Annotated in this window: 50 protein-coding genes and 2 pseudogenes (1 of these 52 cut by a window edge); 26 read left to right on the top strand and 26 right to left on the bottom strand. The window is 68.5% G+C overall.

Annotated elements, in window-relative coordinates; translation table 11 throughout:
• The 8 genes from ACSVDD_RS27625 to ACSVDD_RS27590 form a co-directional block, all read right to left on the bottom strand.
• A protein-coding gene (locus ACSVDD_RS27625) for a mandelate racemase/muconate lactonizing enzyme family protein (RefSeq protein WP_448192643.1) crosses the window boundary here: on the bottom strand, positions 1-271 show its beginning. It extends 893 nt beyond the left edge of the window; only the first 271 of its 1164 coding nucleotides appear in the window; the start codon lies at positions 269-271; its stop codon lies off the left edge, out of view.
• Positions 272-315: 44 nt separating this feature from the next.
• The gene (locus ACSVDD_RS27620; protein ID WP_448192642.1) at positions 316-1014 is read right to left on the bottom strand and encodes an SDR family NAD(P)-dependent oxidoreductase; all 699 of its coding nucleotides are present in this window, start codon (positions 1012-1014) and stop codon (positions 316-318) included.
• Positions 1011-2225: a sialidase family protein gene (locus tag ACSVDD_RS27615; protein ID WP_448192641.1), complete on the bottom strand. Its 1215-nt coding sequence runs from the start codon at positions 2223-2225 to the stop codon at positions 1011-1013. The genes ACSVDD_RS27620 and ACSVDD_RS27615 overlap by 4 nt, the downstream gene beginning before the upstream one ends.
• Positions 2226-2293: 68 nt before the next feature.
• A complete protein-coding gene (locus tag ACSVDD_RS27610; protein WP_448192640.1) occupies positions 2294-3709 on the bottom strand; it encodes a sodium:solute symporter family protein in 1416 nt (471 codons plus the stop codon).
• Between the two features lie 65 nt (positions 3710-3774).
• Positions 3775-4659: a dihydrodipicolinate synthase family protein gene (locus ACSVDD_RS27605; RefSeq protein WP_448192639.1), complete on the bottom strand. Its 885-nt coding sequence runs from the start codon at positions 4657-4659 to the stop codon at positions 3775-3777.
• A 29-nt stretch (positions 4660-4688) separates the two neighbouring features.
• Positions 4689-5819, bottom strand: a complete 1131-nt coding sequence (locus tag ACSVDD_RS27600; protein ID WP_448192638.1) for an iron-containing alcohol dehydrogenase — start codon at positions 5817-5819, stop codon at positions 4689-4691.
• Between the two features lie 27 nt (positions 5820-5846).
• Positions 5847-6875: a 4-hydroxythreonine-4-phosphate dehydrogenase PdxA gene (gene pdxA, locus ACSVDD_RS27595; RefSeq protein WP_448192637.1), complete on the bottom strand. Its 1029-nt coding sequence runs from the start codon at positions 6873-6875 to the stop codon at positions 5847-5849.
• A complete protein-coding gene (locus ACSVDD_RS27590) occupies positions 6872-8053 on the bottom strand; it encodes a four-carbon acid sugar kinase family protein (protein WP_448192636.1) in 1182 nt (393 codons plus the stop codon). Before ACSVDD_RS27590 ends, pdxA begins: the two co-directional genes overlap by 4 nt.
• Positions 8054-8322: 269 nt before the next feature.
• Here ACSVDD_RS27590 and ACSVDD_RS27585 point away from each other — a divergent pair, with 269 nt between their 5' ends.
• A complete protein-coding gene (locus ACSVDD_RS27585; RefSeq protein WP_448192635.1) occupies positions 8323-9120 on the top strand; it encodes a FadR/GntR family transcriptional regulator in 798 nt (265 codons plus the stop codon).
• 135 nt (positions 9121-9255) lie between these two features.
• Here ACSVDD_RS27585 and ACSVDD_RS27580 read toward each other — a convergent pair whose 3' ends face one another.
• Positions 9256-10485 (bottom strand): MFS transporter, encoded by a 1230-nt coding sequence (locus ACSVDD_RS27580; protein WP_448192634.1) that lies wholly within the window; start codon positions 10483-10485, stop codon positions 9256-9258.
• Positions 10486-10605: 120 nt separating this feature from the next.
• Here ACSVDD_RS27580 and ACSVDD_RS27575 point away from each other — a divergent pair, with 120 nt between their 5' ends.
• Positions 10606-11511, top strand: coding sequence for a LysR substrate-binding domain-containing protein (locus tag ACSVDD_RS27575; RefSeq protein ID WP_448192633.1), 906 nt, complete (start codon positions 10606-10608; stop codon positions 11509-11511).
• A 230-nt stretch (positions 11512-11741) separates the two neighbouring features.
• Here the strand turns inward: ACSVDD_RS27575 and ACSVDD_RS27570 are convergent, their stop codons facing one another.
• The gene (locus tag ACSVDD_RS27570) at positions 11742-12392 is read right to left on the bottom strand and encodes a hemerythrin domain-containing protein (protein WP_448192632.1); all 651 of its coding nucleotides are present in this window, start codon (positions 12390-12392) and stop codon (positions 11742-11744) included.
• A gap of 471 nt (positions 12393-12863) precedes the next feature.
• Here ACSVDD_RS27570 and ACSVDD_RS27565 point away from each other — a divergent pair, with 471 nt between their 5' ends.
• The 4 genes from ACSVDD_RS27565 (at position 12864) to ACSVDD_RS27550 (ending at position 16409) form a co-directional block, all read left to right on the top strand.
• Positions 12864-13445 carry an NADPH-dependent FMN reductase gene (locus tag ACSVDD_RS27565; RefSeq protein ID WP_448192631.1) on the top strand — a complete coding sequence of 194 codons (582 nt, stop codon included), beginning with the start codon at positions 12864-12866 and terminating at the stop codon, positions 13443-13445.
• Positions 13446-13577: 132 nt separating this feature from the next.
• Complete coding sequence (locus ACSVDD_RS27560) at positions 13578-14666, top strand: mechanosensitive ion channel family protein (RefSeq protein ID WP_448192630.1); 1089 nt, start codon at positions 13578-13580, stop codon at positions 14664-14666.
• A 98-nt stretch (positions 14667-14764) separates the two neighbouring features.
• Positions 14765-15715: an aldo/keto reductase gene (locus ACSVDD_RS27555; RefSeq protein WP_448192629.1), complete on the top strand. Its 951-nt coding sequence runs from the start codon at positions 14765-14767 to the stop codon at positions 15713-15715.
• Between the two features lie 121 nt (positions 15716-15836).
• Positions 15837-16409 carry a sugar O-acetyltransferase gene (locus tag ACSVDD_RS27550; protein ID WP_448192628.1) on the top strand — a complete coding sequence of 191 codons (573 nt, stop codon included), beginning with the start codon at positions 15837-15839 and terminating at the stop codon, positions 16407-16409.
• An 82-nt stretch (positions 16410-16491) separates the two neighbouring features.
• On the opposite strand, the gene ACSVDD_RS27545 is transcribed toward ACSVDD_RS27550, so the two are convergent.
• Positions 16492-17370, bottom strand: coding sequence for a LysR family transcriptional regulator (locus tag ACSVDD_RS27545; protein WP_448192627.1), 879 nt, complete (start codon positions 17368-17370; stop codon positions 16492-16494).
• A 10-nt stretch (positions 17371-17380) separates the two neighbouring features.
• A complete protein-coding gene (locus ACSVDD_RS27540) occupies positions 17381-18271 on the bottom strand; it encodes a LysR family transcriptional regulator (RefSeq protein ID WP_448192626.1) in 891 nt (296 codons plus the stop codon).
• Positions 18272-18381: 110 nt separating this feature from the next.
• On the opposite strand from ACSVDD_RS27540, the gene ACSVDD_RS27535 reads away from it, so the two are divergent.
• The 7 genes from ACSVDD_RS27535 to ACSVDD_RS27505 are packed head-to-tail and all read left to right on the top strand — an operon-like array spanning position 18382 to position 26543.
• Entirely contained in the window at positions 18382-19866 is a 1485-nt protein-coding gene (locus ACSVDD_RS27535) for an N-acyl-D-amino-acid deacylase family protein (protein ID WP_448192625.1), read from the top strand.
• A complete protein-coding gene (locus ACSVDD_RS27530; RefSeq protein WP_448192624.1) occupies positions 19851-20828 on the top strand; it encodes an ABC transporter permease in 978 nt (325 codons plus the stop codon). The genes ACSVDD_RS27535 and ACSVDD_RS27530 overlap by 16 nt, the downstream gene beginning before the upstream one ends.
• Positions 20825-21694, top strand: a complete 870-nt coding sequence (locus tag ACSVDD_RS27525; protein ID WP_448192623.1) for an ABC transporter permease — start codon at positions 20825-20827, stop codon at positions 21692-21694. The genes ACSVDD_RS27530 and ACSVDD_RS27525 overlap by 4 nt, the downstream gene beginning before the upstream one ends.
• Positions 21691-22680 carry an ABC transporter ATP-binding protein gene (locus ACSVDD_RS27520; protein WP_448192622.1) on the top strand — a complete coding sequence of 330 codons (990 nt, stop codon included), beginning with the start codon at positions 21691-21693 and terminating at the stop codon, positions 22678-22680. Before ACSVDD_RS27525 ends, ACSVDD_RS27520 begins: the two co-directional genes overlap by 4 nt.
• Positions 22677-23699: an ABC transporter ATP-binding protein gene (locus tag ACSVDD_RS27515; RefSeq protein ID WP_448192621.1), complete on the top strand. Its 1023-nt coding sequence runs from the start codon at positions 22677-22679 to the stop codon at positions 23697-23699. Before ACSVDD_RS27520 ends, ACSVDD_RS27515 begins: the two co-directional genes overlap by 4 nt.
• A complete protein-coding gene (locus tag ACSVDD_RS27510; protein ID WP_448192620.1) occupies positions 23696-25261 on the top strand; it encodes an ABC transporter substrate-binding protein in 1566 nt (521 codons plus the stop codon). The genes ACSVDD_RS27515 and ACSVDD_RS27510 overlap by 4 nt, the downstream gene beginning before the upstream one ends.
• A 31-nt stretch (positions 25262-25292) precedes the next feature.
• Positions 25293-26543 carry a D-amino acid dehydrogenase gene (locus ACSVDD_RS27505; RefSeq protein WP_448192619.1) on the top strand — a complete coding sequence of 417 codons (1251 nt, stop codon included), beginning with the start codon at positions 25293-25295 and terminating at the stop codon, positions 26541-26543.
• A gap of 77 nt (positions 26544-26620) precedes the next feature.
• On the opposite strand, the pseudogene ACSVDD_RS27500 reads toward ACSVDD_RS27505, so the two are convergent.
• The 12 genes and pseudogenes from ACSVDD_RS27500 to ACSVDD_RS27445 all read right to left on the bottom strand — a co-directional run.
• Positions 26621-26863: pseudogene (locus ACSVDD_RS27500) on the bottom strand (transposase); the annotation flags it as partial.
• Positions 26864-27000: 137 nt separating this feature from the next.
• Positions 27001-28026 (bottom strand): ABC transporter substrate-binding protein, encoded by a 1026-nt coding sequence (locus tag ACSVDD_RS27495; protein WP_448192618.1) that lies wholly within the window; start codon positions 28024-28026, stop codon positions 27001-27003.
• A 34-nt stretch (positions 28027-28060) separates the two neighbouring features.
• Positions 28061-28918 (bottom strand): ABC transporter permease, encoded by an 858-nt coding sequence (locus ACSVDD_RS27490; RefSeq protein WP_448192617.1) that lies wholly within the window; start codon positions 28916-28918, stop codon positions 28061-28063.
• Positions 28899-29693: an ABC transporter ATP-binding protein gene (locus ACSVDD_RS27485; protein WP_448192616.1), complete on the bottom strand. Its 795-nt coding sequence runs from the start codon at positions 29691-29693 to the stop codon at positions 28899-28901. Before ACSVDD_RS27485 ends, ACSVDD_RS27490 begins: the two co-directional genes overlap by 20 nt.
• 252 nt (positions 29694-29945) lie before the next feature.
• Positions 29946-31232 (bottom strand): TRAP transporter large permease, encoded by a 1287-nt coding sequence (locus ACSVDD_RS27480; RefSeq protein WP_448192615.1) that lies wholly within the window; start codon positions 31230-31232, stop codon positions 29946-29948.
• Entirely contained in the window at positions 31229-31738 is a 510-nt protein-coding gene (locus ACSVDD_RS27475; RefSeq protein WP_448192614.1) for a TRAP transporter small permease, read from the bottom strand. Before ACSVDD_RS27475 ends, ACSVDD_RS27480 begins: the two co-directional genes overlap by 4 nt.
• Before the next feature lie 298 nt (positions 31739-32036).
• The gene (locus ACSVDD_RS27470; protein ID WP_448192613.1) at positions 32037-32828 is read right to left on the bottom strand and encodes a TOBE domain-containing protein; all 792 of its coding nucleotides are present in this window, start codon (positions 32826-32828) and stop codon (positions 32037-32039) included.
• Positions 32829-32920: 92 nt separating this feature from the next.
• Positions 32921-33385 (bottom strand): TonB family protein, encoded by a 465-nt coding sequence (locus ACSVDD_RS27465; protein WP_448192612.1) that lies wholly within the window; start codon positions 33383-33385, stop codon positions 32921-32923.
• Positions 33386-33777: 392 nt separating this feature from the next.
• Positions 33778-35823: a TonB-dependent receptor plug domain-containing protein gene (locus tag ACSVDD_RS27460; protein WP_448192611.1), complete on the bottom strand. Its 2046-nt coding sequence runs from the start codon at positions 35821-35823 to the stop codon at positions 33778-33780.
• A 32-nt stretch (positions 35824-35855) separates the two neighbouring features.
• Positions 35856-37271, bottom strand: coding sequence for a di-heme oxidoreductase family protein (locus ACSVDD_RS27455; RefSeq protein ID WP_448192610.1), 1416 nt, complete (start codon positions 37269-37271; stop codon positions 35856-35858).
• A 3-nt stretch (positions 37272-37274) separates the two neighbouring features.
• A complete protein-coding gene (locus ACSVDD_RS27450; protein ID WP_448192609.1) occupies positions 37275-38546 on the bottom strand; it encodes an ABC transporter substrate-binding protein in 1272 nt (423 codons plus the stop codon).
• 628 nt (positions 38547-39174) lie between these two features.
• Positions 39175-39525, bottom strand: coding sequence for a hypothetical protein (locus ACSVDD_RS27445; protein WP_448192608.1), 351 nt, complete (start codon positions 39523-39525; stop codon positions 39175-39177).
• A 280-nt stretch (positions 39526-39805) separates the two neighbouring features.
• Here ACSVDD_RS27445 and ACSVDD_RS27440 point away from each other — a divergent pair, with 280 nt between their 5' ends.
• The 6 genes from ACSVDD_RS27440 to ACSVDD_RS27415 all read left to right on the top strand — a co-directional run bounded on the left by ACSVDD_RS27440 (position 39806) and on the right by ACSVDD_RS27415 (position 48274).
• Positions 39806-39979, top strand: coding sequence for a hypothetical protein (locus tag ACSVDD_RS27440; RefSeq protein WP_448192607.1), 174 nt, complete (start codon positions 39806-39808; stop codon positions 39977-39979).
• 151 nt (positions 39980-40130) lie between these two features.
• The gene (locus ACSVDD_RS27435; RefSeq protein ID WP_448192606.1) at positions 40131-40979 is read left to right on the top strand and encodes an SDR family oxidoreductase; all 849 of its coding nucleotides are present in this window, start codon (positions 40131-40133) and stop codon (positions 40977-40979) included.
• Between the two features lie 3 nt (positions 40980-40982).
• Positions 40983-41804, top strand: a complete 822-nt coding sequence (locus tag ACSVDD_RS27430) for an MIP/aquaporin family protein (protein ID WP_448192605.1) — start codon at positions 40983-40985, stop codon at positions 41802-41804.
• On the top strand, positions 41794-43356 hold the full coding sequence (locus ACSVDD_RS27425; RefSeq protein WP_448192604.1) for a GMC oxidoreductase: 1563 nt from the start codon (positions 41794-41796) through the stop codon (positions 43354-43356). Before ACSVDD_RS27430 ends, ACSVDD_RS27425 begins: the two co-directional genes overlap by 11 nt.
• The gene (locus tag ACSVDD_RS27420; RefSeq protein WP_448192603.1) at positions 43353-45578 is read left to right on the top strand and encodes an FAD-dependent oxidoreductase; all 2226 of its coding nucleotides are present in this window, start codon (positions 43353-43355) and stop codon (positions 45576-45578) included. The genes ACSVDD_RS27425 and ACSVDD_RS27420 overlap by 4 nt, the downstream gene beginning before the upstream one ends.
• Positions 45575-48274 (top strand): MGH1-like glycoside hydrolase domain-containing protein, encoded by a 2700-nt coding sequence (locus tag ACSVDD_RS27415; RefSeq protein WP_448192602.1) that lies wholly within the window; start codon positions 45575-45577, stop codon positions 48272-48274. The genes ACSVDD_RS27420 and ACSVDD_RS27415 overlap by 4 nt, the downstream gene beginning before the upstream one ends.
• Positions 48275-48319: 45 nt before the next feature.
• Here the strand turns inward: ACSVDD_RS27415 and ACSVDD_RS27410 are convergent, their stop codons facing one another.
• On the bottom strand, positions 48320-49246 hold the full coding sequence (locus ACSVDD_RS27410; protein ID WP_448192601.1) for a LysR family transcriptional regulator: 927 nt from the start codon (positions 49244-49246) through the stop codon (positions 48320-48322).
• A 245-nt stretch (positions 49247-49491) separates the two neighbouring features.
• Here ACSVDD_RS27410 and ACSVDD_RS27405 point away from each other — a divergent pair, with 245 nt between their 5' ends.
• From ACSVDD_RS27405 to ACSVDD_RS27380, 6 genes and pseudogenes are all read left to right on the top strand, one after another.
• Positions 49492-49809 carry a BufA1 family periplasmic bufferin-type metallophore gene (locus ACSVDD_RS27405; protein WP_448192600.1) on the top strand — a complete coding sequence of 106 codons (318 nt, stop codon included), beginning with the start codon at positions 49492-49494 and terminating at the stop codon, positions 49807-49809.
• Positions 49810-49846: 37 nt separating this feature from the next.
• A complete protein-coding gene (gene bufB, locus ACSVDD_RS27400; RefSeq protein ID WP_448192599.1) occupies positions 49847-50722 on the top strand; it encodes an MNIO family bufferin maturase in 876 nt (291 codons plus the stop codon).
• Positions 50712-51458 carry an HvfC/BufC family peptide modification chaperone gene (locus tag ACSVDD_RS27395; protein ID WP_448192598.1) on the top strand — a complete coding sequence of 249 codons (747 nt, stop codon included), beginning with the start codon at positions 50712-50714 and terminating at the stop codon, positions 51456-51458. The genes bufB and ACSVDD_RS27395 overlap by 11 nt, the downstream gene beginning before the upstream one ends.
• Before the next feature lie 3 nt (positions 51459-51461).
• On the top strand, positions 51462-51956 hold the full coding sequence (locus tag ACSVDD_RS27390; protein ID WP_448192597.1) for a DoxX family protein: 495 nt from the start codon (positions 51462-51464) through the stop codon (positions 51954-51956).
• A 97-nt stretch (positions 51957-52053) separates the two neighbouring features.
• Positions 52054-52185: pseudogene (locus ACSVDD_RS27385) on the top strand (transposase); the annotation flags it as partial.
• Between the two features lie 203 nt (positions 52186-52388).
• Entirely contained in the window at positions 52389-52940 is a 552-nt protein-coding gene (locus ACSVDD_RS27380; protein WP_448192669.1) for a transposase, read from the top strand.
• A 145-nt stretch (positions 52941-53085) separates the two neighbouring features.
• Here ACSVDD_RS27380 and ACSVDD_RS27375 read toward each other — a convergent pair whose 3' ends face one another.
• Positions 53086-55632 carry a multicopper oxidase domain-containing protein gene (locus ACSVDD_RS27375; RefSeq protein ID WP_448192596.1) on the bottom strand — a complete coding sequence of 849 codons (2547 nt, stop codon included), beginning with the start codon at positions 55630-55632 and terminating at the stop codon, positions 53086-53088.
• Positions 55633-56159: 527 nt separating this feature from the next.
• Between ACSVDD_RS27375 and ACSVDD_RS27370 the strand changes: the two genes are divergently transcribed.
• The coding region (locus ACSVDD_RS27370) for an IS5 family transposase (RefSeq protein ID WP_448192595.1) at positions 56160-56524 on the top strand (365 nt) is incomplete at its 3' end.

The raw sequence follows: 56524 nt of genomic DNA, 5'->3' as shown, positions 1-56524 counted from the left end.
TCCGGTGCGGATCCAGGTTGCTGCCATCGTCGTCGAGGAGGCTGTCGGGGGCCGCATCGAGGATCCGGTCGCGGAAGCGCTCGCGGATGAGACCGCCCTGGCCGTAGCGGCCGTTCGAGTTGAAGCCGTAGCCAACCACGCGCCGCCCGTCGCGCACTACATCGGTGACCACCGCCACCAGACTCGCGGTCATCTTCGAGAAGTCGATGTAGGCGTTGCGGATCGGCGAGGCGATCGGCTTGGTGATCTCGCGGACGTCGATGATGCGCATGGATGCTCCCCCTTGGGGTGAAAACGGTGACGTCGAGGTGCGCGCTACAAGGACGCTCCCCCGCACACGAAAATTCTCTGCCCGGTGATGGCGGCCGCGGCGTCGGACAGGAGGAACGCCGTCAGCGCGGCGACCTCCTCCGGCTTGATGAAGCGTCCGATTGGAGGCAGCTTCGGTGGCAGGCCGGCTCGACTGGGATCTTTCAGCATCGGCGTGTCGGTCGCCCCCGGCGCCACCACGTTGACCGTCACACCGCGCGGTGCCAGCTCCAGTGCCCAGGAGCGCGCCAGACCGACCATGGCCGCCTTGCTCGCCGCGTACTGGCTGCGGCCGGCGGCGCCCTCGGCGGTCCGGCTGCCGATCAGGACGATGCGCCCGCCGCCGGACATCCGTGCAGTCACGTGCTCCACCAGTTGCGTCGCGGCCTCGACATGCAGACGCCACATCGTCCGGGCGTCGCCGGAGTCGAGTTCACCGAGCGGGCCTATCCGCATGATGCCGGCCGCGTGCACCAGCGCGTCCACCACCGGCAACCGGGCAAGAGCCTCGGCCACGGCGTCGGCGTCCAGCAGGTCCACCGGCGTGACGTGCAGGCGTGGGTGATCGAGCGCGGGAGCCGTCCGGCTCATCCCCTCTACTACCCAGCCCTCGCGCAGGAGCTGCTCGGCGATGGCGGCGCCGATGCCGGAACTCACCCCGGTGACCAGCGCCCGGCGGGGCTGCTCCCTGCTTGCCCCGTTCATGGACCGGCGCTCACCCAGTCCGGCGAGACGCGGGAGTACTTGATGGCTTGGCGGAAGTAGGTGAAGGCGACGTGCAGAGCGCCGTCCTCCGCCTGGGTGATCGACGGGTAGGAGAATTCCCGGTTGAGGCCCTCCTTGGAATTGTTGGTCATGCAATAGCCATCGCCGACCTCCAGGTTGCGGCGCACCGGCCAAGTGATCCCGCCGTCGCTCGACAAGGCAAGCGTCATCGGTGCCCGAGGCGCACCCCAGAATGCCTTGCGCACCTGCGGCGGTGCAGATGCTGGTGCGGCCGGGTCGCCGGTGGGTGCCGCATCGTCCTCGATGTCGTCGTACAGCGACTGCCGCCGCTCGGTGACGCCCTCGGCGCTGGACTCGTTGAAGACCATGGCGAGCCGGCCGTCGCGCAGCGCCGTCACTTGGATCGAGGAGTTGTTGTTGGGCAACTCGGTCGGCACCGGCGCGCTCCAGGTCCGTCCGTTGTCTTGGGAGTGGCTGCGGTAGACCCGGTCGGCCCAGCGGCTGCGATAGAAGGCGGCCAGCGTGCCGTTCGGCAGCGGCACGACACTCATGTGGACGCAACCGACGCTGTCGGGCACGGGGTGCTCCGTCCAGGTCCGGCCCTGGTCGGTGGAGATCTTGACCGCGCTGGTGTCGTTGTCGCCCACCCACTTCACACCCGGCGTCCCGTGGCAGAGGAACACCGGCAGCAGCCAGTCGCCGTTTGGCAGCACGACCACCGGCTGGCGGATGAAGATGCCGTCCTGCCCTGCCCCCTCGAACAAGGTGCGGATCGGCCCCCAACTCAGCCCGTTGTCGGGCGAGGTTCGGCAGCGCACGATGGCGGTGTCCTGGTTGCCGGAGATTTGCGCCGTGTAGAACAGCCACAGGGTTCCGTCCGGTGCCGGGAACAGGACGGGGTTCTGCTCCGAGCGCGTTGGGTCGTCGGACAGCCGGACGGGATCGGTCCAGCGGTTGGATCCGGCGGCCAGCCGCGAGAAGTAGATGGAGATGTCCGGAATGCCCTCCTGCGTGCCGCCAAACCAGACGCAGGCGAGATCCCCACCTGGCAGCGCGACGATGTTGGCGGCGTGGTTCTGGACGCAGGGCGACGGTAGGTAGGCGTCGAGGCGCTGCGGGTCCCCAGCCGCGGGCGCTACGCGCCCACGGTCGGTGGGAAGGGTGAAAGTCGAGGTCAAGGTCGTGGTCATGACGTGTCACATTGCGACGGTGATGGGGCGGCGGTGATTGGGCACGGTGAGATGGGATGGCCGGGCGGTCAGGACGCGCCCGCCTGCGGCGGTGCGCCCAGGACGGCGGGAGCGCTCTTCCAGCGGAACAGCCGCTCGATGGCCATCACCATCATCGGCGTGAGCAGCGCCACGTACATGTTGTCGATGCCGTAGGGGTTGCCGAGGACGTACCACACGGTGGTGCTGACGGTGGCGCCCAGCAGGCCCAGCGTCGCCCCGAGGTTGCTGGCGAAGAACGGCAGGAAGAAGCCGATCACGGCGACAACGGTGATCGAGAGGCGCAGCGCCCGGGTGAAGAAGGACAGCTTGAGTATTTCCGGCACGAAGAAGACGAAGATCAGCGGCAGGAAGCCGATGACGAGCGACAGGATGCGGGTGGTGCGGAACTCCTGCTCGGGGCTCGGCTTCTTCCACGGCACGTAGAAGTCGCGCACGACCAGTGAGGCGATGGCGAGCGCCACCGTGCTGACGCTGACGAAGACCGACGCGACCAGCGAGGTGGTGACGATGGCGGCCACCAGCGGGTGCATGGAGTCGAGGAAGATCGGCAGCGCGTAGAGGCTCTTCATCTCCGGGTAGAGATAGCGCGCGGTCACGCCGATGAACGCCAGCATGAAGCCCAGCGGCAGACAGAAGGCCGCGGCGTAGAAGGCCGAGCGCCGGGCATCCGACGCGCTGCGGTTGGACGAGATCGCCTGGATGATGAACTGCGTGGAGAAGATGGCGCCGACGGTGCCGATCACCCAGGCGAAGACGGTCGGCATGCCGATGGTGCCGTCCCAGGTGAAGTAGTGGGCGGGCAGCTTGGCCACCACGGGACCGACGCCACCGCTCAACGACAGCGCCACGCCGAGGATCAGGCCGATGCCCAGCACCTTCATGGCGCTGTGCAGGATGGTGACGTAGGCGACGCCCTTCAGCCCGCCGAACACGTAGTAGAACGTGCTGACCGCCGCGATGATCACCATGGCCCAGGTCAGGTTCAGGTTCATCACCGTGGACAGGGCGGCGGCGCCGCTGACGTAGTTGCCGACGTTCACCAGCAGCAGCGCGTACATCATGATGATCGACACCGTCCGCATGGTCGAGGTGCCGTAGGACTTCTGAATCACCGCGGAGATCGTGTATTCGCCGGAGCCGTAGATCCTCTTGGCGAAGAACAGGCCGAACAGCAGGAAGCCGATCGAGGCGCCCAGCACCGACCAGGACGCCGCCATGCCGGACTGGAACGCCTCCTGCGCGGTGCCGACCGTCGATTTGGCGCCGATGAATTCGGACATCAGCAGCACGCCGACGACCGCCGCCGGCATGGAGCGCGCCGCGTTCATGAATTCTCCGGTGGTCCGGCTGCGTAGGCGCACCGTCAGCCACGAGGTGAAGAGGATGTAAAGGGCGACGATCCCGAGGATGATCGCGCTTTCCGCACTGGTGAAGTGGTTCATGGACGGCTCCCTAAATGGCGGATGGCTCCGCCTTGGTATCGTTCGTTGTCATGCCGTGCCGGTGGTCACACGGCCTCGGCGTAGCGTGTCGCGATCTCCTTGATCTGTTGGTTCACCGCGTCGGCGATCAGCACCGGGGCGCGGCTCCAGCCGACTTCGGGCATGGCGTGGCACAGCGCGCGCTTGACCATCGCCGGCGGGAAGCCCAACGCGTAAAGCTCCTTACGTAGGGCGCTGAAGCGCGCCTGATGGGCTTCCGCGTCCGCATCGCCGTTCACGAAGGCGGTGTGGATGCCGTTGAGGGTGATCGGGCAGAGGTTGCCCAGGCCGGAGATGCAGCCGGTGGCACCGTTGCGCAGGCCGTGCAGCACCAGCGAGTCCGGGCCGACCAGCACGTCGAAGTCGTCACGCTCGCGGGCGACCGCGAGGAAGGCGTCCAGGCTCTCCTGCGAGCCGGCGCTGTCCTTGATGCCGATGATGTTGGGGTGGTCGGCCAGAATGCGGGCGGTCTGCGGCTCCAGCGTGTTCCCGGTGCGCGCCGGGATGTTGTAGAGGTAGAGGGGCACCGTGAGCGCGTCGGCGACGCGCCGGTAATGGTCGGCCAGCTCCGCCTGCGAGCAGGCGATGAAGGAGGGCGTGATGGCCGACACCGCCTTGACGCCCAGCCCCTGGACGGCCTTGCCCAGCGCGATGGTCTGGTGGGTGGAGATCTCGCCGATGTGGGCCAGCACCGGCACGCGGCCATCGGCGGCCTCCACGCTGGTTTCGGCGACCTGCAGCTTTTCCTCGAAGGACAGCGCGTAGAACTCACCGTTGGTGCCGGCGCAGAACACGCCGTTGCCGGCGGACGCCTGGCGTTTCACCTGCTTTCGCAGCGCTGCGACATCGATGCGTTCGTCGCCGTCGAAGGGCGTGACGATGGCGACGAAGGGACCCGTGATCTTGGTCATGGCCTGTGCCTTTGCACAAAGGTGAAACATCAGAGGGCGGCGCGGTACATGCCCAGAATGTCCTCGCGGCTTACGTCGCGCGGGTTGTTGTCGAGCAGCCGGCGGATCGCGTGGGCTTCCTCGGCCATGCGAGGCAGGTCGGCCTCCGGCACGCCGAAATCCGACAGCCGCATCGTGCAGCCAAGGCTCAGACACCAGCGGTAAGCGGCCTCGAACACCGCCGCCGGCTCGGTCGCGGCCGGCAGCCCCAGCGCGGCCAGGATGGCGGCGGTGCGCTCCGGCACGACGGGGGCGTTGAAGGCGAGCACATGCGGGAAGATCAACGCGTTGGCGGCGCCGTGCGCGACGTGGTGGCGGGTGCCCAGCGGGTAGGCCACCGCATGGCCCGCCGCCGTGTTGACCGGGCCAAGACAGATGCCGCCGTAGAGCGACGCCAGCGACAGGCCGGCGCGCGCCGCGCGGTCGCTGCCATCGGCGATGGCGCGGGGCAGCCATCGGCCGACCAGACGGATGCCCTCCAGCGCGTACAGGTCGATGGCCGGGTGGGCCTTGCGGTTGGTGTAGGCTTCCACGCAGTGGGCCAGCGCGTCCACGCCGGTGGCGGCGGTGACCGCCGGCGGCACGCTCAGCGTCAGGTCGGGATCGACGACGGCCAGATCGGCCAGCATGTGGACGCTCTGCACCGCCAGCTTGTTCTGCGTCGCCGGATCGGTGACCAGCGCGCGGGTGCCGGCCTCGCTGCCGGTGCCGGAGGTCGTCGGCACCTGGACCAGCGCGGCGCGCTTGCCGGCCACCTTCTCAGGACCGACGACGTCGTGGATGGCCTGGCCGCTGCCGGGCAGGACGGCCGCCAGCTTGGCAAGGTCCATGGCGCTGCCGCCGCCGAAGCCGACCACCACCTGGGCCTCGGCCCGCGCGGCGGCGGCCAGCAGCATCTCCAGGTTGGGCAGGTCCGGTTCCGGCTTGATGTCCGCGAACACGCTCACCGAGCCTTCCAGCGCCAGCCGGTCCACGCGCACCGCGTTGAAGGCGTCGGCGACCACCAGCGTGCGGGTGAAGCCGTTCTCACGCACCCAGCGGCCTACGTCCGCGGCGGTGCCGGATCCGAACGCGATGCGCGGCGGGCGGAGCAATTCGATGGGGCGGGTCAGGTCGTTCATGGTTGTATCCTGGGTCATGTCCAGTCCTCAGGCCGCGACACGGGCGGCGGCGAGCGTTTCGGCGTACTCGATTGCCTCGATCAGGCTCAGCTCGTTGGCGATGCCTTTGCCGGCGATGTCGAAGGCGGTGCCGTGGTCCACCGAGGTGCGGATGATCGGCAGGCCGAGGGTGATGTTGACGCCGCTCAGCGCGTCCCAGGTGCCGGTTTCCGGGTTGACGTTGAAACCCAGCAGCTTCACCGGGATATGGCCCTGGTCGTGGTACATGGCGACCACCGCGTCGAACTGGCCGGCGCGCAGCTTGACGAAGACGGTGTCGCCGGGAACCGGGCCGACCACGTCCAGGCCGTCGGCGACGCAGCGCGCGACCACCGGTTCGGTCACCTCGATGTCCTGGCGGCCGAACAGGCCGCCCTCGCCGGCGTGCGGGTTGAGTGCCGCGACCGCGATACGGCGGCGCGGCAGGCGCAGGCCGGTCAGCGTCTCGTGGGTCAGGTCGATGACATAGCGCAACCGCTCCGGCGTCAGCCGCTTCGGCACCTCCTCCAGCGCGATGTGGGTGGTGACGTGGCTGACCCGCATGTTGCCGTGCGCCAGCATCATCACCGAGCCGCGCGCCCCGGTCAGCTCGGCCAGCAGGTCGGTGTGGCCGGCAAAGTGATAGCCGGCTTTGTTCAGCGCTTCCTTGTTCAGCGGCGCGGTGACGATGCCCTGGATGCGCCCGGCCTGGGCCAGCCGCACCGCGCGCTCCACCGCCATATAGGCGAAGCGCCCGCCGTCCACAGACAGCACACCCGGCCGGATGGGCTCGCCCTCCGGCCCGGCCTGCAGGCAGGCCAGCGCCGGCCACACGCTGTCGGCGTCGCTCACCTCCGGGATGGCGAGGTTGCTGCCCAGCGCGGCGCGCGCCGCGTGGAGCGACGGGTTGCTGCCGATGATCAGCAGGCGCAGCCCGCCGGATGCGATCCGGTCCTTCAGACGCGCGCAGGCCTTCACGATGATCTCCGGCCCGACGCCGGCCGGATCACCCATGGTGATGGCCAGATGCGGTGTCATGCTTGCTCTCCCTGTTGGTAGGATTGGTCGAGGCCGAGCAGCCGACGCAGCAGCGTGCGCTCGCCGAACGCGCCCGATTTCGAGACGACGCGCACACCGTCGAAGCGACCGCCGCGCAGGACCGAACGGGGAACCCCCGGCAGGATGTGCCCGTCGAGATCGAGCCGCTCCGCCTCCAGCGCCATGCAGAGTCCGCGCAGCGTCTCACCGCCGGCAACCAGCAGCGTGCCGGGTGCGTCAAGCCGGCGGACGAGCGACCCGAACGCGCGCTCGATCCGGTTGGCGGCTTCGGCACAGGACAGCCCGTCCGGCAGCGCCAGCCCGGCCAGGACGACGCCCTGTTCGCCCAGGCGCTGGGACAGGGCCAGCGCGCTCGCGTCGCCGCCATCCGGCAGAGGCAGGGTGAGCCCACCGCAGGCGGCGATTTGCGCCACCGTCACTGGATGGTTGGTGCCAAACAGCCCCAGGACCGGGCGCGGCAGCGCCGCGTTGCCGCACGGATCGGACGGTTGGCCGGCGGTCTGCGCCAGTGCGCCCGCCAACCCGCCGCTGCCGCACCACAGGACGGGGCCATCGAGGCCGAGGCCCGCTGCGGCGATGGCGGCGAGGTCGGCGTCCGTCTCCGCGTCCCACAGGCTGATGCCGGCGGGCACCGGGTCGCCGGGGCGGCAGCAGCGGACCGCCAGCCCCTCGCGCATCAGATCGGTACGCAGGTCGTTCGCCGTCGGCCGCCAGCCGTCTGCCGTGCGAACGTGCTGCACGCCGCCGCGCGTGACGCGGCCTTGGTAGGGAAAGGCGGGCGCCACAATGCAATGGACAGGGGCCACCGCGCCGATCCAGGCGGCGATCTCCGCCCCGGCGTGGCCGCGCAACAGGCTGTCCAACTTGGCGTATAGGATGGTGCCAGGGCTCCGCGGCAATCCGGCGACCAGGGCCGCAACCGTCTCCCGCGCCTCCTCCCGCCCGGCCTCGCGCGTGCCGCTGTCGAGGGCGATGCTGGAGATCGCGGTCGAGCGCGGCACGCCGCGCCAATGAATGGGGATGGGGCCGGTGGCGGAGGTGAGCTGGGCGGCGGTGTCGAGCGCCCCGGTCAGGTCGTCGGCGATCAGGTGCACGCGCATCGCAGCCCGCGCAGCCGCGCCGAAATCCGGTCCCACATGCCGAGCCTTGCTGTCCATGAGGCGTGCCATCCCACTGCGCCCATCGGGCGACGACGACCGCCTGCGCGGTCGCCGGATCCGTGCCCGGGCACCTTTGCCGCCCGAACATGAGCCACTCCATCACAGCGCTGCGAAGATGTCAACATGTTGTAATGTTGCCTACCAACAATGCGCATTGCACAGCGGCAATGCGGCTTTACATGTTTACAACTTGTCCGGATAACGCTACAGATTGGCTCGACGCCGGACCACGTGGCGACGTGCGGGAAACAACGTGAGACGATGCTATGGCCGAACGCAGCGACCTCGCAGACAACGCCTCCGGCCTCTTGGAGGCGGATGGCCGGAACGCGAACGATGATGTCGGAGAGGGCAGCCGCCCGCGCGCGACACCGCTGGTGCAGCGGGTCTATCAAGGCCTTCTGGCACAGATCAGCGCGGGCACTTACCAGCCCGATCAGCGGCTGCCGGGAGAGCATGAACTGGCGGAGCAGTTCCTCGTCTCACGCCCCGTCGTGCGCGACGCCCTGAGCCGTCTGCGCGACGAGGGGCTGATCCATTCGCGACGGGGAGCCGGCAGCTTCGTCAAGATGCGGCCGGCGGAGACCCGCGCCCTGGTCGGCTTCGCCCCGGTGGAGACGATCGCCGACATCCAGCGCTGTTACGAGTTTCGCCTGAGCATCGAGCCCGATTATGCCTATTACGCGGCCCTGCGCTGGAACCAGCCGGCGCTCGACGCCATCGCCTCGGCGCTGGACCTGATGCAGGCGGCGACGCAGGCGCACCGTCACCGGGAGGATGCCGATTTCGCCTTCCACTGCGCCATCGCCGAGGCGGCGAACAACCACTATTACTTGTCGTCCTACAAGGCTCTGAAGGACCACATCGCCATCGGCATGAAGTTCCACGGCGCCTCCCTGATGGGACCGCGGGAAGGACTGACCGGCGTCCTCGACGAGCATCGGGGCATTTTCGAGGCGATCCGCAGCCGCGATGCCGACCGCGCCAGGACGGCAATGCGCCACCATCTGGAAGGCTCCCGCGACCGCGTGTTCGAAGGCAGGATGCTGGATCTGGCTTTATAACGACCTGTCGCTTTCTGGATACGGGTTTTATCCGCTTCACCTCCTCACCCATCCCCATCAGCTGGTCATAGAAATTTTCTCTTCCTGGATGCGATCGGTTTCCAGCGGATCCCTAAGAACCCATTCCAGCACGCCTCATCCGGCCGTGCGGTCGAGGCAAGATTTAGCCGTGGAAGCGAGAGCCGCGACCGCCACCGTAAGAGGGGCGAACGAGACCCAAAGCACCGTATCCCAGCCGTAGGTCGTCAGCAGACCGCCGGACGCGAAGGAGCCCAAAGCCATTGTCCCGAACACGAGGAAATCGTTGAGCGACTGTACGCCCGTCCGTTCCTCGGGACGGTGGCACTCAAGCACGAGGGCCGAAGCACCCAAGAAGCCGAAGTTCCAGCCGACGCCCAGCAGGATCAGGCTCAGCCAGAAATGCGGCACATCCACCCCCGCCAGCCCGACCGCGGCGGCGGCGGCGATTAACGCGAGACCAGCGGCCACCAGGCGGAGGGCGCCAAAGCGTGCGATCAGCCGCCCGGTGAAGAAGCTCGGCGCGTACATCGCGATCACGTGCCACTGCAGGCCGAGGTTGGACGCCTCCTGCGGCAGACCGCACAGCCGCATCGCCAACGGGGCAGCCGTCATGATGAAGTTCATGAGCAGGTACGACACGATCCCGCAGATCACGGCGGTGAGGAAGCGGGGCTGGCGCGCGATGGCGACGATCGGGCGGCCGCCGGCGATATCCGCCGCGGTCGGCATCGGAAGTCGGACGCCGAGCAGAACGAGAGCGGACACAGCGGCCACAGCCGCTTGTGCGAGGTAGGTGGCCGCGAACAGATAGGGGGGCCACAGGTCCATCGTGTGGGTAACGAGTTGCGGACCGATGACCCCGGCGAACACCCCGCCGGCCATCACGGCGGACATGGCGCGGGAACGTCGCTCCGCGGGCACGCAGTCGGCGGCAGCGAAGCGGAAGGAGAGGACCACGGCGGCATAGGCGCCTCCGACGATCATCCCCGCGCAGAACAGCCAGAATGAGCCCAGCACGACCGCCAAGGCGGACAACAGGCCAACGAGGACGCCGCATCCGGTTCCCGTCAGGAACGCGGCGCGGCGCCCGTGGCGGCGGGCGATGAGGCCGGCCGGCAAGGTGCTCAGCGCCATCCCCACCACGAAGATGGAGATCGGCAGCGTTGCCAGTGCCGGGCTGGGCGCGAGCGTGTTGCCCACGATGGCGCCCGTCGCGTACACGACCACGGCGTTCGCGCCGGCAAGCGCCTGCGCGATAGCCAGTCGCAGGACATTGCCCAACTCATGCCCATATGGGCTCGCGTGCGCGAGCCCGGTCTCGGCGCTGGCTTCGGCTTGAGACATGGGATTCCTCGGGCTGAGTGTTGATCGGCGACGCCGACAGGACGATTGATCCAGGAGTAATGGGCGCTCACTATGAGCGGAAGTGGTTTGTTTTCATGGATGAATGAGCAGGAGTCATGGATGCTTGATTGCCAGCTTCTTGCGATTCTACGGGAGGTGGACAGCCTTGGCAGCGTCACTGCCGCCGCCAACCGGCTTAACGTCAGCCAGTCGGCCTTGAGCCACACGATCCGCAAGTTTGAGGAGCGCACCGGCGTCGATATCTGGATGAAGAAGGGGCGCAGCCTTCGCTTCACCCAGGCGGGGGAACATCTTCTAGCACTGGCACAGCGCGTGCTCCCGCAGATCGAGCACGCTGAACGGGTTTTGGCCGATTTCGCCTCCGGCCAGCGCGGCGCGTTTCGGGTGGGGATGGAGTGCCATCCATGCCAGAAATGGCTGATGCGGATGACGGCCGCCTATCTCGCGCAGTGGCCGGATGTGGATTTCGACGTCCGCACGGCTTTCCGCTTCGACGGCGTCGCCGCGTTGCTGGACAACGAGATCGACCTCCTGATCACCCCTGACCCGGTTGATCTGCCAGAGGTTCTCTTCACGCAGGTCTTCGATTACGAACTCGTTCTGGTGGTGCAAGATGAGCATCCGCTGGCCGCGCGTGGCGTGGCACTCCCGCATGACCTCCTCTGCGAGGACCTGATCGCCTTACCGGTCAGCCTTGAGCGGCTCGACGTTTACACCCGCTTCCTCGTACCGGCGCATTGTCGGCCGCGCCGCCACCGGACGGCAGAGACAACCGACCTGATGCTGCAACTCGTCGCCGCCGGACGCGGGGTCACTGTCCTGCCGGATTGGCTCGTGCATGAGGAAGGTTCAGACCTGCCCATCCGCACCGTCCGTCTCGGACCTCACGGGATCAGAAAAAGCATCAATCTTGGCATCCGCCGTAGTGAAGAAGGGGTGGAATACATCGCTGGCTTCTTAGCCTTAGCGCGGAAACTGGAGGGTAGGAAAGAGAGCTCCGGCTAACAGCTGTGCCGAAGCATAGCTTAAGCTCTGCTTTCGGGCTTTGTCTGCCTATAGCGCAAAGCGGACCATCAGAGGCTTCGGAGCCGCTCCCATTTCGCAACACTGACCTCACGGGACAGATTGGCACCGCGCGCAGCGCTATGCTGCGTTCGTTTCTTTATTGCGCTTTCCTCGAAGTGTCGAAGATGGGCTTGGCCTTCGTGGCGCACCAGGAGTTTCGGCCGCTTGCGTCACCTGTGGTAAAACTCTTCCCACTCGAGCTCGGTCCACCACTCGGCCTCGAGTCCGTCGCAGGTCTCACCGTAGGCTTGGCACATGAAACAGCCGTCACCGCGCGTGAGCGCAACGTCCTCGACCGGCGGATAACGGACCAGCAGGGCCGCGCCGCCCTCACGCGCGACCGCCTCTGCCTCGCTCATCGGCCGATCCGGCAACTCGCGAATGCCGCACCGGCGAAGCCGCTCGGCACCCTCCGGGTACAGGACGGAGTTCTCCGCGTCGATATGACGCCAGAGCGCGTGCGAGTAGCGAGTTGCCAGAGCCCGAAGCCGAACACGATCGTCCTCGGACTGCGGCCTCTGTTCGAGAAACGGCTTCATCTCGCACAGCCACTCCTCCATCTGGGCGTGCTCGTGCGCGACGGCGCGCACTGGTCCGCGGTCGCCCGGTAGTTCCGCATCCGTCACGAGCGCATGGATGAACACTCGCTCCTCGCGATCGTGATGGAAATGGCCGGCGAACTCGGTGAAGAACGCGGCGAAGCGTCTGCCATCATCCGGATCCGCAGTCCCATCGACGAGTCCGCCGACGTACGTGCGAAGGGATCCGAGCACCTGATCGATCAGCACGTGTTCGTCTTGGAGTGTGTCAATCAGCTTCATCGTCGATTCATCCTGGCTCGGATTTCCCATATGGACGGCCCGATCCACCCTTGACGACGCCAGAGTAGCCGGATGCCAGCCCAACCGGAAGGCAGATTGGCGTGCCAATAGCGTCCGTCGTAGCGCGGCCAAGCCAAGCTGCAGGAGGGGGAGGAGTGAGCCTCTAAGGAGCAGCCTTACCCATGCGACGGGGCTCTTGCTCCTCCTGCACACCGGCTGCATCCATGTTCGGAGCATCCTGTGAAAAAGCGTCCAACTTTGCCCCGGCAGAATTGCGCGTTATCAGCGGCTTGAACGGGCTGATCGGCGTTGAACCCTGACGCCAATACACGCCCTGACCGGCTTGCCGGGTTCAGCGGACAGGGTCTGCGCGCATTTGCCGGAAGGCGTAGGGAAACAGAACCGCGTGCCGACGCCGCCTCCCACCGGTTGGCAGCCCAGAGAGCTTGTGCAAACAGCAGGACAGGCGCCATGACCACCGACCGGTCTTTTCGTCTCCTTGGACTTTCCGGCAGCATCCGCCGCAATTCCTACTGCACGGCCGTGCTCCTGACGCTCAAGGGAAGCCTGGCCGGCAAAGCGGAGCTGGACAATTTCCCGCTCAACGACATTCCGCCCTACGACCCGGACCTCGACAGCGAGAACACCCCGCCCTCAGCGGTGGCCATGCGCGGTGCGATCGAGGCGAGCGACGGGCTGCTCCTCATCTCGCCGGAGTACAACTACGGCATGTCGGGGGTGCTGAAGAACGCGCTCGACTGGGCCTCCCGCCCGGCCATGCGGTCGCCGGTTAAGGGCAAACCGGTCCTCATCATGACCGCGTCGCCGGCCTTCACTGGCGGCGTGCGCGCTCAGCACGAGATGCGGGAGACGCTGTCCGGCATGCTGGGGCGGGTCATCGCCCGCCCACAGGTGGTGATCGCCGCCGTCCACGAGAAAATCCGGGACGGCCACCTCGTAGACGAGGCGGCGCTCACCTTCGCGCTGGCGGCCGTGGACGACCTGCTCGCCGAGATCCGGCTGCTGCGTGGGGCGCGCGCCGCCGGGGAGTAGCCTCTCGGCAGCGCATAGCCTTCCGTCCACTCCTGGCCACCGCTCCGATGGTGTATGGCGTCGGAACAGGGCACCGGACAGGGCCGCAGATGTTTGCAGGCGCAAGTCCGCCAACATCCGCGCACGGAGATCATGACCGCCCCGGACGTACCGCTCTGGATCCTCCAGCTTGCGGCCCCCCTGCTTGCGCTGGCCCTGGTGCTGGGCGTGCACGGCGCGCTATATCGGCTGATGACGCGGGTGTTCCGGCCGGAGCACGGCGCGCCGGTGCTCGGCCGCGTCATCCGGGCCGGGCAGAAGCCGATCCGCTTCACGCTGGCGATGGCGACGCTCCTCGCCATTATCCCCGAGTACGAATTCGCCGAACGCATCGCAGAGGAGTTGAGCCGCGGTCTGGGCCTGGGGTTCATCGCCGGTATGGGGTGGACGGTGGCCGCCAAGCTGCAGGCGGTGTTCGATGCCTATCTCGAACGGTCCGGCCCAGACGAGTCGAGCATCGACCGGCGGCGGCGGCGCACCAAACTCACCGTGTTCCGCCGCCTGACAACAGTGGGTGTGCTGGCGCTCACCGCCGGCTTTCTGCTGATGACCATCCCGGTGGTGCGGACGGTGGGGCTCAGCCTCTTCGCCTCGGCCGGCGTGGCGGGAATCGTGCTCGGACTCGCGGCGCGCCCGACGATCGCCAACCTGATCGCCGGGCTGCAGATCGCGGTGGCCCAGCCGATCCGGATCGGCGACCAGGTGATCGTCGAGGGGGAGTTCGGCACCATCGAGGAGATCACCGCCACCTTCATCGTCGTCCGCATCTGGGACGAGCGGCGCATGGTGGTGCCCCTCAGCACCTTCCTGGAAAAGCCGTTCCAGAACTGGACACGCGAGTCCACGCGCATGCTCGGCACTGTGATGCTGTACGTCGACTACGGCGTACCGGTGGCCGAACTGCGCGCGGCCTTGCAGGACATCCTCAAGCGGACACCGCTGTGGGACGGCTGCGTCTCGAATCTTCAGGTCACCGACCTGCGGGAGCGGTGCGTCGAGCTGCGCGCCCTGGTCAGCGCCCAGGATGCCGGAGCCGCATTCGACCTGCGCTGCCTCATCCGGGAAGAGATGCTGCGCATCATCGCCGAGCGTTATCCCGATGCGCTTCCCCGCCTGCGCGTGGAACTCCCCCTGACCACCGCATCCGCGTCGACGGTCGCGCCGGGGCTGGTCCCGAATTGAGCTGCCCCCTCCGAGCCGGCCGCTCCGGCTGGACGGATGGCCGACGAACCACCACCCTGCTCCCTCGACACCCAATCCCGCAGAAAGGAGTCCGACCCATGGAACAGCGCCCGCTTGGCCGATCCGGCCTGACGGTGGCCCCCCTCTGCTTTGGAGGCAACGTGTTCGGCTGGACGGCCGACGAACCGACGTCCCACCGGCTGCTCGACGCCTTCGTGGACGCCGGGTTCAACTTCATCGACACGGCCGACGTCTATTCCGCCTGGGCGCCGGGCAACCACGGCGGCGAGTCCGAGACGATCATCGGCAACTGGCTGAAAAGCCGCGGCAACCGCGACCGGTTGGTCATCGCCACCAAGGTCGGTTCGGAAATGGGACCGGGCATGAAGGGCCTGTCGCCCGCGTACATCCGCACCGCCGCCGACGCGTCGCTGCGCCGCCTCCGGACCGACCGCATCGACCTGTACCAGTCGCATTGGGACGACCCCGACACCCCGTTCGAAGAGACGCTGGGCGCCTACCGGGACCTGATCGACCAGGGCAAAGTCAGGGCCGTCGGCGCCTCCAACCTTGGCGCGCCGCGGCTGCGCGAGGCGCTCGAGGTCAGCGCGCGCACCGGCCTGCCACGCTACGAGACGCTGCAGCCCGAATACAATCTCTACGGCCGCAGCGGCTACGAGGCGGAGCTGGAGGGGGTGTGCCGGGACAACGGCCTGGGCGTCATCACCTACTATTCCCTGGCCAGCGGCTTCTTGACGGGCAAGTACCGCTCCGCCGCCGACGCCGGGAAGAGTGCACGCGGTCAGGGCGTCGTCGTCAAGTACCTGAACGAGCGCGGCCGGCGGATCCTGGCGGCGCTCGACGCGGTGGCGGCGCAGCACCGGGCGACCCCGGCCCAGGTGGCGCTCGCCTGGCTGATCGCCCGGCTTGGCCTGACTGCGCCCATCGCCAGCGCGACCACGCCGGAACAGCTTCAGGACCTCATCGCCGCCGCGCATCTCCGGCTCGATTCAGCGTCCATCGACCACCTGAACGCGGCGAGCACCTGAAGGGGAGAAGGTCATCGGCTGATGGTCGAGCCGGAAGACAAGGCCAAGGCGCTGAAGCCGATTGACGCTGTGAGCTTTCGCACGCCCGCCGGTTAGAAGGTACCGAGCGAGGGGGGCTTCGATGCGGAGGCAGGACGGGCACACCGAGAAGGCCAAGATGCTGGCGGGCGAGCTTTACGACCCACTGGATCCTGAGCTTGTCGCGGCCCGAAAACGTGCACGAGATCTCTGCCAAGCGCTGAACGCCACGCGCGAGGCTGAGCAGAGAGAACGGCGGCGCATTCTACACGAACTGTTTGGTGCGGGCGGCGACACGGTGTGGATGCAGCCACCCTTCTTCTGCGACTACGGCTCAAACATCGAGCTTGGGGAGCGGGTGTTCTTCAACGTCAACTGCGTCGTGCTGGACGTGTGCCCGGTGCACATAGGGAGCTTCACGCTCTTCGGCCCGGCAGTGCAGATATACACGCCTTTGCATCCGCTCAACGCCGAGCTGCGTCGGCGCCAGGAGTTCGGGAAGCCGGTGGAGATCGGCTCCGACGTATGGGTCGGTGGAGGGGCGCTCATCATGCCGGGTGTGCGGATCGGATCGCGGGTGGTTATCGGTGCCGGCAGCGTCGTGACGCGAGATATTCCGCAGGGCATGTTCGCCGCCGGCAATCCCTGTCGCGTGATCCGCGAGATCAGGGAGTAAGTGGGTCACTGGACCAACATGCCCGCTCGGCCAGCGCCTTTTTCAGGCTGTCCAGCGGGCCGCTGTTGGCGACAAGCTGCCGTCAGCTGGTTATCAACTCCCGAAACATGGCGATGAAATCGCCCACCAGCCGTCGCGGCGGCCGGTTGCGCGCCCACGCGGCACGCACGTCGAAAGCCAGAGGCGGCGCGAAGGGCCAACAGGACACCGTCGCGGCGCCGGCGCGCGCGGTGAAGGAGTCGACAATGGCCGTCCCGGCTCCCGCCGCCGCCAGCGACAGCGCGACGTGATAGGTCTGCACATCCAGGTCGGGCAGCAGCTCGATGCCTTGCTCCAGGGCGGCGGTGCGAAGCAGCAGGCCCAGGGGGTCCTCCCGGCTCAGCGCGATCAGGGTCCGTCCGCCGAGATCACGGAGCGTCATCCGCCCCCCCGCCGGGGACGGCGTGCCGGCCGGCGTGGCGCACAGCAGCTCGCCACGCCCCAACCACTCCTGTTGCACGCCGGGATGGCTCGGCAGCTCGAAGCCGAACACGACGTCGATGTCGCGGGCGAGCAGCGCCATCACCATGTCGCGGGCGTGCAGCGTCTCCACGCCCAACGACACGCCCGGCGCGCGCGTCCGGAAGCAGGCCACGGCGCGCGGCAGCACGTCGAGCGCCAGCGCCGGGGTGCAGGCCACCCGCAGATGGCCGGACCGCCCGTCGCGCAGGCTGCGCGTCAGGGACCGCAACTCCTCCAGGGACTCGAAGACCTTCTCGACGTCGAGGAACAGGCGCTCGGCCTCGGGCGTCGGGTAGAGCCGGCCCTTCACCCGCCGGAACAACGACAGGCCGGACTCGGCCTCCGCCGCCCGGACCAGCTTGGTCACCGCCGGCTGCGACACGTTGAGGAGCTTGGCGGCGGCGCTGACGCTGCCCGTCCGCATGACGGCGTGGAACACTTCGATGTGGCGCAGGCGCACGGCGTCCCCCTTACACGTGCGCGGCGACCGCCGCCGCGAAGCGCTCGATGAACGCCTCGGCGACCGCCGATACCGGGCGGTATTCCGGCACCACGGCGACCACCGGATAGGTGACCGGCGGATCGAAGCGCCGCCACACCAGCCCGGCGCGCTCCGCCGCCGTGGCGGTGAACAGGTCGGTCACCGCCACGCCGGCCCCGGTCTCCACCAGCGCGCGGGCCAGCTCGAAGGTGTCCACGGTCATGCGTGTGGCGAGCGCCACGCCCGCCGTCTCGCAGGCGCGCGCCAGAACGAGGCCGAGCGGCCCTTCCCACCGCACGCCGATCAGCGGCCATTCCTCCAGATCCGCGAGATGCAGCCGCCCGTGCGCCGCCAACGGGCAGCCGGGCGGCATCAGCGCCACCAGTTCCGCCTCGCCCAGCACCCGGCTGAGGATGCCCGGCGTGGGAGGCGGCAGCGTCTGTGCGAAGCCGAAATCGGTGCGGAAGGACGACAGCGAGGGCAGCAGCCCGGCCATGGTCCACACCTCCACCTCCACCGTCAGATCCGGCAACTCGCGCGCGAAGGCGCCCAGCACGCGGGGCAGGATGTTCAGTCCCAGTGCCGGCGTGGCGGCGATGCGCAGGTGCCCCGCCATGCCGTTGCGCAGCTGGCCGGCGGTGTTGCGCACCGTAGCGACGCGGGCAAGCAGCGTCTCCACCTCGCCGTGGAGCGTGCGCGCCTCCTCGGTCGGGACGAGCCGGCCGCGCACGCGCTCGAACAGGCGCAGGCGCAGCTGGTCCTCGGTGTGGCGCAGCATCTTGCCCACCGCCGGCACGGAAACGCCCAGCAGCCGCGCCGCGTCCCTCAGCGTGCCGGTGCGCATCACCGCCTGGAAGATCTCGATCTGCCGCAGATGCATGGTTCAGCCGACACCCTGAGTTCCGATACCAAAAGTTATGGACGGCAGCGAAAGAGGAATTCGACATCATATAAGACCACAATCATCCTGGGTCCACCATGGAGAACGGGATGCACGACCTCCTCATCCGCAACGCGACGCTCATCGACGGCACCGGGGCGCCGGGCCGGGCTGGCGATCTCGCCGTCCGCGACGGCGCGATCGCCGCCATGGGCGCGCTGGACCCGCGGGACGCCGTGCGCGTCATCGACGCCGGGAGGTTGGCGCTTTCCCCCGGCTTCATCGACAGCCACGGGCACGACGACCGGGCGCTGCTGGCCGACGGCATGGAGGCGCGGCTGTCCCAGGGGGTGACCACGGTGGTGGTCGGCAACTGCGGCGTCAGCCTCGCCCCCATCATGGCGGAGGGCGCGGCGCCCGAGCCGCTCATCCTCGTCGCCCGCGACGGCGCCGACCTGTTCGCCAGCTTCGCCGCGTATTTCGCGGCGCTGGAGAGCCGCGGGCTGGCGCTCAACGCGCTGAGCCTCGTGGGGCACACGACCTTGCGCTGCGCCGTCATGGAGCGGCTGGACCGCCCGGCCACCGCGGCCGAGACGGCCCGCATGGCGGAATTGCTGGACCACGCGCTGGCCGATGGCGCGGTGGGCCTGTCCACCGGGCTCGCCTACGACGCCGCCCGCGCCGCCCCGGTCGAGGAGGTGACGGCGCTCGCCGCCGTGGTGCACCGGCACGGCGGCCATTACGCCACCCACCTGCGCGACGAGGGCGATCATGTGCTGCCGGCGGTGGCCGAGGCGCTCGCCATCGGGCAGGCGGCGGGGGTGCCGGTGCTGCTGTCGCACCATAAGGTGATGGGGGCGGCCAACCATGGCCGGACCGCCGAGACGCTGGCGATCATCGAGCAGGCCGCCAGACGCCAGCCGGTGGGGCTGGACGCCTATCCCTACGCCGCCTCCTCCACCACGCTGGACGCGCGGCGCGCGGAGCGCGGCGGTGCGGTGCAGATCACGTGGTCCGACCCTCACCCCGAGGCCGCCGGCCGCGACCTGGACGCCATCGCCGCGGACTGGGGCTGCGACCGCGCCACCGCGGTGGAGCGGCTGCTCCCGGCCGGCGCCGTCTATTTCGCCATGGACGAGGAGGACGTACGCCGGGTGCTGGCCTATCCCCGCACCATGATCGCGTCGGACGGCATCGCCGGGGACACCCGGCCGCACCCGCGCCTGTGGGGCACCTTCCCGCGCGTGCTGGGGCACTATGTGCGCGAGGTCGGGCTGATGGCGCTGGAGGAAGCGGTGTTCCGCATGACCGGGCTGCCGGCCCGTCACTGGGGGCTTGCCGGCCGCGGCCGGCTGGCCGTGGGGGAGCGGGCCGACCTCGTCCTCTTCGATCCGGCCAGCATCGCCGACCGCGCCACCTTCGACGACCCGGTGCAGCCGGCGGAGGGCATCGCCGCGGTCTGGGTCGAGGGGGAGTGCGTGTGGCGGGACGGGCGGCCGACCGGCGCGCGGCCCGGCCGGGTGATCCGCCTGCGCGACCTGAAGCCCGCCAACCTGCCACGGGAGGAGGACGCCGCGCGATGCTCGTGTTCCTGATCCGCCGCCTGTCGCAGTCGGTGCTGGTGCTGCTGGTCATGTCGGTGCTGGTGTTCGTCGGCGTCTACGCCGTCGGCAACCCGCTGGACATCCTGGTGAGCCCGGAGGCCGACGCCGCCGAAATGGCGCGCGTGGCATCTCAGCTCGGCCTCGACCGCCCGTTGTGGGAGCAGTATCTGGCCTTCGTCCGCGGCGCCATGGCGGGTGACCTCGGCCGCTCCTTCGTGTTCAACGAGCCGGCCGTCGGCCTGATCCTCAAGCGCATGCCGGCGACGCTGGAACTGGCGACGGCGGCCATGCTGTGCGCCGTCCTGGCGGGCATCCCGCTGGGCATGCTGGCCGGCATGAAGCCGGACAGCGTGGTGGGGCGGTCGATCATGGCGGGCTCCATCCTGGGCTTCTCGCTGCCGACCTTCTGGGTCGGGCTGATGCTGATCATGGTGTTCGCGGTGCGGCTCGGCTGGCTGCCGTCCGGCGGGCGCGGGGCGACGGTGGATCTGTTCGGCGTGCCGGTGTCGTTCCTGACGCTGGACGGCTTGGCCCATCTGGCGCTGCCGGCGCTCAACCTCGCGCTGTTCAAGGTGTCGCTGGTGATCCGCCTGACCCGCGCCGGCACGCGCGAGGTGATGCACCAGGATTTCGTGAAGTTCGCCCGCGCCAAGGGGCTGCGCATGCGCCGGGTGATCGGCGTGCATGTGCTGAAGAACATCCTGATCCCCATCGTCACCGTGGTCGGGCTGGAGCTGGGTGGGCTGATCGCCTTCGCCGTGGTGACCGAGACAATCTTCGCGTGGCCCGGCATGGGCAAGCTGATCATCGATTCCATCAACCTGCTCGACCGGCCGGTGATCGTCGCGTACCTGCTGGTGACCCTGTCGCTGTTCATCGTCATCAATCTGGCGGTGGACGTACTCTATTCCCTGCTCGACCCGCGCATCCGGCTGGGGGAGGCCAAGGCATGAGCCCGCTGCGCCAGTTCCTCCACGATTTCGCGGGAAGCCGGCTGGCGCTGATCGGCCTGCTGTTTCTGCTGGCGGTTCTGGCGGCGGCGCTGCTGGCGCCCTGGCTGGCGCCGCAGAACCCCTACGACCTCGGTGCGCTGGACATCGCCGACGGTCGCCTGCCGCCGGGCGAGGCGGCGTCGGCCGGCTTCACCTTCTGGCTGGGCTCCGACGACCAGGGGCGCGACATGCTGAGCGCCATCCTCTACGGCCTGCGCACCAGCCTGGGCGTCGGCGTGGCGAGCACGCTGTTCGCTTTGGCGTTGGGCACGCTGCTGGGTCTGCTGGCCGCCTATGCGGGCGGCTGGGTGGACGGGCTGGTGATGCGGGTGGTGGACATCCAGCTCTCCTTCCCCGCCATCCTCGTGGCGCTGATCCTGCTGGCGGTGCTGGGCAAGGGGGTGGACAAGATCGTCCTGGCGCTGGCCGCCGTGCAGTGGGCCTTCTACGCCCGCACCGTGCGCTCCGCCGCCATGGTCGAGCGGCGCAAGGAGTACATCGAGGCGGCGCGCTGCCTGTCGCTGGGCCACCGCACCATCATGCTGGGGCATCTGCTGCCCAACTGCGTGGCGCCGCTGATCGTGGTGGCGACGGTGCAGGTGGCGCACGCCATCGCGCTGGAAGCGACGCTGAGCTTCCTCGGCCTCGGCCTGCCGATCACCGAACCGTCGCTGGGGCTGCTGATCGCCAACGGCTTCCAGTACCTGCTGTCGGGCAAGAGCTGGATCAGCGTGTACCCCGGCGTGGCGCTGGTCGTCACCATCGTCGCCATCAACCTCGTCGCCGACCAGTTGCGCGACGTGCTGAACCCGAGGCTTCAGAAATGACCGCGCGTCCCCTGCTGAAGGTCGAGGACCTGCGCACGCACTTCACCACCAGGGCTGGCGTGGTCAGGGCGGTGGACGGCGTCGGCTTCACGCTGGAGGCCGGGCGGATCCTCGGGCTGGTCGGCGAGTCCGGCTCGGGCAAGTCGATCACCGGCTTCTCCATCCTGGGCCTCGTGGACCCGCCGGGGCGCATCGTCGGCGGCCGGGTGCTCTTCAAGGGCGAGGATCTCGTGGGCCTGCCGGAACGCGCGTTGCGCCGCCTGCGCGGCAACCACATCGCCATGGTCTTCCAGGACCCGATGATGACGCTGAACCCGGTGCTGCGCATCGACACCCAGATGATCGAGGCGGTGCAGGCGCACGATCCCGTGGACCGCGCCACCGCCCGCGCCCGGTCGCGCGACGCCCTGGGCGCGGTCGGCATCCCCGCGCCGGAGGAGCGGCTGCGCTGCTACCCCCACCAGATGTCCGGCGGCATGCGCCAGCGCGTGGCGATCGCCATAGCGCTCCTCAACCGCCCGGACCTGATCATCGCCGACGAGCCGACCACCGCGCTGGACGTCACCATCCAGGGCCAGATCCTGCACGAGATGCAGAAGCTCTGCCGCGAGGCCGGCACCGGGCTGGTGTGGATCACGCATGATCTGTCCGTGGTGGCAGGGCTGGCCGACGACGTGTGCGTCATGTACGCCGGCCGCATCGTCGAGGCCGGGCCGGTCGCCGCGGTGCTGGGCGCACCCGCCCACCCCTACACGCGGGGCCTGATGGGCTCCGTCCCCTCGGCGCACAGGCGAGGCGAGCGGCTGACGCCCATTCCGGGGATGACGCCGTCGCTGCTCGATCTGCCGCCGGGCTGCGCCTTCCGCACGCGCTGCATCAGCGCCGGCGAGCGCTGCGTCGAACCGCCGGAGCCGCGCGAGGTCACTCCCGGCCATTGGGCGCGCTGCCTGCCCGAAGCCATGGCCGTGGCCGGAGCCGCAACATGACCACGCCCATCCTGGAACTGCGCGGCGTCTCCAAGCGCTTCTCCCGCCACCTCGACTTTGCCGGGCGGATCGCCAAGGCGCTGGGTGCGAACCTGCGCGAGGAGGTCGTGCACGCCCTTGACCGCGTGGACCTGGAGGTGGCGGAGGGCGAGGTGGTCGGACTGGTCGGCGAGTCCGGCTGCGGCAAGTCCACGCTGGGCCGCGTGGCGGCCGGCATCCACGGCGCCACCGAGGGGCGGCGGCTGTGGCGCGGCGAGGACATCGACGCGCTGCCGCCGGCGTCCCGCGCGGCGCGCGACCTGAAGATCCAGATGGTCTTCCAGGACCCGATGGCCTCGCTCAACCCGCGCAAGCGCGTGCGCGACATCATCGGCGAGGCGCCGGTGAAGCACGGCATCGTCGCCCGCGCCGGGATGGACGAGTATGTGGCCGGGCTGATGCGACGCGTCGGGCTGGACCCCGCCTATCGGCGACGGTACCCGCACCAGTTCTCGGGTGGGCAGCGCCAGCGCATCGGCATCGCCCGCGCGCTTGCCGTCAAGCCCGACTTCCTGGTGTGCGACGAGGCGGTGGCGGCCTTGGACGTGTCGATCCAGGCGCAGGTGCTGAACCTGTTCGCCGATCTGCGGGACGAACTGAGCCTCACCTACCTGTTCATCAGCCACGATCTGGGGGTGGTGAAGCATCTGACCGACCGCGTGGTCATCATGTATCTGGGCCGCGTCGTCGAATCCGCCCCCACCGGGGAACTGTTCGGCCACCCGAACCACCCCTACACCCGGGCCTTGCTGGCCGAGGTGCCGAGCCTGGAGCCGCGGCGGCGCGCCTTCGTGCCCGTCGCGGGGGAGATCCCCTCGCCGCTGGACCCGCCGCCGGGCTGCCATTTCCACCCGCGCTGCCCGCAGGCCGGCGAGCGCTGCCGCCAATTCGTCCCGCCGCTGCGCGAGGTGGCGCCCGGCCACCTGTCCGCCTGCCACCTGAACCACGACACGCCCGCCCTTCGAGAGGAGACGCCATGACCCGCCGCCGCACCGGACTCTTCGCCCTTGCCGTCTCCGCCCTGCTGGGGTGCGCCACGCCGGCCGCGGCGGCCAGCCTCACGCTGGGCCTGAAGCAGGAGCCGAGCGCGCTCGACCCGCATTTCCATCACAATTTCCCCAACAACTCCTCGCTCAGCCACGTCTTCGAGCATCTGGTGGAGCAGGACGCACGGCTCGGGCTGCAGCCGGGTCTGGCGGTGTCGTGGACGGCGCTCGACGCCACCACCTGGGAGTTCAAGCTGCGACCGGACGCGAAGTGGCACGACGGCACGCCCTTCACCGCCGACGACGTCGTCTTCACCTTCGAGCGCGTGCCGAACGTCCCCAACAGCCCCGGCCCCTTCACCGTCTACACCAAGCGCGTCATCAAGGTGGAGGCGGTGGACCCGCTGACCGTCCGCATGGTGACGGACGGGCCGAACCCGCTGCTGCCCTACGATCTGGCGCTGGTCTTCGTGGTCTCGCGCCAGGCCGGGACCGGGGCGGCAACGGCCGACTACAATTCCGGCAAGGCCATGGTGGGCACCGGCCCCTATCGCTTCGTCGAGTACAAGCCCGGCGAACGGCTAGTGCTGGCGCGCAATCCCGGCTGGCACGGCGCCCCGCCGGCCTGGGACGGCGTGACCGAGCGCTACATCCCCAAGGACAGCGCGCGCGCCGCCGCCCTGCTGGCCGGCGACGTGGACGTGGTGGACAACGTGCCCACCGCCGACCTCGCCACGCTGCGGGCCGACAGGAAAGTGACACTGACCAGCGGCCCCGGTGCCCGTGTCATGCACATCCAGTTGGACAGCGCCCGCGACGCCAGCCCCTTCGTCACCGCCAAGGACGGCTCGGCCCTGGCGAAGAACCCGCTGAAGGACGCGCGGGTGCGCCGGGCGCTGTCGCTGGCGATCAACCGCGCCGCCATCGTGGACCGGCTGATGGAGGGCGAGGCCATCGCCGCCGGCCAGCTCTTCGCCCTGCCCGAGGATGGCAAGGGGGTGCCGGCGGCGAAGCAGGACCTCGACGCCGCAAAGGCGTTGCTGGCCGAGGCGGGATGGAAGGACGGCTTCAAGCTGACGCTGCACGCCACCAACGACCGCTACCCCAACGACGCCAAGGTGGCCCAGGCGGTGGGACAGATGCTGACCCGCATCGGGCTGACGGTGGAGGTGGAGGCACTGCCCGGCAACATCTACTTCTCCCGCGGCGCCAAGCAGGAATTCAGCATGATGATGGGGCAGTTCGGCACCTACGAGGCATCGCAGGGCTTGCGCGCCACGGCGCACAGCTACGACGGGGCGCGCGGGTACGGCACCGCCAACCGCACGCGCTACGTCAACGCGGAGCTGGACCGGCTGATCGACAGCGCGCTCGTCGCCTTCGACCCGGCGTCGCGCGCCAAGCTGATCCAAGAGGCTGAAGAGCTGCTGGCGCGCGATGCCGGGGTCATTCCGCTGTACTTCCCAAAATTCACCCTGGCGGCGCGCAAGGGCATCGCGGCGGAGGTCTACGCCGACGGACGCGTGCTGGCGACGGCGATGAAGCCGGTGCCTTGAGCGCAGGCCACTCTTCCGAACCGAGGACATCATGAAGATCGTGGTTCTGGGTGCCGGCGTCGTCGGGCTGTCGGCTGCGTATTTCCTGTGGCGCGACGGGCACGAGGTCACCGTGCTCGACCGCCATCCGCAAGTGTGCCAGGAGGCGAGCTTCGCCAACGGCGGGCAGCTCAGCTACAGCTACGTCGCCCCGCTGGCGAGCCCGAGCGTCATCAAGGACCTGCCGGAGCTGCTGCTGCACGCGGACTCGCCGCTGCGCTTCCGTCCCGACCTCGACCCGCACCAATGGCGCTGGTGCCTGCGTTTCCTGCGCGCCTGCACCGCCGAGCAGAGCCGGGAGACCACCGCCCGGCTGCTGACCCTGTCCTTCCTCAGCCGTCGCCTGATGCACGAGGTGATCGACGGGCACGGCCTCGACTTCGCCTTCGTGCGCAACGGCAAGCTGGTGGTCTACTCCACGCCGGACAGCTTCGCCGGAGCCAGGGTCCAGGTGGAATACCAGAGGCGGCTGGGCTGCGAGCAGACGGCGCTGGCCCCCGACGATTGCCTCGCCGTCGAGCCGGCGCTGGCAACCATCCGCCCGAGGCTGACCGGCGGTGTCCACACGCCGAGCGAGGACGCGGGCGACTGCCACCGCTTCTGCATCGCGCTGGCGCGGCGGATGGAGCGCGGCGAAGCGCCCGTGCGGTTCCGGCTGGGCGTCACCGCCACGCACTTCGTGCACGACGGCCGCCGTGTGGCCGGGGTGGAGACCGGCGAGGGCCTGATCGAGGCCGACGCCTTCGTCCTGGCGCTGGGGGTGGACAGCCGCGCGCTGGCGCTGACCGCCGGCATCGACCTGCCGCTCTACCCGCTCAAGGGCTACAGCCTGTCGGCGCCGCTGCGCGAAGGTGTCGGCGCGCCCAAGGTCAGCATCACCGACTATGCCCGCCGCATCGTCTACGCACCGCTCGGCGGCGTGCTGCGCGCCGCGGGCATCGCCGACATCGCCGGCTTCGACCGCGGCATCGACGAGCGCCGGCTGGGGCTGGTGACGCGCGCCGCCCGCGCCGCCTTTCCGGACGCCGCCGACTACGACCGTGCCGAGCCCTGGTGCGGGCTGCGCCCGGCCACCCCGTTGGGGACGCCGATCCTCGGGCCGACATCTCTCGACAACCTCGTGCTCGACGTCGGCCATGGCGCGCTGGGCTTCACGCTGGCCATGGGCTCCGGCCGCATCGTCGCCGACACGATGGCCGGGCGCCCCCCGGCCATCCCGCTCGACGGCTTCCGCCTGGACTGAACGGCAGACGGTGGCCAACCCGACGCATAATTTGCTGATGCTGCAGGAGATGACATTCTGCTTTTGGCCTAGAGCGCCTAACAGAACCGCTCAATCTGCTTGAAGGCGATCATTGCGCAGGCCACGGTCGAGAAGGCTTGGTGGATGTCGGCACGGCGTTCGTAGCGGACGGTGAGGCGGCGGAAGCGGCTGATCCAGGCCAGCGTGCGCTCGACCACCCAGCGGTGCCGGCCCAAGCGCTTGCTATCCTCGATGCCCCGCCGGGCGATGCGCGGGGTGACATTGCGCTCGCGGCATTCGCGCCGGCAGCGCCGGCCATCGCCATTGAGGCGGGACTGATGCTGCGCTCGCTCATGCGCCTGCTTGGCCTGGGGATGCCGGTCACTCGCAAGGTCGCCTGATCACCGCTGCTCCGCGGCGGATTCCGCCGTCACGCCAAGTTGCGCACCAAAGCCCCTCACGGAACTCTCTTGGCGGCCTCTTCGGCAAAGCGGTTGGTGTAGGTCCTGGAAAGGTCAATAGGCGCCTTGCCGATCTTCTCGTCGTAGACGGATAAGACCGCCAGCGGCGTCTTCAGGGTTTCAGGGTCGAACAGGCCAGTCTGCGAAAACATCGGCTTCGACGCAGTGACGATGTCAAGGTTGAGGGTGCGGTCGTCCACCTTGGAGGCGGTCGGCAGGGCGTCGACGATGCGCTCCGGGGGTTCCGCGGCAAGCCATCGCAGGGTACGCAGGAAGGCGTTCGCCAAGCGCTGCACGGTTTCCGGGTTCTTGTCCAGGAAAGCCCTGCTGACGTAGAGGCAGGCCGTCGGGTAGGCGCCGCCGAACGCGACCCTGGACCCATCCCCGTTGCGCGTGTCGAACAGCGGTTTGGCGGTGCCCTTGCGGTCGAGCACCGTGGCGATGGGGTCGAAGGTGATGAGGGCGTCCACGGACTTGCCCTCCAGCGCCACCATGCCCGGCGCGCCGGTGCCAACCGCAAGGATGCTGACGTCGCGCGGAGTCAGGCCGTGGCGGCGCAGGTAGTAGCGCAGCACCATGTCGCTGGACGAGCCAGGCGTCGTGATGCCGACTTTCAACCCCTTCAAGTCCTTGCCGTCCCTGACCTTGTCGGCGAGGTCTGCGCGCACGTCGAAGACGATGCCCGGCACGCCGGTCAGCAGGAACACGCCGACGATGTCCTTGCCCTGCGCCTGCATCTGGATCGTGTGGTCGTAGAAGCCGACCACCGCGTCCACCGAGCCGCCAATCAGCGCCTGCAGCGCTTTGCTGCCGCCGGCCTGGAAGTTCTCCACCGTGACGGTCAGCCCCTCCTGCTTGAAATGGCCCAGGCTCTGCGCCAGCGGCAGCGGCGCGTAGTTGAGGATGGACGAGCCGACGCCGACCGACACAGCGGCCTTTTCCGGCTCGGCAGCCAGCACCGGCAGCGCCACGGACAGCACGGCGATCGCAGCGGCCAAACGGCTGCCCAAGGTTCCGAGCATGGGCGTCTCCTTCAGAATGACGATGCGACCCGGATCAGGCGTCCTGTTCGCCGGTCGCCGCCGGGCGCCAGACCAGCAGGCGGGATTCCAGACTGTCGACCAGCCGGTCCAGGGTGACCACGAAGGTCGACAGCAGGACCAGCCCGGCGAACACGCCGGTGGCGTCCATCACGCCTTCGGCCTGGGCGATGATGTGTCCGAGCCCGGCGGACGAGCCGAGATATTCGGCCACCACCGCGCCCATCACCGCCATGCCCACCGAGACCCGCAGGCTGGAGACGATCCAACTCGCCGCCGAGGGCAAATAGACGTGGCGCAGTAGGGCGAGCCGGCGGGCCTTGAGCAGGCGGGCGTTGGCGAGCACCACGGGGTTCACCTCGCGCACGCCCTGCAGCGTGTTGAAGAAGGCGATGAACAGCACGATGGTTACGCCTAACGCCACCTTCGACGCCAGCCCCAGGCCGAACCACAGAACGAAGATCGGCCCCAGCAGAATGCGCGGGATCGCGTTGAAGACTTTCACGAAGGGCTGCAGAACGTCGGCGGCGAAATCGGACAGGCCGAGCCAGATGCCGAGCGCCGTGCCAGCGGCGATGCCGATGGCGAACGACAGCAGGGTTTCCAGCAGCGTGATGCCGATGTCGCTCCAGATCTCGCCGGTCGAGAACCACTCCACCAAGCGCTCGACGATCGCCGAAGGCAGCGGGAAAAAGAACGGGTCGATCCACGCCAGCCGGCCGGCCATCTCCCATGACACAAGAAAGACAGCAACGATGCCGACCTGCGTGGCGCGGACCTTTCCCTTCTTGCTCCACGATAGCCGCGGGGCGGCGTCGGCCGCGGACGCGTCGGGAGTGGTCAAGCCCATCGGGCTAGTGTCGGGCTGCTGCATAGCTCTTCTCCACCTCGGCGCCGAGCAGTCCCCAGACTTCGCGGTACAGGTGCAGGAATTCGTCGGTGGTTGCCAGCGCGCTCACGTTCCGCGGGCGCGGCAAGGGGATGGGGACCTCGCCAATGACCCGGCTTCCCGGGCCGGCCGACATCACCACGACGCGGTCGGCCAGCGTGATCGCCTCCTCCAGGTCGTGGGTGATGAAGATCAGCGAGCGCCGCTCCTCCTGCCAGAGATCCAGCAGGATCCGGTGCATGAGGCGGCGGGTGTGCACGTCGAGCGCCGAGAAGGGCTCGTCCATAAGCACGATCTTCGGCCCCATGATGAGGGTCTGGGCCATGGCGACGCGCTTGCGCTGTCCACCGGAGAGCTGGTGGGGATAGCGGGATTCGAAGCCTTCCAGACCGACCTTCCTGAGCCACGGCAGGGCACGCTCACGCGCCTCGGCAACCGGCATTCCCTGGAAGATCAGCCCCAGGCCGACGTTGTCCAGCGCCGTCTTCCAGGGCAGGAGAGCGTCCTGCTGAAGCATGTAGCCGGAGTCGTCGTTCAGTCCCGTCAGTGGCTTGCCGAAGATCGTCACCACGCCAGCGGCGGGGCGCAGCAGTCCGGTGATGATGTTGAGGAGCGTCGATTTTCCACAGCCGGTGGGACCGACGACGGCCAGAAACTCACCCGGCGCGACATTTAGATCAGCATCCGACACAGCCACGAAGCGGCCGAACCGGACCGATACACCACTCAAAGCAACCGATGGAACCGACGGATCGTCCATCTCCACTCTCCATGCCCGAACGATCTACTACTATAGCGATAAGAGCATATTGGTTTTCGTTCTGTCAATCGGATCGAACAATTAGACCAGCAAAGTCAAGTTTGCATTATATTTTAATTTTAAGCGCTTAAATTGAAGATCACTTAAACGGTCGACAGCCCGCACCGGCTCTACGGCCCCCCCCTGCCACGCCGCAGAAACGGCAAAGGCCCGGTGGTGCGGACACCACCGGGCCTCGCCCGCCAGGTGCGATCAGTTGAAGCCGAGATGGTGCGGCAGCCAGAGGGCCAGCCCCGGCCAGACCACCACCGCGGCCAGCGTCAGGAACAGCGTGAAGATTAGCCACATCACCCACGGCACCGTGCTTTCGATCGAGCAGCCGGCCAGACGGCAGGTCACCATCAGGTTGACCGCCATCGGCGGAGTGAACTGGCCGATGGCAATCTTCAGCGTCAACAGCACGCCGAACCACACCAGATCCCAGTGAAAGGTCTCCGCGATCGGAATCAGCAGCGGCAGCAGGATGATGAACGTCGACACTCCGTCCAGGAAGGTGCCGATGATGATCAGCATCACGATCAGCAGCGCCATCACCCCGTATTCGCCGATGCCCAGGTTCACGATCCCTTTAGCGATGGGATCGATGATGGACAGCGTGCTCATGGCCCAGCCGAAGACGCTGGCCAGCGCGATGACGGTGAGGATGATCGCGGAGATCTCCGCCGCCTCGACCATCATGTCGTAGAGGTCGCGCAGCTTGACCGTGCGGTAGACCAGCATGCCGAGGAACAGGCCGTAGACCACCGCCACCACCGCAGCCTCGGTCGGGGTGAAGGCGCCGAAGCGCAGCCCGCCGAGGATCAGCACCTTGGCGAACAGGCCGAGGAAGGCGTCCTTGAAGCTGCCCCAGAACGGCGGGCGCGCCTCCTTGACGTGGTCGCGCCCGAGGTCGTGGCGGATCGCCAGCCACAGCGTGGGCAGGATCAGCGCCAGCCCCGCCAGCGTGCCGGGAATGATGCCGGCGGCGAACATGGCGGTCACCGGCGCCTGCGGCACCAGCACGCTGTAGATGATGAGGGCGACGGACGGCGGAATAAGGATATCGGTCGCCGCCGCCGCGGCGATGACGCCGGCGATATAGGGGCGCGGGTAGCCGGCCCGGACCATGCTCGGCGCCATGACCCCGCACACCGCCGCGGCGATGGCCGGACCAGAGCCGGAGATGCCGCCCATCATCATGGCCACCACGACGGCGATGACCGCCAGCGAGCCGCGCCCGTGCCCGATGATGGCGGTGGCGAAGCGCACCAGCTTCTGGGCGACGCCCGAGCGGTCGAAGATGGTGCCCGCCAGCACGAACATGGGGATGGTCAGCAACGGGTACTTGGCGATGCCGGAATAGACGTTGGTCGGCACCGACAGGACGCCCAGGTGGGCCATGGCGATGGTCGCCGTGCCGGCAAGGCCGAGCGCCACGGCGATGGGCACGCCCAGCAGCAGCATCACCCCGAAGCCGCCGAACAGCAGGGTGGTGATCATGCCGCCTCCCCGCGCATCAAGCGCACCATGCGCCCCAGCGCGCGCAAGGCAACGACGACGGAGAGCAACGGCAGCCACACCGTGTAGATCCACTGCGGCACGCCGAGCGCCGGCGACGTCACCTCGAACCGGTAATCGTCCCAGGTCGCCTGCGCTCCGTACACCGTCAGGATTCCGAACATCACCAGCACGCAGAGCATGGCGAACACCTCCGCCCAGCGGCGCAGGTGCGGCGGCAGCTTGTCGGCGACGAAGGTGATGCGCATGTGCCGGTCCTTCACCACGGCCACCGAGGCGCCGAGAAGCGTGAGGACCACCATGAGGGCGATCGAGTACTCCTCGGTGAACGCCAGAGACATGTCGGTGAAGTAACGGGCCAGCACGTTGGCAAAAGTGATCACGGCGACCGCCGCCATAGCGATGGCCGCGAGCACTTCCTCGATTCCGATGGGGACGCGCGTCTTTGCGGTGGCGGTTGGGACCGTGGGATCTCGTTCTGCACTCATCGGCTTCGTCCTGATGGCGGGGAGGCAATGATTCCGCCCACCATACGCCGATACAAGAAATTTTGTTCAACTCCGCAATGGTGCCCGCCTCCGGAAGACGGGGGCTTGGTCCCTTCGGGAAATGGCGTTACTTCCTCACCGAACGAAGCGGCTTGTAGACGGCGTCAAGCTGCCGGGCACCGTCTCGCCCTTGTCGTCGGGGGAGAAGCGGAAGGCCGTGATCTCCTGCCCCTCGCGGCCGGGCCGCGGCCACTGATGGCTTGACGGGCGCACCAACTGGAATCGGCGCACCACCCTATCAGTTGATCGCCAGGATGATGTGCGCGGCGTCGATCAGCGCGCTGGCGGGCTGTCCAACGGCGAGGCCGAGTTCATCGGCGCTGCGCAGGGTGATGATGGAGGTCAGCGTCTTGCCCCCGCCGATGTCGAGCGTGATCTCGGCGTTGACGGCGCCGTCCTCGCGCCGGGCGACGGTGCCCTCCAACCGGTTGCGGGCCGAGGTGGGCAGCGCCTCCCCAGCGGCAGCCAGAATGACGTTGTTGGCCTTGATCAGCGCCATCGCCTCGCGGCCGGGGATCAGGCCCAGCGTGCGAACGCTGTCGCGGGTGATGACGCAGGTCAGCGTCGCCTGATCGGAGACCGCGAGCGTCACCTCGGCGTTCACAGACCCATCGGTGACGCCGGTGATGGTGCCGCGAAGCGTGTTGCGGGCACTGGTGCGCATGAAGAACCCCCACATCAGGTTGCCGGCGTTCAGCCCGGTGTCGGCCAAATCCGGCTCCAGCGCCTGGAAGGCGCGGGCCAGCTCGGCGTCGAGGCGGTGGAACGTCTCCACCAGGCGTACGCCGTCGGGCGTCAGCATGGCGCCGCCGCCGCGCTTGCCGCCGGTCTGCGCCTCGATCAGCGGGCGGCCGAACAGGTTGTTCATGGCGTCGATGGCGTCCCACGCTACCTTGTAGGTGATGCCCACCGTGCGCGCGGCGGCGGAGATGCTTCCCTCGCGCGCCACCGCCTCCAGCAACCGGATGCGCGCCCGCCCAATGGGCGACGCGTTGGGGCCGGCAAGAAAGACCTGGGCTTCGATGGACATCAGGAATCCCAAAGCAGCGTTATGTGGCTCAAGCCATAGCGTAATTGGCGCTGCTTTGCGATGAGTGGCTTGCGCGGGGACCGGCGGCCGCGTCAGCGGATGGCGAACACCACCGGCACCTCGATGATCGCCGCTTTGGGCGGCATTGGAAGCGGGGCGCTGTCGAGCACCGCGGTCCTTGCCGCCTGCGTCAGAAATCCCGCTCCACTCCCCGATACCACCGCCAGCGACGTCTCCGCCACGCTGCCATCGGCCGCGACGGCGAAGCGCACGACCACCGTGCCGCCGAGGCGCAGGCGTCGAGCTTCCGCCGGCACCGCCAGACGGGCCTGAAGCCGGCGGCGCACCAGTTCCAGATACGCCATCATGGGATCGCCGCCCACGGCAGCGTTGCGGCTGGCCGGTGCCACCGCCTCGCTGGCGGCCGGTCCGCCCTCCTCATGGAAAACAGGCGGATCGGCCGCCCCCCTAGGCGCCTGAAGGCGTTCGGTCTGTGGGGGCGTCTGGACCGGCATGGCGACGGGAATGGGGTGCGGCTTGGGCTTGCGGAGCGGCACAGGCGGTGCGGGAGCCTCCTGGTCGAGTGTTGGCGCCGGGTCCTTCGGGGCCTCCAAAGGAGGCTCGTCGTTGGGCTTGTCCGGCACAGGGTCCGCTGGCGCCGGAGATTCGGAAGGCGCTGGCTCGGTCGCGGGAGCGGGCGCCTCCGCTGAGGGATGAGGTGCGGTGTCCGGCTCGCTCGCCGCGCCGTCCAGAGTCACGATCTCGACGCTGACGACCGGCGGAAGCGGCACCGGTCGCGCTTGCTCCACAGCGAGAACAGCGAGCAGCGCCAGCGCCCCGCCATGCATCGAAAGGGAAAGGGCGAGGGCCGAAGGCCCTCGCCCCTCCCGCGCACACGGCCCCTCCCTCTCCCGACGCCACTCAGACCGGCCGGCGCGCATGCCGTCGCTCAGAACTGGTAGCGGGCGCCCACGAAGAAGCTCCGTCCCTCCTCGGGATAGCCGTCGATGAGCTGGTAGTTGCGGTCGGTGATGTTGCGCACCACAGCCTCCGCCGTGAAGCCCTTCACCACCTCGTAGCTGACCTTAAGGTTGGCGATGGCGTGTGCGCCGGTGCGATAGTACAAGGTCTGCGCCGTGTTGCTGGTCCACACGCTCGATACCGCCTCGACGGATGGCACGATGTGCAGACCTTCGACGGGCTGGTAATCGGCGAAGGCGAAGACTTTGTGGGTCGGCGTGCCGGTCGGCTTCAGCACCGTCGTGCCGGGGGCATCCAGCGTGCGCACCAGCAGCGTGTAGTGCGCGCCGAACTCCAGGCTCGGCGACCACGCGGTGCGGAACGACAGCTCGAACCCGCGGTCGAGGCCGGAGCCGACGTTGCGGCTCTGCGTCACCGCGGTGCCGCGGAACAGGGTGTTCACGGACTGGATCGTGTCCGTCAGGTCGCTGACGAACACGGCGCTGTCTACGCGCGTGTTGCCGAAGACCTGTTCGGACGCGCCGATCTCGTAGTTGGTCGCCCGTTCCGGCTTCAGCCCGGGGTTGGACACCGCACCCCCAAAGCGCGAGCTGAAGCGCTCGAACAGCGTCGGGAAGCGGGTGCGGCGCGACACGCTGGCGTGGGTCCGCCCGGTGTCGCTGTAGCGCCAGATCACCGCACCTTGGCCGTTCACCGCGTCCATGTCCTTGGTGGGGTAGTGCACGAAGGTGCCCGTGGCGGTGCCGTCCCAATCCTCAGCCTGGTGCAGGTTGCGCCAGTCGTAGCTGGCGCCCGCCACCACGTCCACGGCCGAGGTGGCATGGAAGGTGTTTTCGATGGCCAGCGAATAGGTGTCCTCGACGCTGCGCTGGACCGGCTCGCGGAAAAAGCGCGGCGAATAGAGGTACTGGTATTCCTTGTGCTCGTCCCGGCGGTAATGGAAGGTGCCCTTCAGCGTGTTGCGCGGGATCAGGTCGGTGCCCAACTCGACGCTGCCGCCATAGGCGCGGTCGTCGTACACGCTGGTGAAGGAGCGCGTGGTGGCCTGCCGGCTATAGGTGCGGTCGTCATAGGATTGCAGAATGTTGTCGAACGTCGTGTGGAACAGCCGCCCCTTGATGTAGGACTTGTCGCCCAGCGCCGTCTTCGTCCCGACGGAGATGTTCTGGACGTTCCACTCCGGCCAGCGCCAGTAGCGGATGGTGTTGCTGGTCGCCGGATCGGTGATGTGCAGCGGCGCGCCCTTGGAGCCGGACTGCTTCAGGAAGTTGACCGAGTACTCGTCCGTGTCGTTCGGCGTGAAGCCGGCCTTCAGGTTGACGCGCCAGTCGCGACTGTCCGAACCTTCGCGGCGTCCGCCGTTCTCGTTGGCGGTGGGCGTGAACTGCTCCGACAGGCGGAAGTAGTCCTGCTGCACCCGGCTGGCCGAACCCTGGACATAGAAGCGCTCCTGCCGGCTGCCAACGCTGGCGCTGGTCAGATAGCCGCTGCGGGCACCGGTGGAATCCAGGTTGGCGCCGACGCGCAGTTCGCCTTCCAGCGGCTTGGTCGGCTTGCGCGTCACCAGATTGATGGCACCGCCCATGCCGCCCGGCCCGTCCAGCACCGAGGCGTAGCCCTTCGCCACCTGGATCTCCGACAGGTCGGTGGTGAGGAAGCGGCCGAGGTCGAGGCGGTTGTCCGCCGGCAGATAGAGCTGCACGCCGTCGAGGTACAACGGCACCTGGAAACGGTCGAAGCCACGCACGTTGACGAAACGCTCGTTGCGCGGCCCGCGCGTGGTGGCGGGGCTGACGCCCGGCAGGGTCTCCAGCGCGCGGTCGAGCCGGTCGCGGTTGAAGCGGGCGATGTCCTCGGCGCCCAGCACCGCGCCGCCCACCGGCGTGCCGTCGGAGGCCTCGGCGGTCGCGTTGATCTCTCCCATCGTGTAGACGGGGTCTCCAGCCAAGGCGGGGGCGTTCTGCGCGGCGGCCATCACGGCCGACGACGCAGCGGCAAGCAGCAGTCGTTTCATTAGTTTCCTTCGGGAGCGGCGGGGAACAGGGTCTAAAGGGAGGCGAGAAAGGCCAGCAGCGCCTCCCGGTCGGCGGTGGTCAGGGAGCGGACGGCCTCGGCGGCGAAGGCGGCCTCGCCGCCGTGCCAGAGAATGGCTTCGAGCGGCGTGCGCGCCCGGCCGTCATGCAGGTAAGAGGGAACGTCGGCGATCACCGGCACGAGGCCGAGCCCCCACAGCGGCGCCGTGCGCCACTGCCGCCCGGAGGCGAGGAAATCCGGCCGCCCGTCGGCCAGCCCCTCGCCCATGTCGTGCAGCAGCAGGTCGGTGTAGGGCTCAATGCGCCGCCCGCCGAGACCCGGCAGCACCGGATGCTCGGCCGTGGTCAGCGCCGGCGCATGGCAGCGCTCGCAGCCCGCTTCATGGAACAGGGCCTCGCCACGCTGCACCTCGGGATCGTCGGTGCCGCGCCGGTCCGGCGGCATCAGAGCCAAGGTGTAGAGATGCAACGTGTCGAGCAGCGCGTCGGACAACTCCGGCTGCGGTCCTTCGTCCGTGACCGCGCAGGCGGCCTGGGCCGACGGACAGTTCGGCACGGGGTACAGGCTGGTGGTGATGCCGAGATCACCAAGAAAGGCGGCGGCGATCTGTTGGCGCACCGTGGGCGTGTTGGCCTTCAGCCCGAAGCGGCCGAGCGCCTGCTTCCCCGTAGCGGTGTCCCACACGCGGTTGGGCCGGCCAGCCACCACGCCCTCGCGCTGCTGCGTCAGGGCCAACGCCAGGACGGCGGATTCCGGCACCGCCTCCAGCAGCCCCAGGCCGAAGACCGGCGGGCCGACGCGCGGCGAGGTCATCGCGTCCTCGCCCAGCGGCCCAAAGGCGAGGTTGGCGAAGCGCAGCTCCGGCGCACGCAGGCTCACCGGCGTGCCGTCGGCCAGCCGTACGGCGTGCTCCCGCCACGTGAAGTAGGCGCGGCCTTCCGCCGGAACGCCGGGCACGGCGTGGTCGTTGAGCTGGTCGCCGTAGGCCGGGTGCGGCTTCGGCCCGCCATGCGCGTCGGCGCCAGGCACCGACAGGCGGACCAGCATGGCCCGCAGCGGGTCGTCCGGCCCGGTCGGCGGCTCGCCGCGGCCGTTCTTGATGTGGCAGGCGGCGCAGGACAGCCGGTTGTAGGTCGGCCCCAGCCCGTGGAAGCCGCCCTCCCCGCCGAAGCCGTTCTGCACCAGCGCCCGTCCGCCGGCCTGCGCCCGCCCGACGCCGGTACCGGCCTCGGCGCTCGGCCCGCCCGGCGCCCAGACATGGTTGAACAGCATGCGGCCGGTGGCGAACTGCACTCGCTGCACGTCGCCGTCCGGCAGAAGAGGCCGGTCGAAGGCGGCGCGCGCCGTGTTGGTCGGCGCCGCACCTTGCGGCTGCGAGGCCAGCGCAATCGAACCCAGGAGAATGGTTGCGAACAGCGGCGCGCGCACGGCTCAGGGCTCCTTCGCGGCGGCGAGGACGGCGTGCGCCAGTTCGGCGGCGCGGGCGCGGGAGGCGGCGATACGCTCGTCCCACGCGCGCGCCAGCTCGGCGTTCACGATCAGGCCGGCGGCCTGCTCCTCGCTGACCGGGAGTGCGGTGGCGAGCGCCAGCGCCTCCTCTGCCTGGGCAGCGAGCGCCGCATCCCCCTTGCGCGCAGCGGCGGTCCGCGCCGCGCCGATGGTGGCGAGGAGATCGCGCAACGCCGCCTGCGGCCGGGTGATCAGCGCGTCGAACAGCGCCGCCGCCGCGGTCTCACGCCGTGCGCCTTTCTCCATGTCATAGGCGAAGCTGCCCTCCACGGCGAAGGGATTGCGCGTCCCGGCCGGCGCCTGCGCGTATGCGGAGGGGCGGACCGGGTGGCGGCGGATGTCCGGGTGGAAGAGCAGGCGCTGTCCCTCGTCCGACAGGGCGAAGGCGACGAAGGCCGCCGCCGCCTTGGGGTGGGGAGCGCTGGCCGTCACCGCAATGTGCGCCGGCAGCCACGCGGTACGCTCCGGATAGGCCAGATCGACCGGCTTTCCATCGGCCTGGGCATTGAGCGCCTGAAAGTCGATTGTGGCGCCGGCCCCGCGGCGGCCGTCCGCCACCGTGTCGCTGACGCCCGGCCCGCGCTCCACCAGTTCAGCGTTGGCGGCGATCCGTTGCAGCAGGCCCCAGCCGGCCTCCCAGCCCTCGGCCTGGAGGATGATGTCCACCAGCGCCGGGGCGAAGCCGACCTTGGAGGGCACGGGGAACACCACATGCCCCGCCAATCGGGGATCCGCCAGATCAGCCCAACGCCGTGGCCGTGGCAGCCCTTTGGCCTCCAGGTAGGGCGGGTTCACCACCAGCGCGTAGCCGGCGACCTCGAACGCCTCGAAGGCGCCCTTTGGGTCGGACAGCGGCTGCGCGCCGATGCGGCCCGGCAGCCCGGCGCGGTCGAGGGCCAGCGGCGCCAGTCGGCCGTCGTTGCGCAGGCGGGGGAAGTTGCGCAGAGCGGGTGTCCAGTACACGTCCACCCCTCCCTGGTCCGGCGCGCGCAGGATCGGCATGGCCTCCCGCCCCGTCTTCCAGAGCACCTGCACGTCGGTGCCGGGATGGGCTCGCTCGAACGCCGCCTCGAAGCGCCCGACCAGCTCGTCGGGATAGCTGGTCAGGATCAGCAGACTGGATTCCAGCCCCTCGCCGGAGGCGGCCACAGGCAGGAAACACACCGCACACGCGAGCAAGGCTTTCAGCTTCATCTCGGCTCCACCGGCTGGATCGGCTATGTCGATCAACACTCGTTATATACTTATGGGTATAACGGTCGCGTTCAGGCTGTCAATGCATGCGTTATGTACCAAAACAACATAACGCCTTGAGGCACTGACCATCAGCGGACTCCGCGGTGTGCGCCGCTCGGCGGCGCGTGAGTGGCGTGGGTCGGAATCATGGGCGCCTCAAGGCGTCATCCTCCACACACTCAGGCAATCGCATGCAGGTTCATCTCTCTTCCGGGAACGGCACGGCCGCGCCCCGGCCGGCCGCGTGCTCGACTACGGTGCGCTCGCCGCCGAGTCCGCCGCGCGGCCGGCGCCAGAGACCGTGCCTTTGCGGGCGATGCCCGGAACTTCGAACTCGAGCTGGAGGACGACATCCTGGCGTTGTTGAGCCTCGGTCTGGAGGCGAACGCACCAAAGGCCGGCGCTGCGGGAGCGTCCGGCCTTTGGGAACGGGTGCGTTCGGTTGTGGTGGTTGCGGGGGCGCGCAGCCACCGAGAATTGATGCTGCCAGCCATTTCGGTCTGAAGCGATATCTCCTTGCTGCAAATGCCGAAAGAGGCTCGCCCGGCAATGGGCAAGCCTCCTCGGTCTTTGCGCGTGCCGATGCTCAGTGCAGTGAGCGGAGCTGGTCCCCGATGCCCGAGGCCAGCTGCATGTCCCAGGGCATGATCGACAGCCGCAGCCGGCCGCGCGCCACGTCAAGGAACTCCTTGGCCTGCTTCTCCGAGCCAAGGCCGTACAGCGATTCCGCCTGGGTGATGTACTTGTCGACCTCAAAGCGCTCCGTCCGATCAAGGGTCGCGCTGTTGAAAGTGCGGGCGGTGGACTTGGCCTCGGCAAGCTGCGCCGGGAAGCTCATCGCAGAAGACGATGAGGCAAATGTTTGCGCGAAACTGCTGGCTGACGCCAAGGCAGCGAAGGAAAAGGCAGCGACAGTGACAAGACGACGGAACGACATGGTGAACTCCTTTGATTGCGCTTGCTCCTGCTCGTCCGGAGGATGACTTCGGCCTCCCGAGCTTGTGGCTGGACGATAGGCCCGGTGGCGTGACGGGGTGAAATTGATTGATGGTATCGATACGATAGCGGTCGTGCATGGACGTCACCGCTGCACCATAGCTGCCCGGCATCGAAGCGATGAATTCTTGCGATTTAACAAGACCGCCCGCCCGACTTTAGTGTGAACGGCATCGGATCACCGGCAACACACAGGGGCCGGCAATCCAAAGGAGGATGCCATGAGCGATGCCAATGCACGCACCGAACCGCCCACCACGCATACCCTCAGCCTGCGACAGAGCCTGCGCAGCTTCCTGCGCGACTGGTCCCGCTGGTCCTCGGCCGAGCGGCGGGCCGCGACCCTCATCCTCGTCCTCGTGGCGGTGGCGCCCGTCGTCAACTTCCTTCCTTGAGCGTACGCCATAGCCGGCCGCTATGGAGACCAAAGACATCGGGCATTTCACAACCGCAAGTCGGGCCGCTTAGGCTCCGCAATGCGAAAGACGGCGCAAACAGCCCTGTGACATCCGGGCCGCACGCCACCGTTCACACAGGAGGTCAGTCATGGAAGGCGATTTCGGGCGGCCCGGGCACGGGCCGGCAAGGGGAGACGTGCGCCCGCTGTACGGTCAGCGGGCCTTGGTGACCGGGGCCAGTTCCGGGATCGGACGCGCAATAGCGCGTGCCTTGGCGGAGGCCGGCGCCGACGTCGCAGTCAACTACGGCCGTGGGGAAGCCGCCGCCGAGACCGCCGCGGCCGAATTCCGCGACCTCGGCGTGCGCGCCGTCACGGTGAAGGCCGACGTGTCGCGCGAGGACGAGGTCGAGGCGATGTTCGCCCACGCCATCACCGCGTTCGGCACGCTGGACATCCTGGTCAACAACGCCGGCCTGCAACAGGACGCGCCAGTCGAGGCGATGACGCTGGAGCAGTGGAACCGGGTGATCGGTGTGAACCTCACCGGCCAGTTTCTCTGCGCCCGAGCCGCCGTGCGCGAGTTCAAGCGGCGCGGGCCGCGCCCGGGGGTCTCTCGCGCGCTCGGCAAGATCGTCTGCGTCAGCTCGGTGCACGAGGTCATCCCCTGGGCCGGGCACGTCAACTACGCGGCCTCGAAGGGCGGCGTCATGCTGATGATGAAGACCCTGGCGCAGGAATTGGCAGCCGACCGCATCCGCGTCGTCGGCGTCGCACCCGGCGCCATCCGCACGCCGATCAACCGCGAGGCCTGGGAGTCGCCGGAAGCCTACGCGTCGCTTCTGGAGCTCATCCCCTACAAGCGCATCGGCGAGCCGGAGGACATCGCGGCGGCGGTGGCGTGGCTGGCGTCGGACGCCGCCGACTACATCACCGGCACGACGCTGTTCGTGGACGGCGGCATGACGCTCTACCCCGGCTTCGAATCCGGAGGCTGAGCCATGCCGGACACCCTTCGCGCGCACTGGCCGGAGTACCTGATGGAGGCGGCCGGGCTCGGTCTCTTCATGCTGTCCGCCGGCCTCGTCGCCACGCTGCTGGAGCACCCTGCGTCGCCGGTCCGCCAAGCGCTGCCGTCCGCCTTTGGCCGGCGCGCGCTGATGGGGGCCTCCATGGACCTGACGGCGGTGGCGATCATCCACTCCCCCATGGGCCGGCGGTCGGGAGCGCACATCAATCCGGCCGTCACGCTGACCTTCCTGCGTCTGGGCAAAGTCACGACGGCCGACGCTGCCTTCTACGTGGCCTTCCAATGCCTGGGCGGCATCATCGGCGCGCTGCTGGTGGCTGGATTGTTGGGCGAGCGGTTCACGCTGCCGCCACTCTCCGCCATCGCCACGGTGCCCGGCCCCGCCGGTCCGGCAGCGGCCTTCGCCGCCGAAGCGGCGATGGCTTTCGTACTGATGCTGATGGTGCTGGTCACCTCCGGCAACGCCCGCTGGATGCGCCTGACCGGGCTGTGCGCCGGGGCTTTGGTGGCGCTCTTCATCACCGCCGCGGCACCGCTGTCGGGCATGAGCATCAACCCGGCGCGCACGCTGGCCTCCGCGGTCGCCGGTGGAGTGTGGACGCACGCCTGGATCTACGCCCTCGCTCCACCCCTGGGGATGCTGCTGGCCGCCGAAGCGCACCGGTGGACGGGGCGCCCTGCCGCCTGCGCCAAGCTCGACCACGACCCGCGGCAACCCTGCATCTTCTGCGGCCATCCTGGCGGCCATCTGGGCACGCAGGCCCACTCCATGAAGGACATCCATGTCCACTGAACGCTACGACGTCATCATCGTCGGCACCGGGGCGGGCGGCGGCACGCTGGCCCACCATCTGGCGCCGACCGGCAAGCGCATCCTGCTGCTGGAACGCGGCGACTATCTGCCGCGCGAGCGCGACAACTGGGATTCCAAGGCCGTCGTGGTGGACGGCAGGTACAAGGCGGACGAGACTTGGCTCGACAAGGACGGCCGCCCCTTCCATCCCGGCATCCACTACTGCGTGGGCGGCAACACCAAGTTTTACGGCGCCGTGCTGCTGCGCCTGCGCGAGCGGGATTTCGGCACGCTGCACCACAGGGGCGGCGTGTCGCCGCCCTGGCCGATCGGCTACGCCGACTTGGCGCCCTACTACATCAGGGCCGAGCGGCTCTACAGCGTGCACGGCCTGCGCGGCAGCGACCCGACCGAGCCACCCTGCGCCGATCCCTACCCCCACCCGCCGGTCAGCCACGAGCCCCGCATCCAGGAACTGTCCGACGACCTGATGCGCGCCGGCCACCGGCCGTTTCCGCTGCCCGTTGGTATCCGCCTGGACGAGGCGCAACCGCATCGCAGCACGTGCGTGCGCTGTTCCACTTGCGACGGCTTCCCCTGTCTGGTGCAAGCCAAGGCGGACGCGCACGTCACCTGCGTCGCTCCGGCGGTCGAGCATCCCAACGTCACGCTGCTGACCGGCGCTTTCGTGGAGCGGCTGGAGACCGGCCCCTCGGGCCGCGCCGTCACCGGCGTAGTGGTGCGGCGCAACGGCGTCGAGGAGACCTACCGCGGCGACCTCGTCGTCGTGTCGTGCGGCGCCATCAACTCGGCGGCCCTGCTGCTGCGCTCGGCCAGCGACCGGCATCCGGGCGGGCTCGCCAACGGCTCGGGCGTGGTCGGGCGGCATTACATGTGCCACCTGAACTCTGCCCTCATCGCCGTGTCGCGCCGCCCCAACCCGACGCGCTTCCAGAAGACGCTGGGGATCAACGACTTCTACTTCGGCGCGGACGACTGGGACCATCCGCTGGGCCATATCCAGATGCTCGGCAAGACCGACGCCGCCATGTTCGCCGCCGAGAGCGGAGGGCTGCTGCCGGGCTTCGCCGCCGACACGCTGGCGACCCGCGCGCTCGACTTCTGGCTGACGTCGGAGGATCTGCCCGATCCTGACAACCGGGTGGAGATCGGGCGCGACGGCCGCATCACCCTGCGCTACACGGCCAACAACGTCGAGGCGCACGAACGGCTGGTCGCCAAGCTGAAGGGCCTGCTGGGCCGCATCGGCTGCGAGCGCACGCTGATCCCGCGCGAGGCCTATTTCGGCAAGCGCATCTCCATCGCCGGCACCGGCCACCAGAACGGCACTATCCGCTTCGGCCACGACCCGAAGACCTCGGCGCTCGATGTGAACTGCAAGGCGCACGAGGTGGACAATCTGTACGTGGTGGACGCCAGCGTCTTCCCTTCCAGCGCGGCGGTGAACCCGACGCTGACCATCATCGCCAACGCGCTCCGCGTCGGCGACCACCTGATCGAGCGCCTCGGGGCGGCGGGAGGTGCGGCATGATTGACCGAACCCTGCATCGCGCCGAGCGCGCGCTCGACCTGCTGCGCGTCGCGCAACGGGCGGCGTGGCCGGCGCTCGACCTGCTCATCCGCCTGTGGCTGGCCCAGACCTTCTGGGTGTCGGGCATCGTCAAGCTGCACGACTGGGAGCAGGCGCTGTTCCTTGCCCGCACCGAATACCCGGTGTCCTGGCTCGCCCCGGTGACCGCCGCCGTGCTCGGCGCGGCGGTCGAGCTGATCGGCCCGCCGCTGCTGGCGCTCGGCCTCGCCACCCGCGCCGCGGCGCTGCCGCTGCTGGCCTTGGCGCTGGTCACGCAGTACGCCTATCTGGCGCTCGACCAGCACCTGTTCCAGGCCGTGCTGCTGGTCTGGTACGTCGTCCTGGGCGCCGGGCCGCTGTCGCTCGACCGGCGCTTGGCGCGCGGGCTGCCGGGCAGCGCCCTGCCCTTTGCGCAGACCGCGGCGCGGTTGCTGGCTGGGGTGACGCGGTACGCCGGCCCGTTGGCACAGCTTATCGTCCGGTGCTGGATCGCCGGGGTGTTCTTCCGCTCCGGCCTGGCGAAGATCGCCGATTTCGAGACGACGGTCCTGCTGTTCCAGTCCGAGTATTCGGTGCCGCTGCTGCCGCCGGAACTGGCCGCATTCGCCTCCACCGCGTTCGAGCTGACGTGCCCGGTGTTGCTGGTGATCGGGCTGGGGACGCGCCTCGCCGCACTGCCGTTGATCGGCATGACGCTGGTCATCGACGCCACCTACCAGCACCACGTCGACCACCTCTACTGGCTGATGCTGCTGGGCCTTATCGTCACCCGCGGCCCCGGCCCGCTGTCGCTGGACCGTTTCTTCGCCGGGATCGTGCGCCGCCGTTTCCCGCGGCTGGCCGGCATGGCTCCGGCGCTGCCGGAGGACGCGCCGCGCGTGGTGGTGGTCGGCGGCGGCTTCGGGGGGCTGGCGGCGGTGCGCGGGCTGGCGCGATCGGCGTGCCGTGTCACGCTGATCGACCGCCGCAACCACCACCTGTTTCAGCCGCTGCTCTACCAAGTGGCGACCGCCAGCCTGTCCCCGGCCGACATCGCCACGCCGATCCGCAGCCTGCTGCGCGATCAGCCCAACGCCCGCGTTCTGCTGGGCGACGTGTCCGGGGTGGACACGTTGAAGAAAACCGTCCTGCTGGAGGATGGGCGCCGCGTGCCCTACGACCATCTCGTGCTGGCGACAGGCGCCCGCCACGGCTATTTCGGCCGCGAGGAGTGGGAGCCCTTCGCTCCGGGGCTGAAGAAGGTCGAGGACGCCACCGAGATCCGTCGCCGCCTGCTGCTCGCCTTTGAGGAGGCGGAGAACGCCACCAATCCGGACGAGCGCCGCGCCTTCCTGACCTTCGTGATCGTCGGCGGCGGCCCGACCGGCGTCGAGCTGGCCGGCGCCATCGCCGAGTTGGCCCACCACGGGCTGGCCGGCGAGTTCCGCGCCATCGACCCGGCCGAGGCGCAGATCCTGCTGGTGCAGTCCGGCCCACGCGTCCTGCCCACCTTCCCCGAGCCACTGTCGGCCAGCGCCGCGGCCTCCCTGGTATCGCTCGGCGTGCGCGTCATGACCGGCTGCCGGGTGGAGGCGGTGGACGCCCAAGGCGTCACGGTGTCCGACCGGCGCATCCCGGCGCGCACCGTGTTCTGGGCGGCCGGAGTCATGGCCTCACCGGCCGCACAATGGCTGGGCGCGCCCGCCGACAGCGCGGGCCGGGTCAAGGTCGGGTCGGACCTCTCGGTCGCCGGTCTGCCGAGCGTCTTCGCCATTGGCGACACCGCAGCGTCCGACGGCTGGGACGGCCAGCCGGTCCCCGGCATTGCCCCGGCGGCCAAGCAGGGCGGCGCCCACGTCGCCTCGGTGATCGTCGCGCGCATCACCGGACGGCCAGCCCCAGCCCCGTTCCGCTACCGCCACGCCGGCAGTCTGGCGACCATCGGACGCAAGGCGGCGGTCGCCGACTTCGGCCGGCTGCGCCTGACGGGAGCGACCGCGTGGTGGCTGTGGGGCGCGGTGCATGTGCTGTTTCTGTCGGGCATGCGCAACCGCATCGGCGTCGCGCTGGAATGGTTCTGGGCCTACCTGACGCTGCGCCAGGGCACCCGCCTGATCACCGGCCCGATCGCGACACCTGTCGCGCCGGAAGCCTCGCGCCCGCGCACTTTCGAAACCGCCTCGCAAGGAGGAACGATCCCATGACCACTAACACCCTGAACGCTGAACGCCGACGCCTGGAGGCCCAGCGGGCCGGCACCGAGGACTGGCGCCTCTGGGGCCCCTACCTGTCCGAGCGGGCCTGGGGCACGGTGCGCGAGGACTACAGCGCGCACGGCACCGCCTGGGAGGATTTCAGCCACGATCAGGCGCGCTCGCGCGCCTATCGCTGGAGCGAGGACGGCTTGGCCGGGATCTGCGACGAGGAGCAGCAGCTGTGCTTTGCGCTGGCGCTGTGGAACGGTCAGGACCCGATCCTCAAGGAACGCGCCTTCGGCCTGACCGGCAATGAAGGCAACCGCGGCGAGGACGTGAAGGAATACTACTTCTACCTCGACGCCACGCCCAGCCACGCGCACCTACGCACGCTCTACAAGTACCCGCAGGCGGCCTATCCCTACGACCGGCTGGTGGTGGAGAACCGCGCGCGCGGCCGCACCGACCCGCCGTTCGGTCTGGCCGATGCCGGAGTGTTCGACGACAGCCGCTATTGGGACGTGGAGGTGACCTACGCCAAGGCCAGCCCGCGGGAGATCCACATCCGCATCACCGCATCCAACCGCGGCCCCGAGGCCGCGACCCTGCACCTGCTGCCCACCCTGTGGTTCCGCAACACCTGGGCGTGGGGCGACCGGACTCAGCGCCCCGGCTTGGTGCGCGACATGGCGCCGGAGGGAGCGGCCTGGGCGATCCGCACCGCGCACCCCGGCCTAGGCGACTACCGCCTGTACGGCGCCCATGCGGCCGAGCTGCTGTTCACCGAGAACGACAGCAACGCTGAACGCCTGTGGGGCCAACCCAACCCCACGCCTTTCGTCAAGGACGCCTTCCACCGTCGCGTGATCCACGACGAGACCGCAGCCGCCAACCCGGCCGGCGAGGGCACCAAGGCGGCAGCATGGACTGTGCTGGAGGTGGTGGCCGGGGGCTCCGCCTCGGTGGACCTCGTGCTGTCCGGCGAGCCGCTTGGCCGCCCCTTCGCCCGCACGCAGCGCGTCCTAGACACACGCTCGGCCGAGGCCGACGCCTTTTACCGCGACTTGGCTCCCGACGCCGACGCGGAGGATGCGCGCATCCTGCGTCAGGCGCAGGCCGGCATGATCTGGTCGAAGCAGTTCTTCCACTACGACGTGGAGCGCTGGCTGGGCGGCGACCAGCTCTCCCCGCCAGACACCCACAAATCGGGCCGCAACCGCTCCTGGAAGCATCTGAAGTCCTCCGACGTCATCTCCATGCCCGACGCCTGGGAGTACCCGTGGTTCGCCGCCTGGGACCTCGCCTACCACTGCGCGGCGCTGGCGCTGACGGACATCGACTTCGCCAAGGACCAGATCGAGGTGCTGCTGAGCGAGCGCTTCCTGCACCCCAACGGCCAGATCCCCGCCTACGAATGGGCGTTCGGCGACGTCAACCCGCCGGTGCACGCCATGGCGGCGCTGAAGGTCTTCCGGGCTGAGCGCGTGCAGCGCGGCGAGGGCGACACGCACTTCCTGCACCGCGTCTTCCACAAGCTGCTGCTGAACTATGCCTGGTGGATCAACCGCAAGGACACGGACGGCCACAACGTGTTCGAGGGCGGCTTCCTCGGCCTCGACAACATCTCGGTGTTCGACCGCTCGCAGCCGCTGCCGCCGGGCTACAGCCTGAAGCAGGCCGACGCCACCGGCTGGATGGCGATGTTCGCGCTCAACATGGTGGTGATGGCGCTGGAACTGGCGCGGGAGGACCACGACTACGAGGACATCGCGATTCAGATCTACAGCCAGTTCCTGTCGGTCGCCAACGCCATCGGCGGCCACGTGCCGGGTGCGGTGTCGCTGTGGGACGACGAGGACGGCTTCTTCAAGGACCTGATCGTCTGCCCGGACGGCAAGGTCAGCCGAGTCAACGTCTACTCCATGGTCGGCCTGATCCCGCTGTTCGCCACCGAAGTGATCGACCGCCGCCTCCTGGAATGCGTGCCGCGCTTCCGCGCCCTGCTGACCCAGCACCGCGGCGGCAAGTTCCAGGGCAGCACCGTCTGCGCCTGCCCGGACTGGGAGAACGCGCGGGGCGAGCATCTGCTGGCGCTGGTCGATCACACCATGCTGCCGCGCATCCTCCAGCGCCTGCTCGACCAGGGGCAGTTCCTGTCGGACTACGGCGTGCGCAGCGTCAGCCGCATCCACGCCGAGCACCGCCACCTGGGTGACCTGCCGGGCGTCGGGCAGGCGCTGATCGAGTACGTGCCGGGCGAGTCCACCTCGGGCCTGTTCGGCGGCAACTCCAACTGGCGCGGGCCGGTGTGGATGCCGGTGAACTACACGCTGATCCAGGGACTGGAGAAGTTCCACCGCTTCCTCGGTGACGACTTCACCGTGGCGGTGCCGTGTCTGGGCGGACAGCGGCTGACGCTGAAGGAGATCGCCACGCTGGTGTCGGACCGGCTGGTGTCCATCTACCGCCCCGATGACGAGGGCCGGCGGCCGGTCTACCGCACGCAGCCGGTCTTCCACGACGACCCGCACTGGCGCGACCTGCTGCTGTTCTACGAGTACTTCCACGCCGACACCGGCCAGGGCCTGGGAGCGGCGCACCAGACCGGCTGGACCGGCCTGCTCGCCAATCTGGTGATGCGGCGGTATCGGCGGGAGGTGCCCGAGTACTGGAAGGCGAAGAGCGTGGAAGAAGTCACGGTGTAGGTCATTCAAGCCCTCCCCCGGTCCCGCTGGGGGAGGGATTTTTGTTCACTCCACCACGGCGATATCCTCCCACATCATCGACGTGCGCATCGGTTCGGCGGCATCCCAGTGGTAGGTCTGGGCCATGCGGATGGCAACCTGCTCCACCGGTGTGAAGCGGCGGCCGGCAACGGTGACCAAGTGGATGGTGCGCGTCACTTCCGGCTCGATGATGGCGCGCGTCACCACGCCCGGCAGCGTCGCCATGTTCTCCGGCATCACCGCACAGCCCATGCCGGCGGCGATCATCGCCTGCACCCAGTCCTCCCGCTCGCTGTGATAGCGGATGTTCACGGCGTGCCGCTTCGGCACGTTCAACGCTTCGAAATGATAGCGGAACTCGCAGTGCACGCGCTGGAGGTAGTCCTCGCCGTTCAACTCGGGCAGAGGAACGGCGTTCATGCCCTCGAAGCGGTGACCACGCGGGCAGGCGATCAGATACCGCTCGGTGAACAGGGGCCGCGCGGTGCAGCGCTCGGGAAACGACGGCAGCCCCACCAGCGCCACGTCCAGCTCGCCGCCGACCAATGCCTCCACCAGCGGCTTGGCCGGCAGGTCCTGGATCTGCAGGTCGAGCATGGGGATGCGGGCACGCAACTGCTCGAAGAAGCCGACGAGGCGACCGGGACTGATCGTGCACATGACGCCGAGCTTGAGCGGTGCCCGCTCCATGCTGCGGTACTGCTTGGCCTCCGCCAGCACGGCCGAGTTGGTCGTGTAGATGGAGTCCAGGTGCGGCAGCACAAGCCGGCCCAGCTCGGTCAGGTGGGTGTTGTGGTGCTCGCGGCTGAACAGCAGGCCGCCCATCTCCTCTTCCAGCTTCTGGATGGCACGGGTCAGCGAGGGCTGGGTGACGTTGCAGTGCTCCGCCGCGCGCGTGAAGTTCAGCGTCTCGGCAACGGCCAGGAAGTAACGGATCTGGTGCATCTCCATGATCGGACCTCCTTTCGCGACCGATCATACACTGTGACGCCGCCGATGCCGGTGCTCAGTTGGGGGAGGCTGGTAAACAACCTTTCACACCGTGGTGATACGGGGCGGACGGAACGTGATCCCTCCATAGCCGGCGGCTATGCAACACATACGCACCAGGCATTTCCGTCGAGGCCGCCCGACGAATACTTTGATCTTCACCGGACGCCTCCAACAACGGAAGGCCCCACATGAGGAGTGAAACCATGACCGCCAAGACGAACACGCCGATGACCGTTGCCGCCGCGCTGGCCGGCGCCCTGTCGATGGCCGCGCTGATCCCCCTGCACAGCGCCGCCGCGGCCGAGGCCACGGGGCTGGAGAAGTGCTACGGCGTCTCCAAGGCCGGGCAGAACAGCTGCGCCAACGCCGCCGGCACCCATTCCTGCGCCGGCCAGTCCGCCAAGGACTACGACGGCGGCGAGTGGCGCGCGGTCAAGGCCGGCGTCTGCAAGGAGATCGGCGGCAAGACCGAGGCGTTCAACGGTATCGGCACGCCCAAGGACATGACCAAGAAGGGCTGATCCCAACCCGTTCCGCCGGCCGCCGGAGACGTCTCCCATGTCCACCCCGACCCCCGCGATCCATGCCGCCAGCGCGTCCTCCCCCGTGCCCTCCCAAGCGGGCATTGGACTGCGGCACCGCCACGTCGCGGAATTCCTCACCTCCCGCCCGCACGTGGCGTGGATCGAGGTGCACAGCGAGACCTATCTGGCGGCCGGCGGTCCCCGGCTACGCGCCCTGGAGGCGATCCGCCGGGATTACCCGCTGAGCTGCCACGGGGTCGGCCTCTCCCTCGGTTCGGCCGAGGGGGTCGACCCCGAGCACCTCGCCCGGCTGGCCACCCTGTACGACCGTCTGGAGCCGGAACTGGTCTCCGACCATCTGGCCTGGAGCGTCACCGGGGGCACCTACCTCAACGATTTGCTGCCGCTGCCCTACACCGAAGAGGCGCTGGGCCTCGTTCGCCGCAACGTCGAGCGCACGCAGGAGGCGCTGGGCCGGCGTATCCTGGTGGAGAACCCCTCGCGCTACCTGGACTTCGAACAGTCCACCATCCCCGAATGGGAGTTCCTGGCCGAACTCGCCGCGCGCACCGGCTGCGGCCTGCTGCTGGACGTCAACAACGTGTACGTCAGCGCCGGCAACCTCGGCTTCGATGCGGCCGCATACCTTGCGCACGTCCCCGCCCAGGCGGTGGGAGAGATCCATGTCGCCGGCCACGCCGTGCATGAGACGGGAACCGGCACGCTGCTCATCGACGACCATGGCGACGTGGTGGCCGACGCCGTGTGGGCGCTGCTGGCGTCCACCCTGGAGCGCATCGGCCCGCGCCCGGTGCTGGTGGAGTGGGATACGCGGGTGCCGGAGCTTGCCGTGCTCATGGCCGAAGCCGCGCGCGCCGACCGTCTGCTGGAGATGCGCCATGCTGCGTGACCTGCAAGCGGCCATGCGCCGGCAGCTCCTGTCGGCCCACCCCGCTCCGCCACTCGGAATCCTGGGCGACGCCATCCCCGCCCCGGTGCGGTTCGCCGTCCATGCGGACAACGTCGTCGGTTCGCTGGTGGAGGCGCTGGAAGCGGCGTTCCCGGCAACGGCACGCCTGCTCGGCCGCGCGGTGTTCCGGCGCGCCGCGGCGGGTTACTTCCGCCGGCATCCGCCACACGTCCCGCAGCTCCTCGCCTTCGGCGACCGCTTCCCGGACCACTTAGACGAGATGCCGGAGGTGGCCGAATTGGCTCGCTTCGAATGGGCGTGGAACGCCGCTTTCTTTGCCGCCGACGCGCCGATGCTCGACCCGGCGGATCTCCGCGCCGTGCCGCAGCACCGCTACCCGGACCTGCACTTCACGCTGCACCCCTCGGTGCACCTGCTCACCGTGGCGCACCCTGTCCTCGACCTGTGGAAGGCTTTGCGTCATGACGAGCCGCCGCCCGCCCGGCCGCCGGGCGGCGAACAGGTGCTGATCGTCCGTCCCTTGGCCGAGGTGTACGCCGTGGTTATCGGCCGCGGCGAGTTCACTCTGCTGCTCGCCCTGTCGGCGGGCGCCGACCTCGGGCATGCCGCCACGGCGGCGGCCGGAACCGATCCCGGCCTCGACTTGCAGGCTGCCCTTCTGGCCCACCTGCAACTGGGGATCTTCACCGCCTTTTCCCTTCCTCTGGAGGAATGAGAGATGATCGATCTTGCCGCTACGACTCCCGTGCGGCCGCGCCACACACCGCTTGCCCCCATCATTGACATGGTGGACGCCGTCACCGGCCGACTGAGCGCCTGGGGCGCACCGGTGCTGCAACTCGGCATGCGGCTGTGGATGGCCAAGGTGTTCTTCACCTCCGGCCTGACCAAGATCCAGGACTGGGACACCACCGTCCTGCTGTTCGCCGATGAGTACAAAGTGCCCCTGCTGCCGCCTGAAGCGGCGGCCACGCTCGGCACCACGTTCGAACTGGGCATGCCGGTGCTGCTGGCGATCGGGCTGTTCAGCCGGCTGGCGGCGTTGCCGCTGCTCGGCATGGCGCTGGTGATCCAGTTCGTGCTGGGTGCCGCCAACCCAAGCTACGATTCCGTCGAGCATTTCTATTGGATGTTCCTGCTTCTGGCGATCGTGGTGCACGGACCGGGAAGTCTGTCGCTGGACAGGGTGCTGCACCACCGGCTGCCGCACTGAGCGGCGGCTGAGCGGCGGCGTATCATGTAGATGCAGCGGATCTGCTACGCCTTAACCATTGGCACCAGACCTGCAGCATCAGGCAAATCTGGTTCCGTCAGGCGTCACGCCGTTCTGGTCGAGCTTCCTGAAGAACTTGGTGCGCCGCGGGCTGAAGGGCGTGAAGCTGGTAATCTCGGATGCCCACGAGGGGCTCAAGCTGGCCATCACCCGGGTGCTGAAGGCAACAATGTTGCCAAATTGGACTTCGAGTGGGCGGCGCAGCTGGAGAAGAAGGGCAAGCCGCTGGAGCCCCGGATCGCCGCCGACCTCGCCCGCCAGGACGAAGCCGATGCGGCCGAAGGTGGTGGGGCGGAGGAACCGGAGGATGCCCGAGCGGCGCTGGAGGCCTTGCGCGCTGGTCGGGCCGACCTTGGGCAGGCGGTGCTGCTGATGCAGGCCATGGAGGTGAGCCATCTCACGCTAAGCGACCCGGACAGCCGGCTGCTGCGCGGAGCGCATGGAGCGGTGGTCGGTAACAACGTGCAGACGGCGGTGGATGCCCGGCACGGGCTCATCGTCCATCACGCCGTCACCCAAGCAACTTCGGACCAGAACCAGTTGGTCGCGATGGCCGAGGGCGCCAAGCAGGCGCTGGAGACCGAGGCCCTGAAGCTGGTGGCGGATGCCGGCCACGCTGACGCCGAACAGCTCAAGGCATGCGAGCAGGCCGGGGTGACCGCCTTCGTGCCGCACCCGCGCACCGCCAATCCGCATGGCGGCTTCGACTGCTCGCGGTTCGTCCAAGATGCCGAGAACGACACGCTGCGCTGTCCGGCCGATGGGAGGCTGAGCCATTCCCGATCAGCGGCGCTGTCTGGTCGAGCACCCGTTCGGTATCATCAAGCACATGATGGGCGTACCGTGCTTGCTGTGCCGCGGGCTCACCGCCGTGGGGGCGGAAATTGCCCTGAGCGTCACCGCCTTCAATCTCAAGCGCGCTAACGCCGTGCTGGGCGGCTCCGAGGTCCTCCGCCGCCTTGCCGCTGCACCCTGACGGCAGCAGCATGCCCGCAAAAGGGAAAACACCAGCCCAAGCGGGCTGGGGTTTTCACACAGGCTGGCAGAGCCCCCCTTGATCCGCTCTGGATCACACCAGGCGGATGTCGCTGGCGAGCAGGGTATCCTTCGACACGCCAAAGAGTGTGATGGAGCTGTCCACACCACTCGTCGGGTCGGTGAAGCTGATCACCGCGTTGCCGTCGACGGACGTCGTATGCGCGAGCAGCGAGTCCGGGCCGCCGTCGAAGGAGGCGAAGACGCGGTTGTCGAATTCGAGGCGGTCCTCGTTGACGTTGAAGCCGCGAATGACGTCGTGACCGAACGTGATCGTGTTCATGTCCACCTCGCGGTAGTAGAGGAACGTGTCCGCCCCGATACCGCCGGTCAGGTCGTCATCGCCCAGGCCTCCCCACAGTGTGTCGTTGCCCTCCCCGCCGAGGATCGTATCGTTGCCAGCCCCGCCGCTCAGGAAATTGGCAGAGACGTCGCCGGTGACGCGGTCGCTGCCCGAACCGCTCAGCACGTTCTCGATGGAGAGGAGGGTGTCGCGCCCAATATCGGCACCCGTCGCCGTCCCAGCGCCCAGGTCCACGGTGACGGCCGTTTGGATCGGGCTGAGGTCGTAGGTGTCGGAGCCAGTGCCGCCGTCGTACGCGTCATTGCCGTCACCGAGCGTCGCGATGATCCGGTCATCGCTCGCCCCGGCGAACACCCGATCGTCGCCCTTGCCCGCTGTGACGGCATCGATATCGGCTGTGCCATCCAGCTTATCTTTCTGGCTGGTCCCCTGCACCGTGTTGATGGTGTAGAAGGGCCGCATCATCTCGTTGTCCTCATGGGAGAGGATGTGGCAATGCCAGACGTACTCGCCGGTCAGGTCGAAGGTCTCGGCGATGCGCAGCATCTCGCCCGGGGCCACCCAAACGGTGTCTTGGCTGCCGGTATCCTCCGGGCGCAGTGGTGTCGATGCTGACGGGTCATAATCGTTGCCGAGATAGCCGTCCCCGTTGAGATCGGTGTCCGCCATCCGGTACTTGCCCAACACTTGGAACTGCACTTGGTGCAGGTGGATGGGGTGGGCGTCCGCGGTATTGTTATAGATCTCCCACACCTCGGTCGAACCACGCAGCGGGTCCTCGGTGATGGCATCATCCCACATGCGGGCGCCGAACTTCACTGGCCGGCCAGAGATGTCGGTGCCGTCCTCCGCGGCGCCCAGCATCGGCATGATGTGGCCGTCCGCGGTCTCGCTCTCGAACAGGCCGAGCTTGCGCACAGGGACCTTGCTGAGGTCCACCGACGCGGCGAGGTCACGGTAGCCGGGGTTGAGCAGTGTGCCGTCCTGCACGGTGGCGAGCGGGGCCGGAGCGTTGGCGGTGACCTGGAAGCGCATCATTTCGCCCACCGATGTCCCTTGAGCGGAAAGAGCATCGCCGTTGAGGATAGTGGAGCCGTCCGGGTTCAGTCCCTGGAACGGCGTCCAGGCCGGGCCGAAGTTGTCCAGCGTAACCGCATCGCCAGACGCCAGCTTCGAGAAATCCAGGACCACGTCGGCACGGTCGCCGGGGGCAAGGACGATCTGTTCGTTATCGGTGTGCTGGCCGTCGCCGTTGTCAATGGCGATGGCGCGGGGCAGCAGCCCACCGTCGGTGCCGACCAGCGTCATCTTCACATTCGGGTTGTCGAGCCGCAGCGTGTAGAAGCGCGAATCCGACCCGTTCAGGAGATGGAGGGTGTAGGTGGTGCGGTCCACCTCCATCTTCGGCCAGGCCTTACCGTTGACCAGAAGGAAGTCGCCGAAGAACTCGGGTGTGGCGAAGGGATAGTCGTGACTGCCGGGGAACTCGTCCTGGACCGTGCTGCCGGTGCCGGGGAGCGGGTCGTCCGCCGCATTGCCTGGCCGGTAAAGCTGCCCATCGGCCGTGAACGCCCGGTCTTGGATCGCCGCGCCGAACTCGTGCGCTGCGTCAGGCAGGACACTGGGCGGCGGGTTTGCCCGGCGCCCGTCACCGAGGCCCGGAAGACTCCCCATAAGCTGGTTAATGGTGTCGTCGCGCAGCAGGTAATAGCCGGCCGTGCCCATGTAAACGTTGAGCCGCGTCACGCCCAGTGCGTGGTCGTGGTACCAGAGCGTGGCTCCGGGCTGGCTGTTGTCGTAGGTATAGACGCCGGAGTCCTGCCCCTGCGTGATGACCGACTCGGGAAGGCCATCGAATGCCGACTGCGTGTGGCCGCCATGCAGGTGAGTAGTGATGGGCACCGCGCCACCTGCGTAGTCGACGTTCGCCATGTGCAGAGTGGGGTCGAGCGGGATGTACCCGGGATAGCCGGTGGCTGGCAGTTCGTTGCGCCACGTCACCTTTATGGGCGTGCCAGACTTGGCGAGGATGGTCGGCCCAGGATACGAGGGCGAGAAGGCAACACGCTTACCGTTGATGCTCTCCACCCCGTAGCCCCAGACCGTGGTTGCGGCGCCGAGCGGCGTGCCATCGTTGCCGTAGAGGCCCAGGTCTTGCTGGGTCTGCCCGACACCGATTACAAAGCTGCCGCCCCGCGTGGCGTCCAGGACGGTCGGCACAGCGAGGCTGTTGGTGAACTTAGTCTGAATACCCGGATCAAGAAGCTGCACGGCCATCTCCACCTCCCGTCATTTTGAAAAGATGCATGCTGCCTTTCGGCGCGCGGGGCGCGTCGTTCATCATCATTGCGTGCACAACGTCGTTCTGGGCGAAGAGGCTAGAGTATTTTCCATTTACTCCAGCTCGTAACCAGCAACGGCAAAGCGGTTGGCGCATTGTCCGGTGCGGGTGCGTCTCGATTTAGTAATCTCGGCAATGCTTTAGAGAACCCAAGCCTCCAGCATATTTTTGTTTTGAAGGTTTCTAAGATTTACCCAAGATGGCGAGACGACTGATCCTGTGCTAGAAATTAATATCCACAAATTATTTGGGCAATTGAAAAGATGGAGGTAACGCTCTATGCGATGGCGCAACTGAACGGGCATCTCCGTTGCCAGGAGGTGGTCTGGGTTGAGGGGGCGGCTATTTGTAAGTGAAGATGCTTCACATGCAGCGCCTCCAATCGGCTTAGAGCCCGTCCGAGAAGAAGTTGAATCGGATGAATCGGTTGTGATTCAAAGTCGCCTCCAGGATGGAGGTGAGGATGTGGACACCGGAAAAGCGAGAGCGCCATGACCGCAGTGGGCTGCGCTACCCGAGCGACCTGAGCGATGAGGAATGGCGGCTCGTCGAGCCGCTGATCCCGCCGGCGCGGCGTGGCGGCCGGCACCGCAGCGTCGATCTTCGGGCAGTGCTGAACGGCGTGCTGTACGTGCTGGAGACGGGCTGCCAGTGGCGCCATCTGCCCAAGGACTTGCCGCCGCGCAGTACGGTCCACGGCTATCTGCACCTGTGGGCCTGGGAGGGGACGTTGGAGCGCATCCACCATGACCTCTACCAGCGGGTCCGCGAGCGGGAAGGCCGCGAGGCCAGCCCAACCGCCGCTGTGGTGGACAGCCAAAGCGTCCG

It is taken from the genome of Azospirillum terrae, assembly GCF_053470425.1.
The sequence above is the reverse complement of the archived record's forward strand: the minus strand, read 5'-3'. Positions and strand labels throughout refer to the sequence as shown.

Excerpts from the sequence above, each read along its gene's own strand:
- ACSVDD_RS27605 (WP_448192639.1), bottom strand. The coding sequence starts at position 4,659 with ATGACCAAGATCACGGGTCCCTTCGTCGCCATCGTCACGCCCTTCGAC.
- ACSVDD_RS27580 (WP_448192634.1), bottom strand. The coding sequence starts at position 10,485 with ATGTCTCAAGCCGAAGCCAGCGCCGAGACCGGGCTCGCGCACGCGAGC.
- ACSVDD_RS27475 (WP_448192614.1), bottom strand. The coding sequence starts at position 31,738 with ATGAGTGCAGAACGAGATCCCACGGTCCCAACCGCCACCGCAAAGACG.
- ACSVDD_RS27395 (WP_448192598.1), top strand. The coding sequence starts at position 50,712 with ATGCTGCGTGACCTGCAAGCGGCCATGCGCCGGCAGCTCCTGTCGGCC.
- ACSVDD_RS27570 (WP_448192632.1), bottom strand. The coding sequence starts at position 12,392 with ATGAAGCTGATTGACACACTCCAAGACGAACACGTGCTGATCGATCAG.
- ACSVDD_RS27525 (WP_448192623.1), top strand. The coding sequence starts at position 20,825 with ATGAGCCCGCTGCGCCAGTTCCTCCACGATTTCGCGGGAAGCCGGCTG.
- ACSVDD_RS27535 (WP_448192625.1), top strand. The coding sequence starts at position 18,382 with ATGCACGACCTCCTCATCCGCAACGCGACGCTCATCGACGGCACCGGG.
- ACSVDD_RS27505 (WP_448192619.1), top strand. The coding sequence starts at position 25,293 with ATGAAGATCGTGGTTCTGGGTGCCGGCGTCGTCGGGCTGTCGGCTGCG.
- ACSVDD_RS27425 (WP_448192604.1), top strand. The coding sequence starts at position 41,794 with ATGTCCACTGAACGCTACGACGTCATCATCGTCGGCACCGGGGCGGGC.
- ACSVDD_RS27565 (WP_448192631.1), top strand. The coding sequence starts at position 12,864 with ATGACCACCGACCGGTCTTTTCGTCTCCTTGGACTTTCCGGCAGCATC.
- ACSVDD_RS27420 (WP_448192603.1), top strand. The coding sequence starts at position 43,353 with ATGATTGACCGAACCCTGCATCGCGCCGAGCGCGCGCTCGACCTGCTG.
- ACSVDD_RS27485 (WP_448192616.1), bottom strand. The coding sequence starts at position 29,693 with ATGGACGATCCGTCGGTTCCATCGGTTGCTTTGAGTGGTGTATCGGTC.
- ACSVDD_RS27515 (WP_448192621.1), top strand. The coding sequence starts at position 22,677 with ATGACCACGCCCATCCTGGAACTGCGCGGCGTCTCCAAGCGCTTCTCC.
- ACSVDD_RS27375 (WP_448192596.1), bottom strand. The coding sequence starts at position 55,632 with ATGGCCGTGCAGCTTCTTGATCCGGGTATTCAGACTAAGTTCACCAAC.
- ACSVDD_RS27495 (WP_448192618.1), bottom strand. The coding sequence starts at position 28,026 with ATGCTCGGAACCTTGGGCAGCCGTTTGGCCGCTGCGATCGCCGTGCTG.
- ACSVDD_RS27510 (WP_448192620.1), top strand. The coding sequence starts at position 23,696 with ATGACCCGCCGCCGCACCGGACTCTTCGCCCTTGCCGTCTCCGCCCTG.
- ACSVDD_RS27590 (WP_448192636.1), bottom strand. The coding sequence starts at position 8,053 with ATGGACAGCAAGGCTCGGCATGTGGGACCGGATTTCGGCGCGGCTGCG.
- ACSVDD_RS27620 (WP_448192642.1), bottom strand. The coding sequence starts at position 1,014 with ATGAACGGGGCAAGCAGGGAGCAGCCCCGCCGGGCGCTGGTCACCGGG.
- ACSVDD_RS27615 (WP_448192641.1), bottom strand. The coding sequence starts at position 2,225 with ATGACCACGACCTTGACCTCGACTTTCACCCTTCCCACCGACCGTGGG.
- ACSVDD_RS27585 (WP_448192635.1), top strand. The coding sequence starts at position 8,323 with ATGGCCGAACGCAGCGACCTCGCAGACAACGCCTCCGGCCTCTTGGAG.
- ACSVDD_RS27430 (WP_448192605.1), top strand. The coding sequence starts at position 40,983 with ATGCCGGACACCCTTCGCGCGCACTGGCCGGAGTACCTGATGGAGGCG.
- ACSVDD_RS27610 (WP_448192640.1), bottom strand. The coding sequence starts at position 3,709 with ATGAACCACTTCACCAGTGCGGAAAGCGCGATCATCCTCGGGATCGTC.
- ACSVDD_RS27380 (WP_448192669.1), top strand. The coding sequence starts at position 52,389 with ATGCAGGCCATGGAGGTGAGCCATCTCACGCTAAGCGACCCGGACAGC.
- ACSVDD_RS27490 (WP_448192617.1), bottom strand. The coding sequence starts at position 28,918 with ATGCAGCAGCCCGACACTAGCCCGATGGGCTTGACCACTCCCGACGCG.
- ACSVDD_RS27540 (WP_448192626.1), bottom strand. The coding sequence starts at position 18,271 with ATGCATCTGCGGCAGATCGAGATCTTCCAGGCGGTGATGCGCACCGGC.
- ACSVDD_RS27530 (WP_448192624.1), top strand. The coding sequence starts at position 19,851 with ATGCTCGTGTTCCTGATCCGCCGCCTGTCGCAGTCGGTGCTGGTGCTG.
- ACSVDD_RS27560 (WP_448192630.1), top strand. The coding sequence starts at position 13,578 with ATGACCGCCCCGGACGTACCGCTCTGGATCCTCCAGCTTGCGGCCCCC.
- ACSVDD_RS27555 (WP_448192629.1), top strand. The coding sequence starts at position 14,765 with ATGGAACAGCGCCCGCTTGGCCGATCCGGCCTGACGGTGGCCCCCCTC.
- ACSVDD_RS27575 (WP_448192633.1), top strand. The coding sequence starts at position 10,606 with ATGCTTGATTGCCAGCTTCTTGCGATTCTACGGGAGGTGGACAGCCTT.
- ACSVDD_RS27480 (WP_448192615.1), bottom strand. The coding sequence starts at position 31,232 with ATGATCACCACCCTGCTGTTCGGCGGCTTCGGGGTGATGCTGCTGCTG.
- ACSVDD_RS27450 (WP_448192609.1), bottom strand. The coding sequence starts at position 38,546 with ATGAAGCTGAAAGCCTTGCTCGCGTGTGCGGTGTGTTTCCTGCCTGTG.
- ACSVDD_RS27460 (WP_448192611.1), bottom strand. The coding sequence starts at position 35,823 with ATGAAACGACTGCTGCTTGCCGCTGCGTCGTCGGCCGTGATGGCCGCC.
- ACSVDD_RS27435 (WP_448192606.1), top strand. The coding sequence starts at position 40,131 with ATGGAAGGCGATTTCGGGCGGCCCGGGCACGGGCCGGCAAGGGGAGAC.
- ACSVDD_RS27405 (WP_448192600.1), top strand. The coding sequence starts at position 49,492 with ATGACCGCCAAGACGAACACGCCGATGACCGTTGCCGCCGCGCTGGCC.
- ACSVDD_RS27390 (WP_448192597.1), top strand. The coding sequence starts at position 51,462 with ATGATCGATCTTGCCGCTACGACTCCCGTGCGGCCGCGCCACACACCG.
- ACSVDD_RS27440 (WP_448192607.1), top strand. The coding sequence starts at position 39,806 with ATGAGCGATGCCAATGCACGCACCGAACCGCCCACCACGCATACCCTC.
- ACSVDD_RS27600 (WP_448192638.1), bottom strand. The coding sequence starts at position 5,819 with ATGAACGACCTGACCCGCCCCATCGAATTGCTCCGCCCGCCGCGCATC.
- ACSVDD_RS27415 (WP_448192602.1), top strand. The coding sequence starts at position 45,575 with ATGACCACTAACACCCTGAACGCTGAACGCCGACGCCTGGAGGCCCAG.
- ACSVDD_RS27520 (WP_448192622.1), top strand. The coding sequence starts at position 21,691 with ATGACCGCGCGTCCCCTGCTGAAGGTCGAGGACCTGCGCACGCACTTC.
- ACSVDD_RS27470 (WP_448192613.1), bottom strand. The coding sequence starts at position 32,828 with ATGTCCATCGAAGCCCAGGTCTTTCTTGCCGGCCCCAACGCGTCGCCC.
- ACSVDD_RS27550 (WP_448192628.1), top strand. The coding sequence starts at position 15,837 with ATGCGGAGGCAGGACGGGCACACCGAGAAGGCCAAGATGCTGGCGGGC.
- bufB (WP_448192599.1), top strand. The coding sequence starts at position 49,847 with ATGTCCACCCCGACCCCCGCGATCCATGCCGCCAGCGCGTCCTCCCCC.
- ACSVDD_RS27410 (WP_448192601.1), bottom strand. The coding sequence starts at position 49,246 with ATGGAGATGCACCAGATCCGTTACTTCCTGGCCGTTGCCGAGACGCTG.
- pdxA (WP_448192637.1), bottom strand. The coding sequence starts at position 6,875 with ATGACACCGCATCTGGCCATCACCATGGGTGATCCGGCCGGCGTCGGG.
- ACSVDD_RS27445 (WP_448192608.1), bottom strand. The coding sequence starts at position 39,525 with ATGTCGTTCCGTCGTCTTGTCACTGTCGCTGCCTTTTCCTTCGCTGCC.